Origin of the sequence: Pseudomonas sp. CBZ-4, assembly GCF_000346755.1 — a bacterium.
Classification (GTDB): domain Bacteria; phylum Pseudomonadota; class Gammaproteobacteria; order Pseudomonadales; family Pseudomonadaceae; genus Aquipseudomonas.
The window spans coordinates 56,796-112,611 of sequence record NZ_ANNV01000009.1 but is presented as its reverse complement, the minus strand read 5'-3'; the positions used below and the strand labels follow the sequence as shown (position 1 = coordinate 112,611).

Here is a 55,816-nt window from a genome sequence, read left to right as displayed (position 1 = left end):
AGCGGCAGCTCGGCGCAGAACTGGCTGCCGAAGCCCACTTCGGAACTGATGCTCAAGCGGCCACGCATCGCTTCGCACAGGTTGTGGGTCAAGGCCAGGCCCAGCCCGGTGCCGCCGAACTGCCGGGTAATCCCCGCGCCCGCCTGGGTAAACGGCTGGAATATCTTCAGCTGTGCTTCTGGCGCAATGCCGATCCCGGTGTCACACACCTCAATCCTCACCTGGCCATTGTGGGCACTGAGACGCACGTCCACGCGACCGAAGCGCGTGAATTTCAACGCGTTGGAGAGCAGGTTGCTGACAATCTGCCGCACCCGCGTCGGGTCGCCGATGACCTGGGCCGGAAATTGCGGATCGATCAGGCACGTCAGCTCGACGCTCGACGCGGCGTTCTGCGACAGCAGGTTCGCGGTGTCTTCCACCAATGAGCCGAGGTCGAAGGGGATCGACTCCAGTTCAAGCTGGCCGGCATCGAACTTGGACAGGTCGAGAATATCGTTGAGCAACTCCACCAGCACCTTGCCCGAGTCATGGGCGATGGACAGTTGCTGGCGCTGCTCGGCGTTCAGCGTGCTGTCCAGGGACAAGGCGATCATCCCCAGCAGGCCATTGAGGGGCGTGCGGATTTCGTGGCTCATGTTGGCCAGGAACGCCGCTCTTGCCTGCGCCATGCCAATCGCGTTGACCTTCGCGGCTTCCAGCTCGGCATTGGACTGGCTCAGCCGCTGGTTGCTGGTCTTGAGCTCCAGGGTGCGGGCCGAGACGATATGTTCCAGTTGGCCCAGGTATTCGGTGAGACGGTCTTCGGCGTGGCGGCGCTGCTGGATCTCGGTTTGCATGTTTTCGAATTGCTGGTTGGCCACATTCACCAACACGCCGATCTCGTCGTTTTCGTGACCGGGCGGGCAATCCAGGCGTGTTTGTTTGCTGGTGCTCAGCGCTCGGATGATGCGTACCAGGGGTTGGGTCAGCATCACGTAGAACAGGCCGAGCAAGATCCCGGTCAGCAGCAGGCTGCGGGCAAAGCCATTGAGCAGCGTGATCTCGGCGCGGTGCAGGAAGCGGCTGCCAAACGCGTAGGTATCGACCTCAAGGTGCAGCTCGCCGAGGGACTCGTTGGGCATGTGCGTCAGGAACAAGCGGTCTTCAAACTGGCGATTGGCACCAAACAGGAAGTCGCTGATGGGCCGGTAGGTGCTTTGCGCGCGAGGTCGGTTGACGTCAGCGAGCACTACGCCGTTGTTGTCGACCAACCGGGCGCGGATGATCGCAGGAGAGTGCAGCAGGCCCAGGGTCAGCTCTTGCGCCAGTTCTGCGTCGATGTTGTAGGCGATACGTGACGCGGGGTTGTGGCTGATTTCGAGCAGCGAGCGTATTTCACGGTTGATGGATGCGTCTTCGCTGGCATAATCAATGCCGATTTGGATCAGACTGAGCAAGGTTCCCAAGACGAAACCGACCAGCACAGTCAATCGGGCTTGTTTATAAGACAAGCGGTGGGCGAACTTGATATCCATTGGGTGTTGAACCACTTCACGTTTCCCTTCGCCCGGCAAGCATAGCTGAACATCCACCGGCTCTGGCTTGCCCGGCACTAATCGGTTTTTACGCAGCCTCGTGTGTTTTGCCGCGGGGCTGCCAATACGCCATCTTTTGCAAGAACTTGCCAGAGGAATAATCGTGGATTCTCGATTGAATGCCTTTCTGGAGCGAGCCGATGCCGTGCTCGCCCGCCTGGAACCCTTGTTGCCCGCGCCGCGCCAAGCCATCGACTGGAACCAGTGCCTGGCTGCCCGTTGGCAGCGTGAAGGCCGCAGCGGCTTCTTGTTGCCACTGGAAGTCAGCCTGGACATGCGCCTGTCCGACCTGATCGGCGTCGACAAGCAGCGTGAAACCCTGGCACGCAATACCCAGCAGTTCCTCGATGGCCTGCCCGCCAACCATGCGTTGCTGTGGGGTTCGCGGGGCACCGGCAAGTCGTCCATGGTGCGCGCCTTGCTGGCCCAGCACGCGCAGGCCGGCCTGCGCTTGATCGAGATCGAACGCGATCACCTGGCCGACCTGCCACGTGTGGTCGAGCAACTGCTCAAGCTGCCGCAACGCTTTATTCTGTTTTGTGATGACCTGTCGTTCGAAGCGGGCGAGGGTGACTACCGCGTGCTCAAGAGCGTGCTCGATGGTTCCCTCGAGCAGGCGCCGGAAAACGTGCTGCTGTACGCCACATCGAACCGTCGTCACCTGGTGCCGGAAAACCAGAGCGACAATGACAACTGGAAGCGTGTGGACGGCGAGTTGCACCCGAGCGAAGCGGTGGAAGACAAGATTGCCCTGTCTGACCGTTTTGGCCTGTGGCTGTCGTTCTACCCGTTCACCCAGGAGCACTTCCTGGATGTGGTGGAGCACTGGATCGGCGAACTGGCGGGCAAGGCCGGTTTGCAGTGGCAGCGTGATGAAAATCTCGACATCCTTGCCGTGCGCTGGGCAACCGGGCGCGGCAATCGCAACGGCCGTTGCGCGTATCAATTCGCCCGTTACTGGGTGGGCCTCAAATTGCTGGAGCGTCAATCGTGATCGATCTACAACAAGCCGGCACTGGCCTCGATGGCTACGCCATGCTGTGTGCGCAACTGGAGTCGCTGCTCGCCGACGAGCGTGACTTTATCGCCAACAGCGCACAGTTTTCTGCGTTCCTGTTCAACCAGCTGGATGATCTGAACTGGGCCGGCTTCTATCTCAACCGCAATGAAGAGTTGGTGCTTGGGCCATTCCAGGGCCAGATTGCCTGTGTGCGCATTCCGTTTGGCCGTGGCGTGTGCGGTGCTGCTGCGGCCTCGCGACAAACCCAGCGGGTAGAGGACGTGCACGCGTTCCCTGGGCACATCGCCTGTGACAGCGCCTCCAACAGTGAGCTGGTGGTGCCGCTGGTCAAGGATGGACAGTTGATCGGCGTCCTTGATCTCGACAGCCCGTCGCTGGCGCGCTTTACCGCGCAGGACCAGGCGGGCATCGAACAGTTGGCGTCGATTTTCCTGCGCTTGACCGACTGCTGACCCGGTGCCGCAGGAGCGAGCAAGTCCGCTCCTGCGGCGCGCAGTCAGGCGCGATTGAGCTCATTGAGGCGCGACTGCAGCATTCTTTCCAGCTCCAGCATGGATTTTTCCAGGGCCTTGATGCCTGTTTCGATTACCGGTTGTTCCTCCTCCCGGGCGCAGGCTTGCTCCAGCGCTTCACATTGCCCGGCCAAGTCGCTGGCCTGCACGATACGTGCGGCGCCCTTGATCTTGTGGGCCTGCTCGATGATCTCCTGTGCCGGGGCCCGGCGTGCCAACAACCCCATCAATACCTGACGATCATGGCCGCTGCTGCTGAGCAGCTCTTCCAGCAGGCGCCGACTGAGCTGCGGGTCGCCCCCGGTGAGTGCGTCCAGGCTGCCGAGGTCTAGCTGCGTGCCGGATGCCTGCGGCCTGATTTGTGCCAGTTGTCGCTCCAGTGCGGTGAGGCTGATGGGTTTGAACAGGCAGTCATCCATGCCGGCTTCAGCGCAGCGCTGCTTTTCTTCGGGTTGAGCGTTGGCGGTAAAACCCAGAACGATGCACGGGCGCCGCTGTTCGCGCTGCTCGTATTCACGGATGGACCGGGTCAATTCGTAACCGTTCATGATGGGCATGTTGCAGTCGGCGATCACCAGGTCGAAGTGTTCCTGACGCCACGCCTGGAATCCTGCTGCACCGTGCTGGGCGGCCGTGAACTGGTGCCCCAGGTAGCCCAGTTGCTGGCACATCAGCAGGCGGTTGGCGGGATGATCGTCCACGACCAGGACGTTAAGCACCTGGGCGGATGCGGGTGTCGCCGGCTTGAGATCATCCACTGCCTGGAGCGGCTGCAGGCGCGGCATTTTCAGGCTGACATGCACTTGTGTGCCCACCATGGGCACGCTACTCAGGCTCAGTTGCCCGCCCATCATCGAGCACAGGCTGCGGCAGATGACCAATCCCAGGCCCGCGCCACTGCGGGCCAGGTGCCCCGAGTTGTCCGCCTGGGAAAAAGGTTCGAACAGGCGCAGTTGATCGTCGCGGCTGATGCCGATGCCGGTGTCCTCTACGACCAGTTTCATCTCGACCTGCTGGGGCATCTCGGTGGCGAATACTTCGACCCTGATCTTCACCTGGCCGCGCTCAGTGAATTTGATGGCATTGCTGACCAGGTTGGACAACACCTGCTTGAAGCGCAAAGGATCGATCAGCACGTCGTTGTCGTCCGAGTCGGCCTTGTACTCAAGCAGCAGGCTGAGGGTTTTCTGGCGGGCCAGGCCGTCGAACACGCGCACTACCGACTCGATCACCTCCTTCAGGTTGACGCGTTCGGGGGCCAGGCTCAGACGGCCGGATTCGATGCGTGCGATGTCGAGGATATCGCCGATCAATTCCAGCAGATCCTTCGCCGAGTTGTAGGCCACCTCGATTGCCGGGCGGTCCAGGTGCCCCTGGTCGGCTCGTTTGAGCGTCAGTTCCAGCATGCCGATCACTGCGTTCATCGGGGTGCGGATTTCGTGGCTCATGGTTGCAAGAAAGGTGCTCTTGGCGCGGTTGGCCTCGTCGGCGCGCTCTTTGGCGGTACGCAGCTCATCGAATAGCTGGCGCCGTTCACTGATGTCAATCCAGCCGCCGATGATGCCCTGGACCTCTCCGGTAGAGTCGCGGTAGGGCAAGATCCAATGGTAGATCGTGTATTTCTTCCCCCGGATATGCAGGGGGCGATCCAGAATCAGAGGGTTGCCTTGTGCCACGACGCGCTGGTAGTCGGCGTGGTATTGAGTGGATTCGGCTTCCAGCGCGGTGCTGATCTGCATCGCACTTTTACCGATCACGTCCTCACGCTTGACGTCAAACACCTGCAAATAGCTGTCGTTACAGGTCTGCAGCAACCCTTTGCGGTCCCGCACGTAGATGGGATGAGGGGTTTCGTTGACCAGCGCGCGCATGAATTCGAACTGATCGTTGAGTGCCCGCTCCGCCATCTTGCGATGCTTGATCTGCCGGCGCATGTAGGCGTTCCAGGCCAGGGAGATCAATAACAACAGGCCGGTGCCGAGGATGATCTGGGCTATCAGGTCATGGTAGTTGCGCCAATAGCCGTCGGAAGCGGCAGTGTAGCCCCGCCACCGGCTGTTGATGACCCCCAGCTCTTCCGGGGCGATGCTCAGCAGTGCCTTGTCCAGGATTGAACTCAGCTCGGTGGCGGCGCGGGGCGTCGCCAGGGCGAAGGTGGCTGGCGTGGTACCAATGCTGAAACTGGTCTGAATCTTGTCCTGGAACATGGGCGAGGACAGGAAATAGTTGGCTACCACCAAGGTGTTCACCGCCCCCTCGACATGGCCTTGTACCAGCAGTTCGGCGGACTTGAAGGTATCGCTTGTCTCTACCAATTGAATGTCGGGGAAGTGCTCGCGCAGGAAGGGTGTCATCGGGCTGCCTTGGGTCAACGCCAGGCGTTTGCCCCCCATTGCCTCCAGGCTGGCGGGCGCTTGATCCTCTTTGCGCGTCAACATCACATAGGAGTTTTCCAGGTAGGGCCGGCTGAAGTTGAGCTGGGTTTCTCGTTCGGCGCTTGGTGCGATGGCGCCAATCATGTCGGACTTCCCGGTCTCGAGCTGTTCGATCATGGTGCTCACGCCCCGCACGCGCGTGATCTCGAAACGCATGCCGGTGCGCAGGCGGATCAACTCCAGCAAGTCGGCGGTTATGCCGCGAAAATTGCCGTCGGTGTCGAAGAACGTCAACGGCGCGAAGGTCTCGTTGACCACTACCTTGATCACCGGATGGTCCTTGAGCCAACGCTCCTCGCGGCTGGTCAGTTGCAGCTTCTGGTCGGTCAACAGGATGTCGCTGCCGGCGCTCCAGCGCTTGGCAATGCTTTCCCGTTCGCTACTGGGTACCGTGGCCAGCACCGAATTGACGATGCCCAGGAGCATGTGCTGGTCCTGGCGCAGGGCAAAGCTGAATCCATAGGCCTCGTGTTTGCCGAAGTTGGCCATGCGGATATTTTTCAGGTAGCCCTTGTTGATCATGAAATGGGTGGAAATGGTGTCGCCGAGAAACACGTCCGCCTGATCGAATGCCACTGCATTCAGGGCATTCTGATAGGAGGGGTAGGCGCGGATAATCGCTTTGGGATACAGCTTTTGCACTTCGTCCAGCGGCAGGTAGTGATACACCAGGCTCAAGCGCAGCCCGGCCAGGCCTTCGCTGAGGCTGCGGGTTTCGCCTTCACGGGTTACCAGTACCGGTTGATCCACCGCATAAGGTTCGGAGAGGGTCAGCCGTGGGTTGGCAGCCTCGAAGCCGTTGGAGGAACCGAGCAGGTCGATTTCACCGGTTTCCAGCGCTTGAATGGACGCCTCCCGCGTAGGATAGCGCACCACCTTGACGGGCATTGCCAGCGCCTTGGCGAGAATCCCGGCGTAGTCGGCGGTGAGCCCTTCGTAGTCTTGGCCGCTGGACGTCAGGTCGAAGGGGGGATAGTCAGGCAGCGCAGTGCCCAGCACCAGTTCGCGTTTGTTCTGTAGCCATTGGCGCTGGGCTTTGTCCAGTTGAGTGTCCAGTTGAAGGGACCCTGCACGGCTCAACAGGGTGAAGTGCTGCGGCTCCATTTGAGCCGCGACCACGGTAGTGTTCAAGCATAGGCCTGCACTCAATACAATCAGATAATCCTTTATACGCCTGGGCATCCGCTTTCTCACACTAGCGCGTTTCGTTTTGCCAACTCGATAAGTTCTACCAAGGATTTGGCTTTCAGTTTTTGCATGAGCCTCTTTTTATAGGTGCTGACGGTTTTGTTACTTAAAAACATGCCTTTGGCGATTTCTTTGTTGGTGCGACCTTGTGCAAAAAGTTGCAAGACCATTAATTCCCTGTCGTTAACCGACTTGAACAGTTCAAGTTCCTGGGAGTTGGCATCGGTGGCGCCGGCATTCAATGCCTGGCTGGGGAAATAGTTATAGCCCGACAATACCGCGCGGATGGCACTCAGCAGTTCACTCAGGTCGCCCTCCTTGCACACGTAGCCATCGGCGCCCGAGCGCATACAGCGCGTGGCGAACAGCGTGGGGCTCTGGGCCGTGAGGATAAGGGTTTTCATCTGGGTGTTCATGGCATTGAACCGGCACAGCACTTCGAGCCCGTCAAGTTTCGGAATGCTGATGTCAAGAATGATCAGGTCCGGGAGGCATTCGCGCACCATCTGTATCGCATCACAACCATTATCTGTTTCGCCGACGACTTTATAGCCTTCGTGTTCCAACAACATTCGAATCGCCAGCCGTATGACGGGGTGGTCATCGATAATGAAAACTGAGTTCATGATCCCATTCCATGCAAGTACAAATAAAGCGGGCACATTAGCTCAGATGGTGTGTCGTGAGCATGAAGCTCAGTGGTGCTGGATACAAAACAAGAAATTTCCTACAGTAAAAAAGGCTGTTGCTTACGATTTGTCAGGACTTAATGCTTGGGTATGTCAGTCTGTTGGGCGTTGTGTGGAGACAATGGCGTGGATAGCGAGCCGAGGTTGGTTCTGTACTGTGCTTTTCGTATTGCGTGATGTTTAACGTCCTACGGCTAAAAGTCAGAAGTTTGATTGATTAGTACGGTAAGTTCATCCCGATTCAATGGCTTGGGTAAGTAACCCAATATAGGCAGGCCGCGTTGCAGTGCCTGGGCATAGAGCTTCGAAAGTTCCAGCATGGACAGGCCGCTGAGCAGAATGGCTGCGGTAATGAAGCCCCGACGGCTGGCTATTTCGACCAGTTCCAGCCCGGGCAGGTCCGGCAGGCACTGGTCGCACAGCATGAGGTCGAAAGGCGTCCGGGCCCGGGTCATCTGGCGAATCGCCTGTTCGGCATTTTCCGCCAGCGTCAATTGCTCGAAGCCGAAGCTCTTGAGCAGGCATTGGGTTGCCAGGAGCTGAAAGGGATGATCCTCGACCAGCAGAATACGCAGGCAATGTTGGGGCATAAAAGGGCACACACTGAGTCAAGCGTCGATAGGGCTGAGCGTAGGAATTGCTCTCGAGGTCGGCCGGAAGCGCGCGTGATTATTCTTTGAGTGGTTGTGCGAATTCGATCAGGCCGCTCTGTTCCCATCGTAGGGCGATTCTTTTCAGGGAACAGGCTGCTTGATTGCCGACGTTTATTGAGGACTGGAACGCCCGGTCATCTCCCGCGCCATTTCGGTGGCGTAGCTGTCGGTCATGCCGGCGATGAAATCGATCATGCGCAGGAACGAGGCGTGCAACGGCCAGGCCGGGTTCGGTGCGCTGTTGCCGAGCAAGTCGAGAATGCGCCGGTTCTTGAACGACGGCGTACGGCCGCCATGCTGTTCCAGCGCGGCACCGCAAAAGGCGTTAAGGAGGATTTCCAGGGTGGTGTAGGCGCCGATTTCATGCAGGGTCTTGCGCTTGTCCTGGAAGATTTTCTTGCGCGCCATGTCCTTGGCATCCAGCACACAGCGTTGGGCCGGGCCGTGCATGTGTTCCACCAGGTCGCCGGGCAGGGTGCCGGCGAGCAAGGCGTCCTGTTGTTCAACGAAAGCCTGTGCCGCGGCGTTGGTCAGGTGTTCGATGGCCTTGCCGCGCAGGATCGCCAGTTTGCGTCGACGCGAGTCTCCGGGGCCCAGCTGTCGATAGGTTTGCGGCAAGTCATCGCCCACCAGGTTGAGCAGCAGTGCCTCGACCTCGGCGTATTGCAGCAACTCCATTTCCAGGCCATCTTCCAGGTCGATCAAGGCGTAGCAGATGTCATCTGCCGCCTCCATCAAGTAAACCAGCGGATGGCGCGCCCAGCGTTGTTCCTCCAGCTGCGGCAGGCCGAGCTTTTGGGCGATCTGTTCAAGAATCGGCAACTCGCTCTGGTAGCAACCGAACTTGTGTTTCTTGTAGCCCAGTGCGTCGGCGTGGCGCGCGGTCCAAGGGTATTTGAGGTAGGTACCCAAGGTGGCATAGGTCAGCCGGGTGCCACCGTCGAACTGGTGATACTCCAACTGGGTCAGCACGCGGAAGCCCTGGGCATTGCCCTCGAAGTTGAGGAAGTCATTGCGCTCGGCGCTGCTCATGTCGTCCAGCCAGCCGCGCCCGGCCGCTTGCTGGAACCAGTGGCGGATGGCGTCTTCGCCGGAGTGGCCGAACGGTGGGTTGCCGATGTCGTGGGCCAGGCAGGCCGATTGCACCACCATGCCCAGGTCGCTCGGGTCGCACCAGTCGGGCAGGGCGCTGCGCAGGGTTTCGCCGACGCGCATGCCCAGGGAGCGGCCGACGCAGCTGACTTCCAGCGAGTGGGTCAGCCGCGTATGGATGTGATCGTTGCTCGACACCGGGTGCACTTGGGTCTTGCGGCCCAGGCGGCGAAACGCGCCGGAGAAGATGATACGGTCGTGATCCTTGTGAAACGGGCTGCGCCCCAGTTCTTCCGGGCTGTGCAGGGGTTTCCCAAGACGTTCGCGAGTCAGCAGGGTGGGCCAATCCAAGGCGGGGACGCTCCGTTCGGTGAATGACCCTCCCAGCTTCCCGGTTCCGCCTGGGCGGGGCAAGCGAAAATCTACAGGCCGGCGGCATCGATATCGATTAACAGCAAGCGCTGACCGTTATCGAAGAATTGTCCGGCGGTCAGGCAGTATTGATTGGTGGTGGCGTCGCGGTAGGTCGAGGACAGGTTCAGCCGCCGCTCCTCCCAGCCTTCGGCCAGCAAGTGATAGAAATACGGGCGCCACGACCAGTTGTGGCCCAGGTAGCGGCTGTCGGACTGCCAGGCATCGTGCCGCCACTCGAAGTTGGGGGTCAGTTGGGTGCCATGGCGGTCGCACTGGTAGAAGCGCAACAGCCACGGAAAGTCCGGCAGCTGCGGCAGCTGGCTCAGCGGCGCCTGGCCCTGGGCCCAGGCCTGGAGGATTTTCATCAGTTCGGCCAACTGCTGGCGCAACCGCATGATGCGCCCACGCTCGGCGAGTTTTTGCTGCACGTACTGCGTGCGCAGTTGGGCAAAGCGGGGCACAAAGGCATCGGCGGCGAACCAGTCCAACTGCGCCTGGGCGAACAGATAACCCTGCACATACCGCGCACCGCACTCCAGAGCAAAGCTCAACTGCGCTTCGGTCTCGACGCCTTCGGCAATGATCCAGCAGCCGGTTTTCTCGGCCATTTGCGCAAGCGCGCGCACCACTTCACTGCTCGGCCCGCCGCGTGCGGCGTCCTGGAACAGGCGCATGTCGAGCTTGAGGATATCCGGTTGCAGCGCCAGCACCCGATCAAGCTGGGAATAGCCCGCGCCGAAATCATCGATGGCAATCCGCGCGCCGGCTTGGCGATAGCGCGCCACCACGTCGGCCAGACGTTGGATATTGCCGCCCAGTTCGGTGATCTCGAACACGATCCGCCGCGGATCGACACCCTGGGCGTGCACCTGCTTCAAGCTCGGCAGCGCTTGCCCGGGGCGCAGGCGGTTGATCCAGCGCGGCGAGATGTTCAGGCTGAGGAACCAGTCTTCGGGCACTTCATGCAGGCGGCTCAGTGCATTGTCGCGGATCTGCCGGTCGAGGCGGCGCAAGGTCGCGCCGGGCGTGCGCGGGTCGGCGAACAGCGGGCCCACGGAGAGCAGGCGGCCGTCTGGTTGACGCAAGCGACCCAGGGCCTCGACGCCGGCGATGCGCCCGGTGGCAGTGTCGATAAACGGCTGGAAGCAGGCGAGCGGTTGCCCGTCGATCACAGGGCCTCCTTGAATAGTTGGCGAAAAAAAGACCCGGCTCTCGAACACGAGAGCCGGGCCGCTTCTGTTTGCAAGAATGCAGCCAGCGTGGCTCAACCTTTGCGCGAAGCGCCCTGCATGGCCAGCTTGATCAGCGGGATCAACCCGGCGCCCAGCCGCACCAGGCGCGTCAGGCTGCTGATACTGCCGCCCTTGGCGCCCTTGCCGGTGAAGAAGCCAAGCAGCGTCACCGCCGCCACGCCCCACAGCGGCGCATGCTTGATGCCCAGGTTGTCCTGCCAGTTCTGGCCCATGTTGCGCACCTTGGTCAGCGGTGCCAGCAGTTGCTGGGATTCGTGGCGGATCTCCTGGCGGTGCATTTCCATGCGCAAGCGGATCAACGCCTTGCGCATTTCCCGGCGTGAGGTGTTCTGCGGGATTTCAGTCAGGCTCATGGCAGCAGGCGCTCCCGGTCATTGGCCAGCTCTTCGAGGGTGGCGTGGAACGGCGTGGACTCATCGAACACCGCCGCTTTCAAGCGCACCCCGCAGAACGCGGCGGCCAGGCTGTAGAACACGCAGAGGCAGATGATCCCGGTGAGGCGGTAGCCGGTGTCCCACACGAGGATCATCACCAGCGTCGATAACCCCACCAGCAACAGCAGCGCAAACACCAGCGCCAGGCCGGCAAACAGCAGCAGGCTGACGGTGCGGGCCTTCTGTTCCTGCAATTCGATGCCAAACAACTCGACATGACTGTGCAGCAAGCCCAGCACGGCCGCGCCCAGACGTCTTGAAGTAGTGCCCGTGGACGAGCCGGTTTCGCCGATAGACATGATTAGCGCCTTGTGGCCAGCAGGCCGATCAAAAAGCCCACGCCGGCGGCAATGCCCACCGACTGCCAAGGATTGGCCTGCACATAGTCTTCGGTGGCGGTGACCGCTGCCTGGCCGCGCTCGCGCAGAGAGTCTTCGGTCACTTGCAGGGTTTCGCGGGCCTTGAGCAGGCTTTCATGGATCTTGCTGCGCAGCTCGTCAGCCTGGTCGCCGGCCAGCACCTTGGTGTCGTCCAGCAGCTTCTCGGTGTCGCTGACCAGGGTTTGAAAATCCTCCAGCAGGATTTCTTGAGCAGTCTTTGCGGTTTTTCTGGCCATGGGTATCTCCGTGATGGGCTGAGCTGTAGATGTCGTTTCGAGTCACCGGTATCGGTGAAGGTTCAGTGCAATTGTCTGGTACAGCTTTTGCTTTGCCTTGGTGCGCACGCCACGGGGCTTGCGCGAAATCCGGGCGGTCGGGCAGGAAGCCTTCAAAAACCTTACCCTAAATAACTGAAACTCGCGGAAAAACCCTGTCGGCATCGGCCTGTTGTGTTGATCGCTGCGCTAAAGCGGTTCACGCCCTCTGCAGAGGGGTGGAACCGGCGGTGCCAATTTAGTGCGCGTAACCCGGGCTTGAACCGCTTTGGTGCTTTTTGCCTTTAATGCAGGCCTGCCAACCTCCATGGAAAATTTGCAAAGTGCAGTGGACACGCTGGTCCACAGTTCCAACACCCTGTTTATCCTGATTGGCGCGGTCATGGTCCTGGCCATGCACGCCGGCTTCGCGTTCCTGGAAGTCGGCACCGTGCGCCAGAAAAACCAGGTCAACGCGCTGTCGAAAATCCTCAGCGACTTCGCCATCTCGACCCTGGCCTATTTCTTTATAGGCTATTGGATCTCCTACGGCGTCAGCTTCATGCAACCGGCCGCGGTGATCAGCGCCGATCACGGCTATGGCCTGGTGAAGTTCTTCTTTCTGCTGACCTTTGCGGCGGCGATCCCGGCGATCATTTCCGGCGGCATTGCCGAGCGTGCACGGTTTGCTCCGCAGCTGTGCGCCACGGCGCTGATCGTCGCGTTTATCTACCCGTTTTTCGAAGGCATGGTGTGGAACGGCAACTTCGGCCTGCAAGCCTGGCTGCTGGCGACCTTTGGTGCGAGCTTCCATGACTTCGCCGGTTCCGTGGTGGTGCACGCCATGGGCGGCTGGCTGGCGCTGGCGGCGGTGCTGTTGCTCGGCCCGCGTAACGGGCGCTACCGGGATGGCCGGTTGGTGGCGTTTGCGCCGTCGAGCATTCCGTTCCTGGCGTTGGGCTCGTGGATTCTGATCGTGGGCTGGTTCGGCTTTAACGTCATGAGTGCACAAACGCTGAACGGCGTCAGTGGCCTGGTGGCGGTCAACTCGCTGATGGCCATGGTCGGCGGCACCGTGGCGGCGCTGATCATCGGCCGCAACGACCCAGGCTTCCTGCACAACGGCCCCTTGGCCGGGCTGGTGGCGATCTGTGCCGGTTCCGACCTGATGCACCCGGTGGGTGCGCTGGTCACCGGTGCAGTGGCCGGTGGCCTGTTCGTCTGGTGCTTTATTGCCGCCCAGGACCGCTGGAAGATCGACGACGTGCTCGGCGTGTGGCCGCTGCACGGCCTGTGTGGCGTGTGGGGCGGCATTGCCTGCGGCATCTTCGGCCAGACCGCGCTCGGCGGGCTGGGCGGCGTCAGCCTGATCAGCCAGTTGATCGGCACCGCCCTCGGCGTGGCGGTGGCGTTCGCGGGCGGGTGGCTGGTGTACGGCACCATAAAGCGCGTAACGGGCCTGCGCCTGAGCCAGGAAGAGGAATACTACGGCGCGGACTTGTCGATCCATAAGATTGGCGCAGTCAGTCAGGATTGATCGGGTTGTCGGCTGGCGCGTAAAAACCGTGCAGCAGGCGATAGCGGTTCTGCCGCACTTCATCGACCCGCGCCTGCACCTGTTGGTCCGGCAGGCCCAGCAGGATCAAGGCGTGGGAGGCGAGCATCAGGCTGGACTCCAACAGCTCGGGCACCACTTCGCTGGCGCCCGCGGCTTTCAATTCGGCCAATTGGCTGTCATCGCGAGTGCGCACCAGGATCGGCACGTCGCGGTTGATGCGCCGCGCCTCCTTCAACACCGCCAGCGCCACCTCGGTGTTGTCCACGGCAATCACCACCAGCCGCGCGCGCTCCAGGCCCACCGCACTGAGCAGGGCTCCGCGCCGGCAATCGCCGTAATGCACGCTGCTGTCTTCGGTCGCGGCTTCCTGCACCCGTTCCGGGTCGTCATCCAGGGCGATAAACACCTGTTGTTCCTTGCGCAGGAACCGCCCGATGGATTGCCCGACGCGGCCATACCCGCAAATCACCGCATGCCCGCGCAGCTCGGCGTTGAGCGCGGTGATTTCTTCCAGTTGCACTTGCTGGTTGGGCTTGCGGTGCAGGCGCAGGGCGATGGCCGGGGCGGCGCGCAACAGCAGCGGCGTGAGCAGCATCGAACAGAAGGTGGCGGCGAGCAGCAGGCCATTGAACTCGTCCGGGATCAGCCGGCTCTGCTGCATCTGCGCCATCAGCGCAAAACAGAACTCGCCGCCCTGGGCCAGGGCCAGGCCGCTGCGCCAGGCGGTTTCACTGTCGCTGCCGCGCCACTTGACCAGCAGCGCAACGACGCTGCCTTTGACCAGCATCAAGGTGAGGGTCAGGCCGAGGATCAACAGGCTGTGGCTGACGAACAGCTGCAGGTCGATCAGCATGCCGATGCTGACGAAAAACAGCCCCAGCAAGATGTCGCGAAACGGGCGGATATCCGCTTCGATCTGATGGCGGTAATGGCTTTCCCCCAGCAGCATGCCGGCGAGAAAGGCGCCGAGGGCAGGGGACAGGCCCAGCAGGTGCGTGAGCCACGCGGTGAGCAACACGATCACCAGCGCCAGCAGCACAAACAGCTCTGCCGAATGGGACGCGGCCACCTCATGAAACAGGCGCGGCAATAACCAGCGACTGGCCAGCAACAAACCGACAAACAGCACCACGGTCTTGGCCAGGGTCAGCGGCAGTGCGATATACCAGGCCTGCTCGCCGGTGCCGGCAAACACCGGCACCAGGGTCAGCAGCAGTACGGCCACCACGTCCTGGAACAGCAACACGCCAATCGCGTTCTGCCCATGGCTGCTGAAGATTTCGCCGAGGCTGGTCAACTCCTTGCTGACAATGGCCGTGGACGACAACGCCAGCCCCGCGCCCAGCAACAACGCGATGCCCGGCGCCACGCCAAGGATCATCAGCAACAGCCCCAGCAGCACCCCGCAGCCCAACACCTGCAAACTGCTCAGGCCAAACACCACGCGGCGCAGGGCGAACATCTTGCTCAGGGAAAACTCCAGGCCCAGGGAGAACAGCAGGAACACCACGCCCAGCTCGGCGAGGTCGGGCAGCTCTTCGCTGTCATTCACCCAGTCCAGGGCGGTCGGCCCCACGGCCAGGCCTACGCACAGGTAGCCGAGCACGGGTGGCAATTGCAGTCGGCGAAACAGCGCAATCACCACCAAGGATGAGGCCAGAATGATCAGCAGGTTGGCAAACACACGCATCTCCGTTGCAAGGGGCAGGCAAAAAGCCGCAAGAATCGCTGAATCAGTTATAGGCCATGCTGATTCAGGTCACGGTTTATTGTGGCGAGGGAGCTTGCTCCCGCTGGAGTGCGCAGCGCTCCCAGCATTTTGGGGCCGCTTCGCTGCCCAGCGGGAGCAAGCTCCCTCGCCACAGGGGTGTTGCGGGCATAGAATGACCGCCTACTTTCTGATCAGAGCCATTCGTCATGCTTCCTGAATGCCAGCTGTTCGGCACCCTGGGTTGCCATCTTTGCGAGATTGCCGAAGCCGAAATCATGCCGCTCGTCGAACGCGGGTTGTTGGTTGAACTGGTGGATATAACCGACCCTGAAGACCTGACCGACGCCTACGGCCTAAGGATTCCGGTACTCCGACGGGCCGACACGGGCGCCGAGCTGGACTGGCCGTTCGACGCCGAACAGGTAGTCGCCTTCCTCAGCTGAGGTTTAGGCGATAGCGGGTTTCCAAATATTACGTTACTGTATGTTTGTACAGCGATTGAATAGAGGGAACGCCCGTGGTGAATGTTGAACAACTGAAAAGCAGCGTCAATCGCATGTCCGCCGATGTCGTGCGCGATGCGGTGAACGAGCTGCGCCTCGACGGCCTGGTCACGGAAGGCAAGACGCCGTTTAACAAAGTGCATTTCAATACCTGCTTTGCCGAGATCGAGGCGCTGTTCCAGCGCGCCGGTTATCACAAGCAGTTGGATGTGGTGGGTTACCAGGGCTTGCTGTACGCGTTGTACGATCCGGGCCGCTGGGAAGCGGTGGACGTGCTGCGCTGGCTCAAGGAGTTCACCGAGGCCGCCAGCGCCTCGCCGGTGCTGCGGGCGCAATTGGCCAAGGCCTGAGCCATGCGGGATAATGCCCGCCGGTTTTCTCCAGGCTTTACGCATGTCCACTTCGATTTTTATTCCGTCTGAGCACCAGGCCAGCACCTTGTACCTGCCACCCGGGGCTTGGGCCACGGTGCTCGATTGCCTGTGCGAGCACTTCCCGGCGATCAGCCGTGAACACTGGCTGGACCGCATCGCGCGGGGTCGGGTGCTGGATGTCCACGGGAACCCGATCTGCCTGGACCTGGCCTACAAGGAAGGCCTGTGCATCTACTATTTCCGCGAAGTGCCGAACGAAAAAGTGATCCCGGTGGAGGAGACCATCCTCTACGCCGACGAGCACCTGGTGGTCGCCGACAAGCCGCACTTCCTGCCCGTGACGCCGGCCGGTGAGTACGTCGAGCAAACCCTGCTACGTCGCTTGATTCGTCGTTTGGACAACCCATCACTGGTGCCCCTGCACCGCATCGACCGGCACACCGCGGGGCTGGTGCTGTTCTCGGCCAACCCGGCCAGCCGCTCGGCGTATCAACAGCTGTTTCCCACGCGCCAGATCGATAAATTCTACGAAGCCATTGCACCCGCGCTGCCAGACCTGAGCTTTCCGCTTGTGCACAAAAGCCGTCTGGTGGATGGCGAACCGTTCTTCCGCATGCAGGAAGGTCCCGGCGCCAGCAACACCGAAACCGCGGTTGAAGTGCGCGAGAAACACGGCGACCTGTGGCGCTACGGCCTGTTCCCCGTGACCGGCAAGAAGCACCAGCTGCGCGTGCACATGACCGCGCTCGGCGCGAGTATCTGCAACGACCCGTTCTACCCCGATGTGCTCAAGGACGCCGTGGACGACTACGCCAACCCGCTGAAACTGCTGGCCCAGGGCGTGCGGTTCATCGACCCGGTGACCGGCGAAGAGCGCCAGTTCCGCAGCCGGATCACCCTCGACTGGTAACCCTCGGAAACGACAAGGCCCGCACGCGGCGGGCCTTGTTGGCAAACGCTAAGACTTACAGGTCTTTAACGGTGCGGACCTGATCCTTGTTGATGCGGGTCTGCTTGCCGTCCAGTTGTTCGAACTCATAGAAGCCCGAATCCTTGTCGAATTTAGGGGTGTCGACGGCCTGGATTTCGCGACCGTCATTCAGGGTGATCACTGTTGGCGAAGCGCAACCGGCGAGGGTGGCGAGGCCCAGTGCAAGCATGAGAGCGGCGATGGTCCGTTGAGTCATGGTGTTGTCTCCGAGAGAATTCTTTTGAAAAGCTGACCTTGTGACGCGCGAGGCGCCGACAAAGTTCCTGATGCGAGGTTCATTCTGACACGCCAACGTGTGGGAGTAACAGCTCGGGGGTATTCAGGTTGGCCAGGCGCGGATCATCCGCCGGGCACTCCACGCCCACCGCGCCCAGTTTCATGAAGATCTGCCGTGGGCTGCGCTCGCCGGCCTGCCAGGCCGCCTCGACCGCGTCCCGCAGGGCGGTGGGCAGGATGCAGATCAGCGGCTCCCAGAATTGACCGTGGCGGACCATTACCGGCACAAGGGGATTGCGCTGCGCCGTCTCACGCAGCTCGGCCAGTAGTCGTGCATCGAGCTGCGGCACGTCGCACGGCAGGATCAGCAAGTGCCCATGGCGTGCGGCGCCAAGCCCTGCACGAATCCCGGCGAGCGGGCCGGGGAAGTCCGCGCTGTCGTCGCTGACCAACTGGTCGGCAAACGCGGCGTACCTCTCGGGGTTGCGATTGCACGAGATGATCAGGTCGTCCGTCAGCGGCCGCACCAGGCCGTGCAGGTGGGCAATCAACGGTTGGCCGCGCCATTCCAGCAGGCCCTTGTCCAGGCCACCCATGCGCTGGCCACGGCCCCCCGACAGCAGCAGGACCGAACAGGGCAGGGCAGATGAATCGATAGGCATGGCAGTTCCGCAGCGGCAGCAAAAGGGGGGCCTGTGATATAACACCGGCCTGTTTCTTCGACAACCGGACCGTGCCATGACCGCCAAGGCAGATGCGCCCTTCGTACCCCTGAATATCGCTGTATTGACCGTCAGCGACACCCGCACCCTGGACACCGACACCTCGGGCCAGGTCTTCGTCGATCGCCTCACTGCCGCTGGCCACAACCTGGCCGAGCGCGTGCTGCTCAAGGACGACCTCTACAAGATCCGCGCCCAGGTGGCCCACTGGATCGCCGAAGACGTGGTGCAGGTCGTGCTGATCACCGGCGGCACTGGCTTCACCGGCCGCGACAGCACCCCGGAAGCGGTGAGCTGCCTGCTGGACAAGCAGGTCGACGGCTTTGGCGAACTGTTCCGCCAGATCTCCGTGGCCGATATCGGCACCTCCACCGTGCAATCCCGCGCCCTGGCCGGCCTGGCCAACGGCACCCTGGTGTGCTGCCTGCCGGGTTCGACCAATGCGGTGCGCACCGGTTGGGATGGCATCCTCGCCGAGCAGTTGGATAACCGTCATCGCCCGTGCAACTTCGTCCCCCACTTGAAGCAGGCCGAACCCTGCGCCTCCCGTGGGTAAGCCCGGCAAGACCGGCGCCCTGATGCCGGTGGAAGACGCGTTGGCGCAACTGCTGGCGATGGCCGAAGCTGCGCCGATCCGCGATCAGCAAGCCTTGCCCCTGGCCGTGTGTGATGGCCGCGTCCTGGCGCACGACCTGATCGCCACCCTCGACCTGCCGCCCTGGCCCAACAGCGCCATGGACGGTTACGCCCTGCGCCTGGCGGACTGGCACGGCGAGCCGCTGGTGGTCAGCCAGCGCATCTTCGCCGGGCAGGCGCCGCAGCCCTTGGCCGCCGGTACCTGCGCGCGCATCTTTACCGGCGCGCCGGTGCCGGAAGGCGCGGATTGCGTGGAGATGCAGGAAAACGCCGTGGTCCACGCCGACGAGCGCGTGAGTTTCAGCGAGCCCCTGCACCTGCAGCAGAACATCCGCCCCCAGGGCCAGGAAACCACGGTCGGCGAGTTGGTCTTGAATGCCGGCACACGCCTGGGGCCGATCGAACTGGGGCTTGCCGCCTCACTCGGGCGTGACCGTCTTGAAGTCATCCGCCGCCCGCGCGTCGCCGTGCTGTCCACCGGTGACGAACTGATCGAGCCCGGCCTGCCGCTGGGCCCCGGGCAGATCTACAACAGTAATCGCCGCGTGTTGTGCACCTGGCTGGAACGCATGGGCTGCGAGGTGATCGACGCCGGCATCCTGCCCGATGACCTGGAACAGACCCGCACCCGCCTGGCGGGCCTGGGCAACGTCGACCTGATCCTGTCCACCGGCGGTGTGTCGGTGGGCGAGGCGGATTTCCTCGGCATTGCCCTGCGTGAAGAAGGCGAGCTGGCGTTGTGGAAACTGGCGATCAAGCCGGGTAAACCGCTGACGTTCGGGCACTTCCGTGGCGTGCCGGTGATTGGCCTGCCGGGCAATCCGGCTTCGACCCTGGTGACCTTTGCGCTGCTGGCGCGGCCGTACCTGTTGCGCCGTCAGGGTGTGGCGGATGTCGAGCCATTGCGCTTCGCAGTGCCGGTGGGGTTCGAGTGGCCCAAACCGGGCAACCGCCGCGAGTACCTGCGCGGGCGCATCGAGCAGGGCAAGGCGATCATCTACCGCAACCAGAGCTCCGGCGTGCTGCGCAGCGCGGCGTGGGCGGAAGGGTTTGTGGAGGTGTTGGAAGGGACGACGTTGGCGGACGGGGATATGGTCAACTTCATTCCGCTGAGTGAAGTCCTCAACTGACACTGAAAATCCAATGTGGGAGCTGGCTTTTGTGGGAGCTGGCTTGCCTGCGATAGCAGTGGGTCAGCTAGCCCATTTGGTACAGGTACACCGCCATCGCAGGCAAGCCAGCTCCCACATTTGAATCCCTGTATGCCTGTTAGTAGTCGTCACCACGCTCCGTGACATCCCGCTCCACCGGCCCCGCATCCGGGTCATACCCCACCGGGAACTTGCCCTTCAACGTCCAGGCAAACGCAATGATCTCCGCCACCGTGCGGTACAACTCTTCCGGGATGCTGTCCCCCAGTTCCATACGCGCCAGCAGCTTCACCAGCTCGGCATTTTCATAGATCGGTACTTCATTCTCCCGCGCCAGCTTGAGGATCGCCTCGGCCAGCGCATCGTCGCCCTTGGCCGTCAGGGTTGGCGCTTGCTGGCCGTCGTACTTGAGGGCAATCGCCTGGCGCGGCGGGTTGGGGTTCTTCATGCGGTTTCATCCACCCAGCGTTGTTCCAGTCCGGTCTTCGGCCCGCGTGGCGGGGTGCCGAGATGGCAATCGAGGTCGCCGACGTTGATGCCCGAGGTCACCAGCCGTTCGCGCAGGTTGCCCAGGTGGCTTTCGATCAGGCTTGCGGTGAAGGGCCGGCTGGCCCACAACTGGCTCGACAGTTTGCCCTGGTTCAATTGCGCCTGGACCTGCAACGGACCCAGCGGCTCCATGTCGAAGGCCAGTTCGACGCGCCAGAGCATCTGCTTGGGGTCCTTCTTGTCCTTGCGTTCCGGCTGGTCCTTGTCCGGCGCCGGTTCTTCGCGCTGGAACTTGACCTGCAACGGCACGATGTCTTGCAGGGTGCGCAGGGGGATTTCCAGCTGCCAGGTGGTTTGCAGGCGGCCATCGGCGGTGGTGCCGGTCTGTTCCAGGCTCGACAGTTGGTGGCTCTGCAAACGCGAAATGGCCCCGGCGGCCAGGCGCAGGAGGTTTTCCAGGTCGCCTTCGCCTTCCAGTTTCGCCATCAGCCGTTCGGGCAGGGGAAAGCCCACGGGTGCCTGGCGCGCGCTGAGCTGGCCGAGGGTGTTCAGCGGGCTGCGCACGAAGTTGGGCAGCACTTGGGCCAGAGTGTTGGCGGCGAGGATGGCATTCAGGTTGGTGCTGGTGGGCAGGGCCGGCAGCAGGTCGGCGACCAGGCGCAGCAAGGCGCCTTTCATGTCCAGCGGTGGAACCCCAGGGTTTTGCCCGGCGAGCAGCTTGGCCTCCAGAAAGGCGCCGCTGTTCTGGATCACCTGGGCGAGGATTTTCGGGTTGCTGACTTGGGCCAGGTCGGGCAGGGCGGCCAGCAGACGGTCGGCGGCGGCGCGCAGTTCGGCGGAAGTGCCGGCACCCCGTGGCAGGTTCTGCAAGGCGGTGAAGACTGCATCCAGCGAGCCTTGGCGGCTTTGTTGGGTGGCCAGTTGCTGGGTGATTGCCAGTTGATCCTTGAGCCCGCTCAGCGGTACGAAGTTCAAGGTCTGCGCGTTCTGCACCACCGCGCTGAGCAAGCTGCCGACCCGCAGCGGCTGCGGGCTTTCCAGGGTCAGCGTGGCGCCGGCCAGGGCGTTGTTGAGCACGGTCACCAGTGAGCGGTAGATCGCCGGTTGCGCCGCGCCCTGGGGCAGCATCTGGGTAGTCAGCACCTTGGCTTGCAACAGCGTGCCTTCGGGCATCTTGCTGGTGTCGATGCGGGTCAGGGCGGCCACGTTGGCGCTCAAGGCTTGTTGCAGGCTGAGGGTCAGGTTGCCGGCGGGGGTCTGGCTCACCGCGACATTGCTGCCCAGGGGCAAGGGCTGGGCGCTGCTGGCTTGAACCAGGGTCTGGCGGCCGCTTTCCAGGGTCAGCTTGAGCAGCAGCTGAAAGGCTTCACCACCTTGCTTCAGGGCGATGACCTCGGCGTTCACGGTTTTTCCCGGGGTGATCAAGCCGATCTGCGGTTCCAGCAGTTTCAGCAATTCACCGCTGGCGGGCGCGGGGCTGGGCCCGGTCGCCGGTGCAGGTGGAAGCGTAGGAAGGTTGATCTCACCGGTCATCGCGCGCGCCGTCTTGAAGGAAATTGCCCTCTTTAGAGTAGGGCATCGCATGTATAATGCGGCCCGTCTGCAAAGAGAGCGCTAAAAACCTCACAACTATTTGATCCAGCTCTCTAAAATCGGTCGCCGAAGCCGTTATTGTGCACTTCTCTTTAACGGCCGCTGCACCGCCGACTTGAACCGTAAAGGCCCGCGATCTTTTGACCAGCCCTCTTCTAGAAGCCGTAGCGCTCTCCTGTGAACGCGACCTGCGCCTGCTGTTCGAGCACCTCGAACTGCGGCTGGCGGGCGGCGACATGGTGCAAATCAGCGGGCCCAACGGCAGCGGCAAGACCAGTTTGCTGCGCCTGCTGGCCGGCTTGATGCAACCGACGGCCGGAGAGGTGCGGCTCAACGGCCAACCCCTCAACGAACAACGCACCGAGCTCGCCCGCAACCTGATCTGGATCGGCCACGCCGCCGGGATCAAGGACGTGCTCACCGCCGAAGAAAACCTCAGCTGGCTCAGCGCCCTGCATCATCCCGCGTCCCGTGACGCCATCTGGCAGGCCCTCGCCGCCGTCGGCCTCAAGGGTTTTGAAGACGTGCCTTGCCACACCCTGTCCGCCGGCCAACAGCGCCGCGTGGCCCTGGCCCGTTTGTACCTGCCGGGCCCGCCGCTGTGGATTCTCGACGAACCCTTCACCGCCCTCGATAAACAAGGCGTCGCCCAGTTGGAAGCACACCTGGCCCAGCACTGCGAGAGCGGCGGTTTAGTCGTGCTGACGACACACCACACCCTGACGCGCCTGCCCGCCGGTTACCGCGACCTCGATCTGGGACGGTGGTCAGCATGAGTGTCTTCGCCCTGTTGGTCGCCCGCGAAGCGCGGCTGTTGTGCCGTCGCCCGGCCGAGCTGGCCAACCCGCTGGTGTTCTTCGCCATCGTTATTGCCTTGTTCCCGTTGGCGGTCGGTCCCGAGACTAAACTGTTGCAAACCTTGTCTCCGGGACTGGTGTGGGTGGCGGCGCTTTTGTCCGTGCTGCTCTCGCTGGACGGCCTGTTTCGCAGTGATTTCGAAGACGGTTCCCTGGAGCAGTGGGTCCTTTCGTCGCACCCCCTGCCACTACTGGTACTGGCCAAGGTACTGGCACACTGGGCGTTTTCCGGCCTGGCGCTGGTCTTGCTTTCGCCGCTGCTGGCGATGATGCTCGGCCTGCCCACGGAATGCCTGCCGATCCTGCTCCTGAGCCTGTTGCTCGGTACGCCGGTCCTCAGCTTGCTGGGGGCAGTGGGCGCGGCGTTGACCGTGGGTTTGAAGCGCGGCGGCCTGTTGCTGGCCCTGCTGATTCTGCCTTTGTATATCCCGGTGTTGATCCTCGGTAGCGGCGCGTTGCAAGCCGCGCTGATGGGCATGCCGGCGACGGGTTACCTCTTGTGGCTTGGCAGCCTGACCGCCCTGGCGGTAACCCTGACACCTTTTGCAATAGCGGCCGGCCTGAAGATCAGCGTCGGCGAATAATGAGGTCTGGCTAAGCGTTAGCCAGTAAAGACCCTAAGCTTTTCGCATCGACGAAAAGCAACCGTGATGGAAACAGCAATGAACTGGACCTGGTTTCACAAGCTCGGCTCGCCCAAATGGTTCTACGGCATCAGTGGCAAACTGCTGCCGTGGTTGAGCCTCTTCGCCGTGTTGCTGATCGGCATCGGCCTGGTCTGGGGCTTGGCTTTCGCGCCGCCGGACTACCAGCAAGGCAACAGCTTTCGCATCATCTATATCCACGTGCCCGCCGCGATGCTGGCCCAGTCCTGCTACGTGATGCTCGCCGTGTGCGGCATCGTCGGCCTGGTGTGGAAGATGAAACTCGCCGACGTCGCCCTGCAATGCGCCGCGCCGATCGGTGCGTGGATGACTGCCGTGGCGCTGGTCACCGGCGCCATCTGGGGCAAGCCGACCTGGGGCTCGTGGTGGGTGTGGGATGCGCGACTAACGTCCATGCTGATCCTGCTGTTCCTGTACTTCGGTCTGATTGCCTTGGGCAACGCCATCAGTAATCGTGACAGCGCCGCCAAGGCCTGCGCGGTGCTGGCGATTGTTGGCGTGATCAACATCCCGATCATCAAATATTCGGTGGAGTGGTGGAACACCCTGCACCAGGGCGCCACCTTCACCCTCACCGAAAAACCGGCAATGCCCGTGGAAATGTGGGCGCCGCTGCTGCTGATGGTGCTGGGGTTCTACTGCTTCTTCGGCGCGGTGCTGTTGCTGCGCATGCGCCTCGAAGTGCTCAAGCGCGAAGCCCGCGCCAGTTGGGTCAAGGCCGAAGTGCAACACAGCCTGGGAGCGCGCGGATGAGTTTTGCTTCGTTCAGTGATTTTCTCGCCATGGGCCACCACGGCCTGTACGTCTGGACGGCCTATGGCATCTGCCTGGCGGTGCTGGCCCTCAACGTCGCCGCGCCGATCCTGGCGCGCAAGCGTTACCTGCAACAAGAGGCGCGTCGTCTGCGCCGGGAGACCGAAAAGTGAATCCGCTGCGTAGAAAGCGTCTGTTGATCATCCTTGCCATCCTGGCCGGCGTCGGCATTGCCGTGGCCCTGGCCTTGAGCGCCCTGCAACAGAACATCAACCTGTTCTACACCCCGACCCAGATCGCCAACGGCGAAGCTCCGCTGGACACGCGCATCCGCGCCGGCGGCATGGTCGAGGCCGGCTCCTTGAAGCGCTCCGGTGATTCCCTCGACGTCACCTTCGTGGTCACCGACTTCAGCAAGTCCGTGACCATCAGCTACCGCGGCATCCTCCCGGACCTGTTCCGCGAAGGCCAGGGCATCGTCGCCCTGGGCAAGCTCAACGCCGACGGCGTGGTGGTGGCCGATGAAGTGCTGGCCAAGCACGATGAAAAATACATGCCGCCTGAGGTGACCAAAGCCCTCAAGGACAGCGGCCAGTCCGCCCCCACCCCCGCCAAGGAGGGTTGAGTCATGAACGCCGCTTTGTTTATTCCCGAACTCGGCCAGTTGGCGATGATCCTCGCGCTGTGCTTTGCCATCGTGCAAGCCGTGGTGCCGTTGCTCGGCGCCTGGCGCGGTGACCGCCTGTGGATGAGCCTGGCGCAGCCGGCCGCCTGGGGCCAGTTCGCGTTCCTGCTGTTCGCGTTTGGTTGCCTGACCTACGCGTTTATGACCGACGACTTTTCCGTCAGCTATGTCGCGAACAACTCCAACACCGCCTTGCCCTGGTATTACAAGTTCAGCGCCGTGTGGGGCGCCCACGAAGGGTCGTTGCTGCTGTGGGCGTTGATCCTCGGCGGCTGGACCTTCGCCGTGTCGGTGTTCTCGCGCCAACTGCCGCAAGTCATGCTGGCCCGGGTGCTGGCGGTGATGGGCATGATCAGCATCGGCTTCCTGCTGTTCCTGATCATGACCTCCAACCCGTTCAGCCGCATCCTGCCGCAGATCCCCACCAACGGGCACGACCTCAACCCGCTGCTGCAAGACATCGGCCTGATCGTGCACCCACCGATGCTCTACATGGGTTACGTCGGTTTCTCCGTGGCCTTCGCCTTCGCCATCGCCGCCTTGCTCGGTGGGCGCCTGGATGCGGCGTGGGCGCGCTGGTCGCGACCGTGGACCATCGTCGCCTGGGCCTTCCTCGGCATCGGCATCACCCTCGGTTCGTGGTGGGCCTATTACGAACTCGGCTGGGGCGGCTGGTGGTTCTGGGACCCGGTGGAAAACGCGTCCTTCATGCCATGGCTGGTGGGCACGGCGTTGATTCACTCGCTGGCCGTCACCGAAAAACGCGGCGTGTTCAAGAGCTGGACCGTGCTGCTGGCCATCGCGGCATTTTCCCTCAGCCTGCTCGGCACGTTCCTCGTGCGTTCGGGTGTGCTGACCTCGGTGCATGCGTTTGCTTCCGACCCGGCGCGGGGCATCTTCATCCTGATCTTCCTGCTGTTTGTGGTCGGTGGTTCCCTGACCCTGTTTGCCCTGCGCGCGCCGGTGGTCAAGAGCCAGGTCGGCTTCAACCTGTGGTCGCGGGAAACCCTGCTGCTGGGCAACAACCTGGTGCTGGTGGTGGCGGCGTCGATGATCCTGCTCGGCACCCTGTACCCGTTGGTGCTGGATGCGCTGAGCGGCGCCAAGCTGTCCGTCGGCCCGCCGTATTTCAACGCGTTGTTTATCCCGTTGATGGGCTTGTTGATGGTGGTGATGGCGGTCGGCGTGCTGGTGCGCTGGAAAGACACCCCGGTGAAATGGCTGGCGGGCATGCTGATGCCAGTACTGCTCGGCAGCGTGGCCCTGGCGGTGATCGCCGGCTTTGCCTACGGCGACTTCAACTGGGCGGTGCTCGCCACCTTCCTGCTCGCCGCCTGGGTGCTGCTGGCCGGTGTGCGTGACATCTTCGACAAGACCCGCCACAAAGGTCTGCTCAAGGGTTTGCCAAGCCTGACCCGCAGCTACTGGGGCATGCAGATCGCCCACATCGGCATCGCCGTGTGCGCCCTCGGCGTGGTGCTGTCCAGCCAGAACAGCGCCGAGCGCGACCTGCGCCTGGCGCCGGGCGAGTCCATGGACCTGGCCGGTTACCACTTCATCTTTGAAGGCGCCAAGCACTTCGAAGGGCCGAACTTCACGTCAGACAAAGGCACCGTGCGCGTAGTCCGTAACGGCAAGGAAGTGGCCGTGCTGCACCCGGAAAAACGCCTGTACACCGTGCAGAGTTCGATGATGACCGAAGCCGGCATCGACGCCGGTTTCACCCGTGACCTCTATGTGGCACTCGGCGAACCGCTGGGCGACGGTGCCTGGGCGGTGCGTGTGCATGTGAAGCCGTTTGTGCGTTGGATCTGGTTCGGCGGCCTGCTCACCGGTTTCGGTGGTTTGCTGGCGGCGCTGGATCGGCGTTATCGGGTCAAGGTCAAGAGCCGGGTGCGTGAAGCCCTCGGCCTGCAGGGAGCGGCGGTATGAAACGTTGGTTGATGGCGATCCCCCTGATCGTGTTTTTGCTGGGCGCGGTGGTCTTGTATCGCGGCCTCTACCTGGACCCGTCCGAGCTGCCGTCGGCGATGATCGGCAAGCCGTTCCCGGCGTTCAGCCTGCCCACCGTGCAGGGCGACAAGACCCTGACCCAGGCCGACCTGCTGGGCAAACCGGCGCTGGTCAACGTGTGGGGCACCTGGTGCATCTCCTGCCGCGTTGAACACCCGGTGCTCAACAAGCTGGCCGAGAAAGGCGTGGTGATCTACGGCATCAACTACAAGGACGACAACGCCGCCGCCTTGAAGTGGCTGGCGGAGTTCCACAACCCGTACCAGTTGGATATCCGCGATGAGGACGGCAACCTCGGCCTCAACCTCGGCGTGTACGGCGCCCCAGAAACCTTCTTTATCGATGCCAAGGGCGTAATCCGCGACAAGTACGTCGGCGTGATCGACGAAGTGGTGTGGCGCGAGCAACTGGCCGCCAAGTACCAGGCGCTGGTCGATGAGGCCAAGCCATGAAGCGTCTGTTAGCCGCCGCTGTGTTGGCGCTGGGCCTGGCCGGCGTGGCCCACGCCGCCATCGACACCTACGAATTTGCCAACGACGCCGAGCGCGAGCGTTTCCGCGACTTGACCAAGGAACTGCGCTGCCCCAAGTGCCAGAACCAGGACATCGCTGACTCCAACGCGCCCATCGCCACCGACCTGCGCCGCGAGATCTTCCGCATGCTGGGGGAGGGCAAGGACAACCAGCAGATCATCGACTTCATGGTCGACCGCTACGGTGACTTCGTGCGCTACAAACCGGCGCTCACCGGCAAGACCGCGCTGCTCTGGTTCGGCCCCGCCGGGCTGTTGCTGAGCGGTGTGGTGGTGATGGCCGTGATCATCCGCCGCCGCCGCGCCGCGCCGACTGACGGCTCCGACGCGCTGTCCCCCGAAGAGCGTAAACGTCTCGACCAATTGCTGGACACCAAGACTGATGATTGATTTCTGGCTCGCAGCCGGCTTGCTGCTTCTGATTGCCCTGAGTTTCCTGTTGATCCCTGTGCTGCGCGGCCGCCGTGCCCAGCGCGAAGAGGATCGCACCGCGCTGAACGTGGCGCTGTACCAGGAACGCGTCGCCGAGCTGCAAGTGCAGCAGGACGAAGGCGTGCTCAACGCCGCCCAACTCGACACCGGCCGCGCCGAAGCTGCGCGCGAACTGCTCGCCGACACCGAAGGCGTGGAAAAGCCCCGCGAATCGCGCCTGGGCAAACCGCTGCCGTTGCTCGCCGCGTTCCTGGTGCCGGTGTTGGGCGTGAGCCTGTACCTGCATTTCGGCGCCAGCGACAAGGTCGAACTGACCCGCGAATTCTCCCAGCCGCCGGTGTCCATGGAAGACATGACCCAGCGCCTGGAACGCGCCGCCATCGCCCAACCGGACTCGCCGGAAGGCCTGTACTTCCTCGGTCGCGCCTACATGGCCCAGGACCGCGCGGCCGATGCGGCCAAGGTCTTCGAGCGCGCAGCGGCCCTCGCCGGGCGCCAGCCGGAACTGCTTGGCCAGTGGGCCCAGGCGCAGTACTTTGCCGACAACAAACAGTGGTCGCCCAAGGTCCAGGCCTTGACCGACGAAGCGCTGAAGCTGGACCCCAAGGAAGTCACCAGCCTCGGCCTGCTGGGTATCGCCGCCTTTGAAGGCCAGCGCTACCAGGAAGCGATCGACTACTGGAGCCGCCTGCTGGCGCAACTGCCGGCCGAAGATGGCTCCCGCGCCGCACTGCAAGGCGGTATCGACCGCGCCGCCGACAAGCTCAAGGAAAGTGGTGGTAGCGTCGCGCAAAAAGCCTTGCTCAAAGTCCGCGTGGACCTGGCGGCGGACGTGAAGGCCAACGCCCTGCCAAGCGACAGCGTGTTCATCTTCGCCCGCGCCGTGTCCGGCCCGCCGGCACCGTTGGCGGCCAAGCGCGTCACCGTCGCCGAACTGCCGATCACCGTCGAACTGGGCGATGCCGACGCGATGATGCCGCAGTTGAAACTGTCGAACTTCCCCGAAGTCCAACTGGTTGCGCGCATATCCCGGGCCGGTCTTCCGACCGCTGGCGAGTGGATCGGCCGCAGCCAACCCTTGGCCAGCACCACCACTGCACTGCAGCAGCTGACCATCGACAGTCCGGACAAGTAATTTCGAGGAAACGCCCATGACCGCATTCGCACGTATCACCCTGCTCAGCCTGGTATTGGGCTTGAGTGCTTGTGCGGTCCACCGGCCACCGCCCGCGCCGACCGGCCCGACCATCCCGCCGTCGGGCCCGGCGACGCAGCCGAGCACCAAGCCCAGCACCCCGGTGACCGCGCCGCCGAAAAAACCGGTGCCGACCTCTTCACCGACCTTCGCCCCACCACCGGGTGCGGCGAGCCACTGGGATGGCACCATGAAGGTCTACGTGCTGGATGACCAGCCCGACACCTTCTACCGCCAGCGTACGTATTACCGCTGGAGCAACGGCTGGAGCCGCTCCATCAGCCCGAACGGGCCGTGGGAAGAGACCAATGTGCAGGGCGTGCCGCCGGGGCTCAGCAAAAAGTACGCGCAATAGCCAAAGGCGACCTTCGGGTCGCCTTTTTCATGCCTTTGAAACACCTTCTTCAATTCAACGAAGATCAACTGTGGGAGCCGGGCTTGCCCGCGATGGCGGTGTGTCAGGCGCGGAATTCATTGCAGGTATACCGCTATCGCAGGCAAGCCAGCTCCCACAGGGGATCGGGGCAGTTGCTATCATCGCGAATCCCACAGAACCGCGAGATGGACCTCATGCACCTACACGTCGTACGCCACGGCGAAACCTGGGCCAACGCCGAGCAACGCTACCTCGGTGCGCTCGACCCGGAACTGACCGAACGCGGTCGGGAACAAGCCTTTTCCCTCAGCCAAAATTTACCCGCCGGCATCGACGCGCTGATCGTCTCCCCACGCTTGCGCGCCCAGCAAACCGCGCAGATTCTTAACCAGGCGTTGAACCTTGAACTCGTGACAATGGACAGCTTTCGCGAACGCTATGTGGGCGTGTTCGAGGGCCTGACCCAGGCGGAGGCAAAAGCGCAGTACCCGCAGCTCTGGGCACAGAACATCACGCGCCAATGGGCCGTCGGTCCAACAGGCGGTGAGTCGATCGCCGAGGTTGTTGCCCGTGTACACCAAGGCTTGGCCGAGCTGGTGGCACGTTATCCTTCGGGCACTGTGTTGTTGGTGGCCCATGGTTTCGTGGCCAAGGTGATCCGTGGATTGGCGCTTGGGGACTTTGCGGACTTTTATGACTGGCAACTGGAGAACGGCGACAGGCTGCTGCTGGAAAATTTCTACCCCATGGCACTGCCCACCAGTGCGCTGCTGTAAAGTGGCCGCCGCCGGCGGGCTGACCGGCAACAGGTAAAGAGGGTGTGTGGATGGCAGGCAGGTTGATCTATCTCATCGGACCATCGGGTTCGGGCAAGGACAGCCTGTTGGACGCCGCGCGACCGCACCTGGCCGAGCGCGGCTGCCGCATTGTGCGCCGCGTCATCACCCGTTCGGCGGAGGCGGTGGGCGAGGCCGCGCAAGGGGTGAGCCCGGCGCAGTTTGCCGCGATGGACGCCGAGGGCGCGTTTGCCCTGAGTTGGCAAGCGAATGGTTTGTCCTACGGCATTCCCAAGGAAATCGACGACTGGCTGGCGGCCGGGGACGACGTGCTGGTCAATGGCTCCCGCGCGCACCTGGCGCAGACCCGCGCGCGATATCCGAGCTTGTTGGTGTTGTTGCTGACGGTGGATCAGGCGGTGTTGCGCCAGCGCTTGATTGCCCGTGGACGTGAGTCGTTGGCGGACATTGAGGCGCGCCTGGCGCGTAATGCGCAGTTCACCGCAGAGCTGATCGCCGACAATGCGTCGGGGTTGTTTGTGCTGGATAACTCCGGGCCGTTGGCGCATACGGTCGAGCGCTTGTTGTGTTGCCTGGAGCCGCAGCATTCGATTTGAATGGCGCATACCAACGTGGGAACACATGTCTTGAAGGGGCCTTGCTTGCACCTTGTCAATAATCGGGTGGAACCTGTCAGTAACGTATACAACGTCAGAAAGAAATACTTGTTTTAAACTGCAGATGGGCTTGCATCCTACGCAGTATTTTAAACTTTACTTGCACATGATATTGCAGGTGGAGTGGTGTATTTCTTCGTGTTGATGAGTTTGGTTGGGGGGTGTGGTTTTAACTTTCTCCATTGATTTTATTGTTGGCAAAAACAGGTAGTTATGCTGTTTTTATATCGTGTTAGTTTATTTTTTTTGTAAGTCTTTTTTCTTTCTTGTTGCTAAATTTCAACTGTGTTTCTTCTTGTTTATTTTGCTTCTGCTGTGTGTGGGAAGATAAGTTCGGCTGCCGGCTGAAAGCTCGGTAGTTGTCGGCCATGTTGTGGGTCGTCGAAAAGAAAATTAATTTAAAGGTTGAATTATGAGTTCTTCTGTTACGCCATCTTTACCCTGCTGTGTGATCCCTCCCATGTTCGATGGATTACCTGAGAAACCCGACCACACGTTTTCCAATGGCAGTTCAAAAAAACCTAGTTTCACCACAGACCAAGCTGCAGCACATATCACCCGTGGCGGTTATAAGTTTCATGACCGGAACGATGATCAGAAAATCGTGATCTCTTATCGCTTTGAGGGTGGGATGACGGCAGGACAGAAAGAACGATGCATATTGTCCTTGCAGGCATGGGGTGATCTCGCCAATGTCACGTTTCAGGAAAGCACCGACAACACGGATGGATCTATCACGATTAAAGATATTCCGGGGCATGGCGGTGGCTGGGCAACACTGCCGAATAAATACTTCTTTAATGGACAGGCAAATATTGGTACCGGGGGCGCAGAGAGTAATCCAACGTTGGGCAGTTATTTTCCATTTGTCGCGGCACATGAACTTGGCCATGCGCTCGGCCTTGAACATCCCGGGGGCTATAATGGCGGGGGCTCTTACGATCGCAGTGCCGAGTATGCCGAGGACACGCGAGCCCGCAGCGTGATGAGCTATTGGTCCGAGCGTAATCAAGCTGGCCATGACTTCGATGAGCGGATGCCCGCCGCTCCGATGATGGATGACATTGCCGCGATCCAACGCATTTATGGCGTTAATACAAAAACCCGAAATACCGATACGACCTATGGCTTCAACTCCAACAGCGAGCGTGATTTTTATAGCCTGAAAGGGGCGGATGACAAGCCGATCTTCTGTGTCTGGGACGGCGGCGGGGTAGACACCCTGGACTTTTCGGGCTTTATCCAGAATCAAGTCATCAACCTCAATGCTGAAGCGTTCTCCGACGTGGCAGGGCTCAAAGGCAACGTCTCGATTGCCAAAGGCGTAACGATTGAAAACGCGTTCGGCGGGGCAGGCAATGACACCTTGACCGGAAATCAGGCGGACAATCGCCTGAGGGGCGGTGGTGGCGCGGACACCCTGTCGGGTGGTGGTGGCGCCGACACGTTTGCGTACGATCAGGCGAGCGACTCTACGCCCGAGGCGCCCGATGTGCTTGCGGATTTCACCACCGGTACTGACAAGATCGATGTTTCCGGCATGCTCAGAAAAGCCGGGATTAAAGCACTCAACTTCGGGGCACTGGCCGGGCGTCCGGGGGACGCGGTGCTGACCTTTGACCATGCAAGCGGTGAGGGGAGTCTGGCCATTGACCTGTCGGGCAATGGCAAGGCTGATTTCCTGGTGAAAAGCAAAGGCCAGATCAATCCTGGTGATGTGTTGGGACAAGGCGGCAAGCCCGATGATCCCAAGCCAAAGCCGAGCAATGTGAATACCACCTACGGTTTCAACTCTACCAGTGGTCAGGCTGACTCCACCCTCACGTCGCCTGAGGATAAACCTCGGTTCAAGGTCAAGGATGAGGGCGGTATTGATACGTTGGATTTTTCGGGTTTTGCGCAGAATCAGATTATTGACCTGCACGCCGGGTCGTTTTCAGACGTCGGTGGGATGAAGGGCAATGTGTCGATCGACAGTTCGACGACCCTTGAAAACGCGGTGGGAGGGACGGGGAATGACCTGTTGATCGGTAACCAGGTCGGTAATCGATTAAAGGGCGGCGGCGGTGCTGACAAGCTATGGGGAGGCGGCGGTGCGGACACCTTCGTGTATGACAAGGTCAATGATTCCACCCCCGATTCTCCTGACTTGCTGATGGATTTTGAATCGGGCAGGGACAAGATCGACGTGTCCGCCTTGATGCGCGAGGCCGGGGGCAAAAAGCTGGAGTTCGTGAACACGTTTTCGGGGCGCGCAGGCCAGGCTGTCTTGAGTTTCGACAGCGAAATCGGCGTGGGTAGCCTTGCCATTGACGTGACGGGGGACGGCAAGGCTGACCTGCTGATCAAAACGCTGGGTCAGATTAAACCGGGCGATGTGGTGGGGCATGACGGGGGGAAGGACCCAGATCCTAAGCCAGATCCCAAGCCGGATCCCAAGCCAGATCCCAAGCCGGATCCCAAGCCGGATCCCAAGCCGGATCCCAAGCCGGATCCCAAGCCAGATCCCAAGCCGGATCCCAAGCCAGATCCCAAGCCAGATCCCAAGCCGGATCCCAAGCCAGATCCCAAGCCGGATCCCAAGCCGGATCCCAAGCCGGATCCCAAGCCGGATCCCAAGCCAGATCCCAAGCCGGATCCCAAGCCAGATCCTAAACCGGACCCAAAACCAGAGCCCACTACAGAAAAAACTGAAGATACCATCTACGGTTTCAACTCCAATACCGGCAAGCCGCACATGACGCTTACGTCCGCCGACGACAAGCCTGATTTCGTTGTGCACGACAAAACGGGTAACGACACGGTCGACTTTTCCGGATTCAGCCAGCACCAAACCATTAGCTTGCGTGGAGGCACCCACTCCAGCGTGGGTGGGTTGAAGGACAACATTTTCATCACCCGCAAAACAGTGATTGAAAATGCCATTGGCGGTAGTGGCAACGACCGGATTATCGGCAACAGGGCCGATAACATCCTGGTTGGTGGCCCCGGCGCCGATCATCTTGAGGGCGGTGGTGGTTGGAATACCTTCAAGTACAACGCGGCGTCCGACTCAACCCGCGACAGTGCCGACCTGCTACTGGACTTCACGACCGGCAAGGACAAAATTGACTTGGTGGCCATGAGCAAGCGCGCGGGTGTCGTATTGATCTACGTCGATAAATTTACCGGCAAGGCGGGGGAGACCATGATCAAGCTCAATCCGGCCACGTCTCGATACATGCTGGTGGTCGATTTGACGGGTGATGGAAATATCGACTTTCTCATCAAGAGTACGCGCTTGATCAGCCCGGAAGATGTCGTGGGGCTGACGACACGTCCTGAAAACCTGCTGAGTTGTAATGGACTGATAGAGGCTTGAGGCCGTCGTAGCACCCAGTCGAAACCAGCCGTCTTGAGACTAGGGCGGCTGGTTTACTGTTGATGCGATGGTGCTCAGGCTACGACCGGAGCGGCGTGGCGTGAGCACTGTGGAACCGCAACAACGCCACCAGCGGGAACGCGCTGCCCACCAAAGCTACGCCCAGCCAGCCGCCGTGTTTGTACACGCCGCTGGCAATCGCCGAGCCGAAGGCGCCTGCGAGTTGTCACACGGGTATTCCAAATCGTGTCATCAATGCCTTGCGGCCCTTGGGCGTCAGCCCCAGCGCGCGGCTATCCAGATCCTGAGTCAGCCATTCCTTGCGGAGCGCACTGTGCAGCAGCGCCGCACCCAGCGCGCCGGCCAGGTGGGGGCGGCGCATGCTCCAGTCCAGGCAACCACAGGCAAAACGCCGGCGTTGGGCGTGCAGTGCAGGGAGATCAATCCCGAGTTCAAGCATGGCTTTTTCGCCGGGTGGGCTGAGCTGGTAAGTCCCTTCGCCGATCAGCCAGCCGGCTGCGATGAAGTGGTCATGCAACTGCACCGCCAGCGTCCCGGCCATGTGGTCGTAACACGTACGCGCGAACTGCAAGCGGCTTGGTGTGTTCGGCACAAACGCCTTGGCGCTCTGGCGGCTGATCACCATCAACCCTTCAATGGCCTGGGCGATATGCGACCCCGCGAGGCTGTAGTAACGGTGGCGGCCCTGAGTGTGCAACGTGATCAGCCCATCGTCCTTGAGCCTGGCCAGATGGGCGCTGGCGGTGGACGCACGGACCTCGGCAATCGCCGCCATTTCGGTACTGGTGCGCGCGTGGCCGTCCATCAGCGCGCAGAGCATTTTCGTACGTGCGGGTTCGGCAATCGCACCGGCAATTTGTGAGAGGGCGGCGTCTTCGTCGTGGCCGTTCATATTTCGTTCCTGAGCGAATCGTTGCCGTGCGGGAGGGCGGATAGTAACGGTTCTTCATGAGAACAGGATGTGCTGAATGACACCGTTGCAAGCTGCGACCCATGCTGATCCCTATGGCTATTACGCCGGTTTGCGGCGCAATGCGGGCTTGCTGTTCGACGTCGGCCTAGGGCTGTGGGTCGCCAGCCGCGCGCAGACGGTCGAGGCGGTGTTGGTCCATCCCGACTGCGGCGTACGGCCATTGCATGAACCGGTGCCTGCCGCGATTGCGCAACGCGCCGCGGGCCAGGTGTTTGCGCAACTGATGCGCATGAACGAAGGCGTTGCCCATCGCTGCCCACGGGCCGCCGTCCAGCCGGCGCTGGCGGGTGTGAGTGCACGGCAGGTTGCCGGCGCCGTGCAGCACCTCTGCGGTGATGCTACTCAGTTGGACGACTGGATGTTTCGCCTGCCGGTGTCGGTGATAGCCCATTTGCTCGGCTTTCCCGGTGATCAGTTGGGTGTGGTCGCCGAGCTGACGCGGAATTTTGTCGCCTGCCTCTCACCGTTGAGTGACGAAGCGCAACTGCGCAACGCCGATCTCGGGGCTTCGCAGTTGCGGCAGATGTTCAGCGATGTGTTCGAAGAAACCGCGCTGCTGGCGGCCATTCGCAGCGGTGAGTGGTTGGGCGCAGACGTGCTGAATGCCAACCTGATCGGCCTGTTGTCGCAGACCTGCGAAGCAAGCGCCGGCCTGATCGGCAATACACTAGCGGTGCTCGCTCGGCGGCCCGACCTGCTGGAGCAGGTGCAACGCACGCCGGCACTGGCGATGGCGCTGGTGGAAGAAGTGGCACGCTACGACGCACCGGTGCAAAACACCCGGCGATTTGTGGCGCGGCGCTGCACGATTGGCGGTCAAGTCCTGGAAGTGGGCGATACGATTCTGGTGCTTCTGGCGTCGGCCAACCGGGACGGCGATGCCAACCCGGACCCCGACAGCTTCCTGCTTGAGCGCCCGCAGCGGCGAATATTCAGCTTTGGCGTGGGCCGGCATCATTGTCCCGGCCAGCAGCTCGCGCTGACGCTTGCTTCACAGGTGATTCTGGCGTTGTTGCAGCGCCAGCCGGTCTTGCCCGTTCCGTTCAGCTATTGGCCGTCGCTGAATGGTCGCATCCCCCGGTTTCACCACGCAGCTCCGAGCCTGCACGATGTGAACGGGTAGCTTTTTCAACATTCAGCAAAACAGCCGTCAGTCAGTCCTGCGTATTTTGTGCTTGAGTAAATATAACTCTAGGGTTACTTTTATTCGGGCCACGCCAAGGAGGCTGCGGTGCAAAGCAGGTTATTGATCAAGGAACTGCAAGAGGCAGGTTGGGTGTTGGATCGGGTCACGGGCAGCCATCATATTTTTACCCATCGCTATAACCCGTACACGATCCCGGTGCCTCACCCCAAGAAGGACCTGCCGTTGGGCACCGTCAGAAGCATCAGGAAACGCGCCGGCTTGTTTGAGTTTTAAGGAGAGCATTCATGCAATACCCAATCTGTATCGAATGGGGCGATGACTTCACCGCCACCGGTATTCAGATCCCCGATATTCCGGGCGCCGTCACCGCCGGGGACAGTTTTGAAGAGGCGTACAACGCGGCCGTGGAAGTGGCCCACATCATGCTGCAAGAAATCGCCGCCGAGGGCGGGCCGATTCCGATGCCCACCTCGGTGGCCAATCATCACGCTCACGAAGACTATGCCGGCATGGGCTGGGGCATGTTGGAGCTGGATATCTCGCCCTATCTGGGCAAGACCGAGAAGGTCAATGTGACCTTGCCCGGTTATGTCATCCAGCGTATCGACCGCTATGTGCGCGAGCACAAGGTCAAAAGCCGCTCGTCATTCCTGGCGGATGCGGCCTTGGAGAAGTTGGTGCGTTCGTGACAAATGCGCTCGGCGGGTGCCAGGTTGGGTCCGGTCAGGTGTGGCGCGCAATGTTGAGTGGATATGTCCCGCTCGATGGGGAAATGGAGAAGTTCAATAACGTCGATTTCTAAGACTTTGTTTTTTCTGTTTTAGAACAATTGGATGTGTCGCTGAAGTTAGTGTTGTTGAATATATATTGCAACTGATTGAATGCTTGTGATACTGCATGTCTCAAAAGTTTTAAGTGTTTCGACTGTAACTGAAAACAGCTTGGTGTGGCGCTTTTTAGTGTGCAAGTTTATCTCGGTAACGGTTGGCCAGCCTGGCATGGTGCCGGGCTGGCCAGTGCGTTATTTCTTGTTTCTAAAACATAAGGGCGCAGCACAATGAATGTTTCTAATCCAATCGCAATGAAGACGTTCTGTGGTTTACCTAAATCCGATGCTGGTTCATATGGCGTAGGCTTCAATCACAAGCAGTCCTTCACGACAGACCAGGCGGCCAAGCAAATCACACGTGAAAACTTGCGTTTCCATGACCGTAACAGCGACCAGTCAATCGATCTGAACTACAAGGTTGACGAGAGTTTCAGTACCCGGCAGAAGCAACGCGTTCGCCAGGCGGTCCAGGCTTGGCAGGATGTGGCAAATATCAATTTCCGGGAAGGTCCGGGCAACACGGACGGTGCCGTCCACATCTATAACAACCCGCGGGGCGATCGTGGCGTCGCCACCTCCCCCCATCGTTCCGTTACCCGTACCACGGCGACGGTTGGCACCGCCGGCGAGAGCGGTTCGCCTGCGCTGAGCAGCCACTTCATGCTGACCGCCGTTCATGAAATAGGTCACGCCATTGGCCTGCAACACCCAGGTAACTACAACGGCGAGGGTGCCAATTACACCAACGGTGCGGTGTACGCTCAGGACACACAAGCACGCACCGTGATGAGTTACTGGTCGGAGCGAAACCAGCCGGGTCACGACTTCAATTCGCTGAAACCGTCCGCGCCCATGATGGATGACATTGCGGCGGTCCAGCGCCTGTACGGGGCCAATCACAAAACCCGTGCCACAGACACCACCTACGGCTTCAATTCCAATACCGAGCGTGAGGCCATGAGCCTGAAAAGCGCGAGGGACAAGCCCATTTTCTGCGTGTGGGATGGGGGCGGGATCGACACCCTGGATTTTTCCGGGTTTTCCCAAGCCCAGAAGATCGACCTGAATGCAGAGTCGTTTTCTGATGTTGCGGGGTTGAAGGGCAATGTGTCGATCGCCCGGGGATGCCTGGTTGAAAACGCTGTCGGCGGTTCCGGCCCGGATAAAATTGTCGGCAATCAGGTCGCCAATCGCCTCAAGGGAGGCGCCGACGCCGACTCACTGAGAGGAGGAGACGGTGCGGATACGTTTGTCTACGACAAGGCCAGTGATTCCACGCCGCAGCGGCCTGATACGCTCGAGGACTTCACTAGCGGCAGCGATAAGATCGACGTGTCGGGGGCGATGAAAGAAGCGGGGGTGCGAGCCCTTGTGTTCACGGATCGGTTCAGCGGACGTGCGGGTGAGGCGGTACTCAAGCACGACGCCAGTTCCGGCCGCTCAAGCCTGGCGATTGACCTGAAGGGCAGCGGCAGCGCGGATCTGTTGATCAACAGCAAACGCGAGATCCGGGCTGGCGATGTAGTGTGGGTAGGCAGCCCCCCAGAGGTTGGTCCTGCACCGGCCCCAGCTCCCATACCGGCACCAATGCCTACACCTACACCTACACCTACACCTGCGCCCCCCCAGCCACTGGATTCAATCGTGGAAAATCAGGCTCACATGGCCCAGATGCTTGCCAAGGTAGTGTCTGCATTCATTTTGCAGTTGCTAGGTTTTTTTTCGCGACTTTCAGGCCAAGTGCCCACGGGTAAGCAGCGTGTGTGAGACAGGCTGTAATCCAGCTGCACCACTGATCAGGCTGCGACCACCGCAACCTGGCGGGAAACACTCAAGAACCGCAACAACGCCACCAGCGGGAACGCGCTGCCCACCAGCATCACGCCCAGCCAGCCGCCGTGTTCGTACACGCTGCTGGCAATCGCCGAGCCGAAGGCGCCCCCGATGAAGATGCTGGTCATGTACAGCGCGTTCAGGCGGCTGCGGCTGTTGGCGTCGAGGGCGTAGATCGCGCGTTGGCCGAGGACCATGTTCATCTGCACGCAGAAGTCCAGCACCACCCCGGTGACGGCCAGGCCGATCACGCTGTACAGCGGGTGGACGAAGGCCGGCAGAAAGCTCAACGCGGCAAACAGCATGGCCAGCAACGAAGCGCGGTGGGTGTGGCCCGCATCCGCCAGGCGGCCGGCGATGGGCGCGGCGATGGCGCCGAGGGCACCGACCAGGGCAAACAGGGCGATCTCGCTTTGGCTCAGGCCGTGATTGCGCGCCAGTTCCAGCGGCGCGGCGGTCCAGAACAGGCTGAAGGTGGCGAACATACCACCCTGGTAGAACGCCCGTTGGCGCAGCACTGGTTGCTTGCGCAGCAGGGTGCCGAGGGAACGCAGCAACTGGCCGTAGGTGGCGCTGTGGTCCGGCTGGCGCTTGGGGATGGTGATCAGCAGGACCACGCTGATAAACGCCATCAACCCGGCTGCAGCCATGAACATCGCGCGCCAGCCGAAGTGGTCGGCCACGACGCTGGACACTGGTCGCGCCAGCAGGATGCCGAGCAACAGGCCGCCCATGATGCTGCCGACTACCCGGCCACGGGACTCGGCCGGCGCCAGGTGCGCGGCCAGCGGGATGAGGATCTGCACCGACACCGAGCTGAAGCCGATCAGCAACGACACCAGCAGGAACAGGTTCGGCTGCTGGATAAACGCCGCACCGAGCAGGCTGGCGATGGCGAGCACTGTGGTGCTGATCATCAGCTTGCGGTTTTCCAGTAAGTCGCCCAGGGGCACCAGGAAAAACAGGCCAAGGGCGTAGCCGATTTGTGTCAGCGACACGATCAGGCTGGCCATGGCCGGTGTGAGGCCGATGTCCGGGGCGATCAGTTCGATGATCGGCTGCGCATAGTAGATGTTGGCAACGATGGCGCCGCAGCAGAACGCAAACAGCATCACCATCCCGCGGGTCATGGTGCTTGAGGCGTGTGGGGTAGCGTTCATGGTGGTCTCATAAAAGCGAAGGAAGATGGCGTGCGAGAGTAAAGACAAGGCCCGTTGGGCAGAAGGCTGCTGGCGGTGATAACACTCATGCCGCAAATTAATGACTGAATCGTTAACTTTCGCCTCGAACGGCGATGATACATTCAGACACAACTGCCGAAACAGGAAATCCCATGAAGATCACGCTGAACAAGATGCTCCTGGCTTCAACCCTCGCCGCCGCCATGGTCATGGGCCTGGCCCACGCCGCCGAAGCGCCGCGCGTGGGCGTGCGCGGTGCCATCACCGCCATCGACGGTGACGCCATGCACGTCAAGGTCAACAGCGGCGAAGACGTCACCGTGCTGTTGACCCCGGCCACCCAGGTGCGCGCCGTGACCTTGGCCAAGATCGATGAGATCAAGCCGGGCAGCTACATCGGCTCCGCCGCCATGCCCAACGCCGACGGCAGCCTGACCGCGCTGGAAGTGCACGTGTTCCCACCGGCGATGGCCGGCACCGGTGACGGGCACCGAGCGTTTGATTTGAAGGAAGGCAGCAGCATGACCAACGGCACGGTGGGTGACCTGGTGGTGAGCAACGGGCGCACGCTGACGGTGAAGTACAAGGGCGGTGAGCAGAAGATCGTGGTGCCGGAGGATGTGCCGATCGTCAACCTGGAACCGGGGGATCGCAGCCTGTTGAAGGCGGGGGTGAAGGTGGTGTTGTTTGCGGCGAAGGGCGCGGATGGGACGATTACGGCGCAGGCCATCTCCGCCGGCAAGGATGGCGTGACACCACCGATGTGAAGGTTTTTACGTATAGGCCGATTCCGACGCTCTTATAGGTCTCGTCTGGCAAGACCGCATGACACATCCGCTCTAGATTCGTCGCCTGCATCTTTGCAGGCTGAATCAGGATGGGAACGTCATCATGCGGACGATCAAGGTAGTGGTGCTGTGGGCGTTTGTGCCGGGAGTCATGGCTGTCGCCGAGCAAAAGCTTACGAATATCAGTAACGAGTCCTACGTCGAACGGATGGCCGCCGCCAGCGCAGCCGCTTGGCCAAGGTTGGCGACCATGGAGCGCTTGAAGCGACAGACCGGATTTTATGCGCAGGCGCAAATTCTGGTTTACGACGGTACGGCCGCCTGGTTGATCGATGCAAATGGCTACAAAGCGATTGCCGTGGAACCGGTGCAAGCGCTTGGCTTGTCATCGGACTACAAGACCTTTCAACAACTGTCGTGGGACGGTCGCCCGACGGTCTACATGGCGCTAGGCCGTGAGTTGCCTGAGCAAGAGGTGCAATACCTGCTTGGCCATCCTGCTGCCGTGCCTGAGTTGTTTGCATTGGCAACCCATGAAGCCTTTCATTTTTTTGCGCAGAAGGGGTGGCAACTGGCTTCGGGCTCGCGCGCCGGGCGCTATCCAGTACAGGCGTTGCCCCGGCAGTACCGGCAGCAGCTGATCCGCGCCTTATATGCCTCACTGCAAGGCGATGCCGACGCGCTGGGTAAGGCGCGCTACTGGCATGACCGTTGGCAGGCCGAGTTCCCCCAGGAGGCGCAGGACATCCACTTTTACGACATTGTCGAAGGCACCGCCGAATACATTGAGGGGCTCGCCCGGCGGCTGGCGAGTGGTGTCCCGGACACGCCTGAAGCGTGGGCGCAAAGTGTGCGGACGCGCTTCCCGGATGCTGCGGTGTTGTCGTTGGACGGCGAAAGCTACGCATTGGGGGCCTTGGCCATTTACCTGTTGGAAGGCACGGATGCGTCGGGGTGGCAGGCAATCGTCGAGGGGCAGGCGCCAGCGCAACGCTTGTTGGCGTCCGTGGCGCCAAGGGGCGATGTTCCGGACACGAGGCTCAATCAACGAATCGCGGAGGATGTGAGTGAGCGTAACCGGCATCTGGCACCGGTCATCGACCCTGTCGTCAGCCAGTTGCAGGATGCCGCTACCCTACGTCTGTTGGTGCCGATGGCGTCTGTTGCGGGGTCCATCGGCCTGAGTGGCAGCTACCAGGTGGAACAGGTGCCCGAAGAGTTTTTCGTGGGTTTACTGGCGCGGTTTTCGCTGCCGGGAGGCCATGTCACATTCGACGGCGCGACAGTTGCGCTGGCGGTCAGCAAGTCCTGCGGCGAGGAGGGCGGGTTTGTGGTGGTGCCATTCGCTGCTGGGGAGTTTGCGGACCGGCAGGCTAGGCGTCTGCAAGTGAAAAGGCAGGGGATGGAGATCGACGTGCCTTTCCCCGAAAAAGGCGATGGCAATGTCTGGTGTGTCCGTGCGTAAAAGTAAAAGCCCCTGGATTCAGGGGCTTTTGGCTGACTCAGGCTTTATTGGCCGCTGTAGATCTGGTCAAACACCCCACCATCATTGAAGTGGGTTTTCTGCACGGTGCGCCAGTCACCAAAGGTCTTCTCCACCGACAGGAAGTCGACTTTCGGGAAGCGGTCGGTGTACTTGGCCAGCACTTTCGGGTCACGTGGACGCAGGTAATTGTTGGCCGCGATTTCCTGGCCTTCTGCCGACCACAGGTACTTCAAGTAGTCTTCGGCTGCCGCGCGTGTGCCTTTCTTCTCGACCACTTTGTCGACCACCGACACCGGTGGCTCGGCTTCGGCGGAGACGCTTGGGTAGATCACTTCGAACTGGTCACGGCCGAATTCACGGGCGATCATTTCCGCTTCGTTCTCGAACGTCACCAGCACGTCGCCGATCTGGTTGGTCATGAACGTGGTGGTGGCGGCACGGCCGCCGGTATCGAGTACCGGTGCTTGTTTGAACAGCTTGCCGACAAAGGCCTTGGCCTTGTTTTCGTCGCCGCCGTTCTTCAGCACATAACCCCAGGCCGACAGGTAGGTGTAGCGGCCGTTACCCGAGGTTTTCGGGTTGGGCACGATCACTTGCACGCCATCTTTCAACAGGTCTGGCCAGTCTTTCAGGGCTTTTGGGTTGCCTTTGCGCACGATGAATACGGTGGCGGAGGTGAACGGTGCGCTGTTGTTCGGCAGGCGGGTGACCCAGTTGTCCGGCACCAGTTTGCCGTTGTCCACCAGGGCGTTGATGTCGGTGGCCATGTTCATGGTGATCACGTCAGCGGGCAGGCCGTCGATCACCGAACGCGCTTGTTTGCTCGAACCGCCGAAGGACATTTGCAAGGTCAGCTTGTCGTCTGGGTGCTCGGCGTCCCAGTGCTTCTGGAACGCGGCGTTGTAGTCCTTGTAGAAATCGCGCATCACGTCGTAGGAGACGTTAAGCAGTGTCACGGGGGCAGCCTGGACGGCGCCCGCCAGGGCAAGACCGGCGGCCAGTAGGGAGGCGCTTACGAGTTTTTTCACTGCTCATTCCTTGTTGTTCGAGAAGATGACGGCAATTTGCCAGCGACTATAGCCGGGCCTGCATAGACGTTTAAAGATTAAAACGCACTTTGCTTATTCCACTTTACGAAAAAGATTACTCCCACAGCGTGCGCAGAATGCCGCGTTGGGCTCATGGCTGCTTTTCTTGCACACCGGGCAGTCGTGTTGCAGCTGCTCACCGCGCATGGCACTGGCCAGTTCGGCGGTGAAAATCCCGGTGGGCACGGCAATGATCGAATAACCGGTGATCATCACCAGCGAAGAAATCACCTGGCCCAAGGGCGTCTTCGGCACGATATCGCCAAAGCCCACGGTGGTCAGGGTCACGATGGCCCAGTAGATGCCCTTGGGAATGCTGGTAAAGCCGTGTTCCGGGCCTTCGATCACGTACATCAGGGTGCCGAACACCGTCACCAGGGTGCACACGCTGACCAGGAACACCACGATCTTCTGCTTGCTGCCGCGCAGCGCCGCCATCAGGTAGTTGGCCTGCTTGAGGTAGGGGCTGAGCTTGAGCACACGGAAGATGCGCAGCATGCGGATGATGCGGATGATCAACAGGTACTGCGCGTCGCTGTAATACAGGGCGAGGATGCCCGGCACGATGGCCAGCAAGTCCACCAGCCCGTAAAAGCTGAAGGCATAGCGCAACGGCTTGGGCGAGCAATACAGCCGCAGCCCGTACTCGATGGCGAAGATGATGGTGAAGCCCCACTCGATGTAGGCCAGCACGTCGGCGTAGTTCTGGTGCACCTCGTCGATGCTGTCGAGCATCACGATCACCAGGCTGGCGAGGATGATCAGCAGCAAGATGCCGTCAAAGCGCCGCCCGGCATTGGTGTCGGTCTGGAAAATCATGACGTAGAGCCGTTGGCGCCAGTCGTTGTTGCTGTCCATAAAGCCCGCCTGAATCAGATGTCGAGCAAGCCTAGGGGGATTCGAAGGGGCTGTCCATGCGGGGTTTCTGAAGCGTGCGAACACCGGCGCGCACCAGCCAGCAGGCGAGGATGAACGGTGCCGTAAGCGCGGGCAGGTGCAGGGCGGCGAAGGCTGGCATCAAGAGGATCGACAGGCCTATGCCCAGCAGTGGTAGCCAGGGTTGGCGGCGCACTTGGCTCAGGGCCAGTGCGGCCAGCGCCGGGTTGTAACTGTGTAGGCCAAGGAGGGCACCGGTGGCGTCGTCCAGCAGCAGCGCGACCAGCACGCCGAGACTGGCACCGAGCAAGGCCCATAGTGCGGCGCGCCGGTTGGCCAGCCACAGGCCAAGGGCAATCAGTACGCCCGCCGCCGGTTGGTCCAGTAGCATGATTTGTGCGAGCCCGGTAAAGGGCGCGGCAACGACGGCGAGGGTATCCGGTTCGACCAGGGCAAGGTCGCCTGGCGGCACCGTGCCCAGCAGCAACCAACCCAGGCCCACGAAGGGCGCTGTGTAGGGCGGCAAGGCTGTCTGTTTCAGCCATTGACGCGTGAGCATCGCCGCCAGGCCGCCGCACGCCAGGATCAGCGGCGGCAACAAGGCCGACCAGGCGAAGTGCTGGCTGATCAACAAGCCCAGCAGCACGCCGTTATAGCTATAGAGCCCGGCCTGACGCTCGGCCTTGGGATAACCCCGGCGCTGGGCCGTGAGCAAACCCGCGACGCCACCGAGCAACGCGCCGCCGAACAAGGCCGGGGCGCTGATCAGGATGGCCAGCAGGCACAGCAGGCCGCACAGTGGTTGGCGCTGCAGGAATATCTGGCTGAAGCCGTTGAGCAGGGCTTCGGCCCAGTCGGGGCAAGTTGGGTTATGCATAGGGGTAAGTCAGTTAGACCGAGTTGCCCTTATCGCAGGCAAGCCAGCTCCCACACTTGAATTGCGAATACGTTCAAAATGTGGGAGCGGGCTTGCCCGCGATGAGGCCCGAACAGACGCTAAATCAACGTCTCGATACGCAGCGAATTGGTCGACCCCGGCTGCCCAAACGGCACCCCCGCGGTAATCACCAGAGTATCCCCGCGCTGCGCCATGCCCTGGGCCTGGGCAATCTCCAGCGCCGTCGAGCACACCTCGTCCACCTGGCGCAGCCGGTCATTGACCACCGAGTGCACCCCCCACGCCACGCTCAAGCGCCGCGCCGTGGACAGGTTCGGCGTGAGGTTGAGGATCGGCGCCACCGGCCGTTCCCGCGCCGCGCGCAGGCTGGAGCTGCCGGACTCGCTGTAGTTGACCAGCACCGCCACCGGCAGGATGTTGCTGATCCGGCGGATCGCGCAGCTGATGGCATCCGACACGGTGGCATCCGCCTTCGGCCGGCTCACATCCAGTTGCGCCTGGTAATCCGGGCCGCTCTCCACCTGGCGGATGATCTTGCTCATCATCTGCACGGCTTCCAGCGGGTACTCGCCCGACGCGGTCTCCGCCGACAACATCACCGCATCCGCGCCTTCGGCCACCGCGTTGGCCACATCGGTCACCTCGGCACGGGTCGGCGCCGGGGAGAAGCGCATGGATTCGAGCATCTGCGTGGCCACCACCACCGGCTTGCCCAGCTGGCGACAGACGCTGATGATGTCTTTCTGGATCTGCGGCACGCTCTCGGCCGGCACTTCCACGCCCAGATCCCCTCTGGCCACCATGATCGCGTCGCTCAGTTCGGCGATTTCCTGCAGGCGCTGCACGGCCGACGGTTTCTCGATCTTGGCCATCAAGAACGCTTTGTCGCCGATCAGCTCGCGGGCTTCGCGGATGTCTTCCGGGCGTTGCACAAACGACAGCGCCACCCAGTCCACGCCGAGTTCCAGGCCAAAGCTCAAGTCGCGCCGATCCTTGGCGGTCAAGGGGCTCAGTTCCAGCAAGGCTTGTGGGACGTTCACGCCTTTGCGGTCAGACAGCTCGCCGCCATTCAGCACGGTGGTGTCGATGGCCTCGGCGTGTTTGGTGATGACCCGCAGGCGCAGCTTGCCGTCGTCCAGCAACAGGTCCATGCCGGGCTCCAGCGCCGCGATGATTTCCGGGTGTGGCAGGTTGACCCGGCACTGGTCGCCCGGGGTCGGGTCCAGGTCCAGGCGCAGGGCCTGGCCGCGCACCAGTTGCACCTTGCCCTCGGCAAAACGGCCGACGCGCAGCTTCGGCCCTTGCAGGTCCATGAGGATGCCCAGCGGGTAGTTCAGCTGGCGCTCCACTTGGCGAATCCACTGGTAGCGCTGGGCGTGGTCGGCATGGTCGCCGTGGCTGAAGTTGAGGCGGAAGATATTCACCCCGGCTTCCACCAGCTCGCGGATGTCGTCGATGCCGTCGGTGGCGGGGCCCAGGGTGGCGAGGATTTTGACCTTCTTGTCAGGCGTCATGTTTGGCAGTCTCAAGAATCAGGATGGCGCGGAAGTCGTTGACGTTGGTGCGCGTCGGTTCGGTGACGATCAACCCGTCGAGCGCGGCGAAGTAGCCGTAGCCATTGTTGTTGTCCAACTCGTCGCTGGCCGACAGGCCCAGGGCTTCGGCGCGCGCATAGCTGCATGGGGTCATGATCGCGCCGGCGTTGTCTTCGGAACCGTCGATGCCGTCGGTGTCGCCGGCCAGGGCGTACACGCCGGGCAGGCCCTTGAGGCTGTCGGTGAGGCTCAGGAGGAATTCCGCGTTGCGCCCGCCACGGCCATTGCCGCGCACGGTGACGGTGGTTTCACCGCCGGAGAGGATCACGCACGGCGCCGCCAGCGGTTGGCCGTGTTGCACGATCTGCCGGGCGATCCCGGCGTGCACCTTGGCCACGTCCCGCGCTTCACCTTCGAGGTCGCCGAGGATCAGCGGGCTGAACCCGGCCTGGCGGACTTTGACTGCCACCGCTTCGAGGGATTGCTGCGGGCGGGCGATCAGTTGGAAGTGGCTGCGCGCCAGCGCCGGGTCGCCGGGCTTGACGGTTTCCGACGCGGGGTTCTGTAGCCAGCTGCGCACGGCGGCGGGGGCGTCGATGTGGTAGCGCTTGAGGATCGCCAGGGCCTGGGCCGAGGTGCTCGGGTCGCCGACGGTGGGGCCGGAGGCGATCACCGTGGCCTGGTCGCCCGGCACATCGGAAATCGCGTAGGTGTACACCGTCGCGGGCCAAGCGGCTTTCGCCAGGCGGCCGCCCTTGATCGCCGAGAGGTGCTTGCGCACGCAATTCATCTCGCCAATGGTGGCGCCGGATTTGAGCAGGGCTTTGTTGACGGCTTGCTTGTCGGCCAGGGTGATGCCTTCGGCTGGCAGCGCCAGCAGGGCCGAGCCGCCGCCCGACAGCAGGAAGATCACGCGATCGTCTTCGCTCAAGTTGCTGATCAGGGCCAGCACGCGCTTGGCCACGGCCAGGCCGGCGGCATCGGGCACGGGGTGGGCGGCTTCGACCACTTCGATTTTCTTGCAGGGCGCGCCGTGGCCGTAGCGGGTGACCACCAGGCCGGAGACTTCACCTTGCCAGCAGTTTTCGACAACGAGGGCCATGGCGGCGGCGGCCTTGCCGGCGCCGATCACGATCACCCGGCCGCTGCGGTCGGCGGGCAGGTAGGGTTCGAGGACTTGCCGGGGGTGGGCGGCGTCGATGGCTGTGGCAAACAGCTCGCGAAGCAGGTGTTGCGGATCGACCGACATAAGCGGGCTCCCGGGGGATTCTTGTTATTAGGGGTGCAGCAATTGGAATGCGATCAAATGTGGGAGCTGGCTTGCATTTCAAATTAAGGTTTACTTATCGCGAATCGAGAAGTTGGCCATGTGTTCCAGGCCCTTGATCAGCGCCGAGTGGTCCCAGTTGCCGCCACCGATAGCGGTGCAAGTACTGAACACTTGCTGGGTGCCAGCAGTGTTCGGCAGGTTGATCCCCAGCTCCTTGGCACCGGCCAGCGCCAGGTTCAGGTCCTTCTGGTGCAGGTTGATGCGGAAGCCCGGATCAAAGGTGCCCTTGATCATGCGCTCGCCATGCACTTCCAAGATCTTCGACGAGGCAAAACCACCCATCAGCGCTTCACGCACCTTGGCCGGGTCGGCGCCGTTCTTGGAGGCGAACAGCAGCGCTTCGGCCACGGCCTGGATGTTCAGCGCGACGATGATCTGGTTGGCCACTTTGGCAGTCTGGCCGTCGCCATTGCCGCCGACCAGGGTGATGTTCTTGCCCATGGCCTGGAACAGCGGCAGGGCGCGTTCGAAGGTCTGTGGCTTGCCACCGATCATGATGCTCAGGGTGCCGGCCTTGGCGCCGACTTCACCGCCGGATACCGGGGCGTCGAGGTACTGCGCGCCAGTCGCGTTGATCTTCGCGGCGAAGGCTTTGGTGGCGGTGGGAGAGATCGAACTCATGTCGATCACCACTTTGTTCGGCGACAGGCCAGCGGCTACGCCGTCGGCGCGGAACAACACGTCCTCGACCTGCGGGGTGTCGGGCACCATGACGATGATGAACTCGGCTTCCTGGGCCACCTGCTGCGGGCTGGCCAGGGCGATGGCGCCGGCGTCGACCAGGGCTTGCGGGGCCTTGCCGTGATGTTCGGAGAGGAACAGTTGGTGACCTGCTTTTTGCAGGTTGGCGGCCATGGGTTGGCCCATGATGCCGGTGCCGATGAATCCGATTTTAGCCATGACGAAAATCCTCTTTTTATTGGATGGGCAGGCCTGTCTCAGCCTGCCGAACACAGACGATCCAATGTGGGAGCTGGCTTGCCTGCGATGGCATCCACCGGTTTTGCCTGAAACACTGCGGTGTCTGCATCGCAGGCAAGCCAGCTCCCACATTAATGGGGGGTGCGGTTAGATCGCGTTGTGGGTCTTGAGCCAGCCCAAACCGGCTTCGGTGGTGGTCAATGGCTTGTATTCACAACCCACCCAACCCTTGTATCCAATGCGGTCCAGATGCTCGAACAGGAACCGGTAGTTGATCTCGCCCGTCCCCGGCTCATTGCGCCCGGGGTTGTCCGCCAGCTGGATGTGGTTGATCTCATCCAGGTGCGCGGCCATGGTGCGGGCCAGGTCGCCTTCCATGATTTGCATGTGGTAGATGTCGTATTGCAGGAACAGGTTGGCGCTGCCCACCTGCTCGCGGATCGACAGGGCCTGCGCCGTGTTGTTCAGGTAGAAACCCGGGATGTCGCGGGTGTTGATCATCTCCATCACCAGTTTGATACCCACCGCTTGCAGCTTGTCGGCGGCGTACTTGAGGTTGGCGACGAAGGTTTTTTCCACCGTTGCATCGTCAACGCCCTGCGGCCGGATACCCGCCAAGCAGTTGACCTGGGTGTTGCCCAGCACCTGGGCGTAGGCGATGGCCAGGTTGACCCCGGCGCGGAATTCCTCGACCCGGTCCGGGTGGCACGCCAGGCCGCGTTCGCCCTTGGCCCAGTCACCGGCCGGCAGGTTGAACAGCACTTGGGTCAGGCCGTTGGCGTCGAGCTGTGCCTTGATTTCAGCCGAGCTGAATTCATACGGGAACAGATACTCCACACCTTCGAAGCCCGCATCGGCGGCCGCTTTGAAGCGAGCAAGAAAGTCTTGCTCGGTGAACAGCATGGACAGGTTGGCGGCAAAGCGCGGCATAGGGTTCTCCTTAATCGAGCAGGGAAATGGCGGTCGGCGCATCGTTGCCGACCAGGGCCAGATCTTCGAATTCGTTGACGGCGTTGATCTCGGTGCCCATGGAAATATTGGTCACGCGCTCCAGAATAATCTCAACGATCACCGGCACCTTGAATTCTTCGATCATTTCCTGCGCCTTGCGCAGCGCCGGCTGGATCTGGCCTGGCTCGAACACGCGCAGGGCCTTGCAGCCCAGGCCTTCGGCGACGGCCACGTGGTCGACGCCATAACCGTTGAGTTCCGGGGCGTTGAGGTTGTCGAAAGACAGCTGCACGCAGTAGTCCATTTCAAACCCGCGCTGGGCCTGACGGATCAAGCCGAGGTAGGAGTTGTTCACCACCACGTGGATGTACGGCAGCTTGAACTGCGCGCCCACGGCCAATTCTTCGATCATGAACTGGAAGTCGTAGTCGCCGGACAGCGCGACGACCTTGCGGCTCGGGTCGGCCTTGACCACGCCCAGCGCCGCCGGAATGGTCCAGCCCAATGGACCTGCCTGGCCGCAGTTGATCCAGTGGCGTGGCTTATAGACGTGCAGGAATTGTGCACCGGCAATCTGCGACAAACCGATGGTGCTGACGTAGCAGGTGTCTTTGCCGAACACCTGGTTCATCTCTTCGTACACCCGTTGCGGCTTGACCGGCACGTTATCGAAGTGAGTCTTGCGGTGCAGGGTGGCTTTGCGCTGTTGGCAATCGTGCAGCCAGGCGCTGCGGTCCTTGAGTTTGCCGGCGGCTTTCCACTCGCGGGCCACTTCAATGAACATGGTCAGGGCAGAACCGGCGTCGGAGACGATGCCCAGGTCCGGGGTGAACACGCGGCCGATTTGCGTCGGCTCGATGTCGACGTGAATGAATTTGCGGCCCTCGGTGTACACCTCCACCGAACCGGTGTGGCGGTTGGCCCAGCGGTTGCCGATGCCCAGCACCACGTCCGACTTGAGCATCGTCGCGTTGCCATAACGGTGGGAGGTTTGCAGGCCGACCATACCCACCATCAGCGGGTGATCGTCGGGGATCGTGCCCCAGCCCATCAGGGTCGGGATCACCGGGATACCGGTCAGTTCGGCGAACTCCACCAGCAGGTCGCTGGCGTCGGCGTTGATCACGCCACCACCGCTGACCAGCAGCGGGCGTTCAGCCTGGTCGAGCAGGGCCAGGGCTTTTTCCACCTGGATGCGTGTGGCCAGTGGCTTGGCCAGGGGCAGCGGCTGGTAGGCGTCGATGTCGAACTCGATCTCGGCCATCTGCACGTCGAACGGCAGGTCGATCAGCACCGGGCCTGGGCGGCCGGAGCGCATTTCATAGAAGGCTTTCTGGAACGCATAAGGCACCTGGCCAGGTTCCAGCACGGTGGTTGCCCACTTGGTCACCGGCTTGACGATGCTGGTGATGTCCACGGCCTGGAAGTCTTCCTTGTGCATCCGGGCGCGCGGGGCTTGGCCGGTGATGCACAGGATCGGGATCGAATCCGCCGAGGCGCTGTACAGGCCGGTGACCATGTCGGTGCCCGCCGGGCCCGAGGTGCCGATGCACACGCCGATATTGCCGGCCTTGGTGCGGGTGTAACCCTCGGCCATGTGGGAGGCGCCTTCAACGTGGCGAGCAAGGACGTGATCGATGCCACCCACCTTCTGCAAGGCCGAGTACAGCGGGTTGATCGCAGCGCCTGGGATACCGAAGGCGGTGTCGACGCCCTCACGGCGCATTACCAGAACGGCGGCTTCGATTGCTCTCATTTTGCTCATGATTTTGGTGCCTCTTGCGTTTTGTAATTGTATACAAGTGGTGTCTGGTCAAAGTGTATTCACGGCGAGCTGCGCAGGTCAATCCATTTTATCGGCGGGCCTTTGCGTTCGTCGGAAGGCATTTTTACGACGTATGGAAGGTTTGTTCGAAAATATTGTATACAAAAACAAATGTCATTGTGTTCTATTTGTTTGATCGAGCATCTGATCCTTCAGACCTCCACCGCTTTTCCCATAACAAGATAAGGACGGCACCATGAGCGCTTTAACCTTGAAAATAGCCACCCAACTGGCCAGCCAGGCCCTGACTGCGGGGCGCACCATTTCGGCGGCGCCGCTGACCATCGCGGTGCTGGACAGCGGTGGGCACCTGATCACCCTGCAACGGGAAGACGGCGCCAGCCTGCTGCGCCCGCAGATCGCCATCGGCAAGGCCTGGGGCGCGATTGCCCTGGGCAAGGGCTCGCGCCTGCTGGCACTGGACGCGCAGCAGCGGCCGGCGTTTATCGCCGCGTTGAACAGCCTGGGGCAGGGCAGCGTGGTGCCGGCGCCGGGTGGGGTGTTGATCCGGGATCAGGAGGGCCGGGTGTTGGGGGCGATCGGGATCAGCGGGGATACGTCGGATATTGATGAACAGTGCGCGATAACGGCGATTGAAGGGGTGGGGTTGTTGGCGGATGCGGGGGTGTCGGCTTGATTTGATGTGACTGGAAGGGCCTCATCGCAGGCAAGCCAGCTCCCACAATTGATTGGGTTCACACATTTAAATTTGTGAATACGCTCAACTGTGGGAGCTGGCTTGCCTGCGATGGCGGCGACTCGGTCTCAAGTCAAACCCAAATGGCATCCCACAGCGGATAGTCGCCATATCGTTTTACCAATCCAGCTCTTAGGGGATTGGCCACGATATATCGGGCGATTCCTTCAAGGCTTTCTTCACGGCGCACCGCATGGTCGTGAAAACCCGGCTGCCAGAGCCGACCCTGGCGTCTGGCTACCGCATTCACGACGCGAGTGCTCTTGGACTTCACCTGGCGCATGAGGTCGGCCAGTGAGCCTTTCTCCAGCGAGACCAGCCAGTGGAAGTGATCCGGCATGACGACCCACGCCAAGGAGGTCGCCAGGCCCTGGTTTTGGGCAATCCTGAATTGTTGGACCACCAGGCGGCCGAGCGTGAAGTCCTGGAAAACGGGTTCGCGATCAAGCGTATTGGTGGTCAGCAGGTAAATGCGGCTGGGTTCATCATGCCGGCCGAAGCGTAGGCGTTTTGACGCGGGGAGATCAGGCATTCCTTGGCCTCTCTTCAGTGTGGGTTCTGAGAGGCTAGATCCGGGTGGTTGATACTGATCGGCAGGCTTTTGGCAGGATGTGTCTGGGAGGGCGCTATCGCGGGCAAGCCCGCTCCCACAGGGGATTTGCGGTGTTCTTACATTTTGTGTGCGACGCGGGAACCTGTGGGAGCTGGCTTGCCTGCGATGGCCTCACCGCGGTCTATCAGTCCGGCTCACACCCCTTCAACACCAACCGAATAATCGTCAACGCTGCCGCCTCGTAGTCCGCCTCATCCAACTTGGCCTTGCCGGTCACCGCCGAAATCTGCCAGTCAAAATCCGCATAAGTCTGTGTTGCCGCCCAGATGCTGAACATCAGGTGGTTGGGGTCAATGGCGGCGATCAAGCCGCGATCCACCCAGGTCTGGATGCAGTCGATGTTGTGCTTGGCCTGGGCGTTGAGTTGCTCGACCTGCTCCGTGCTGAGGTGCGGGGCGCCATGCATGATTTCGCTGGCGAAGACCTTGGAAGCAAACGGCAGGTCGCGGGAGATGCGGATTTTCGAGCGGATGTAGTTGCTCAGCACTTCCTTGGGCTCGCCCTCCGGGTTGAACGGTGTGGAGGCGGCCAGGATCGGCTCGATAATGCTTTCGAGCACCTCGCGGTAGAGGTTGTCCTTGGACTTGAAGTAGTAATAGACGTTGGGCTTGGGCAGCCCGGCCTTGGCGGCGATGTCGCTGGTTTTGGTCGCGGCGAAGCCCTTGTCGGCAAACTCCTCGCTCGCCGCCCGCAGGATTTTTTCTTTGTTGCGCTCGCGAATGCTGCTCATAAACCTGGACTTTCCTTGCCAAGACTGGCGGTTGCGCATGGTAGCACCGGCTATCCGCGAGCCTCAACAAGGCGCCCGCAAAGCCTTGCGCCGCGTTATGCTCGGCGTATCCCACGTTATGGAAGACCGATTCATGGCAGGCAGCAGCTTACTGGTACTGATCGACGATATCGCCGCCGTACTCGACGACGTTGCCTTGATGACAAAAATGGCCGCGAAGAAAACCGCCGGCGTGCTGGGCGACGACCTGGCGCTGAATGCCCAGCAGGTGTCGGGTGTGCGTGCCGAGCGGGAAATTCCCGTGGTGTGGGCGGTGGCCAAGGGGTCGTTCGTCAACAAGCTGATCCTGGTGCCGGCGGCGTTGTTGATCAGCGCGTTTGCGCCGTGGGCCGTTACGCCACTGCTGATGCTCGGCGGCGCTTATCTGTGTTTTGAAGGCTTCGAGAAGCTCGCGCACAAATTCCTCCACAGCAAGGACGAGGACAAAGCCGAGCACGCGCAATTGGTCGAAGCGGTAGCCGATCCGGCAACCGATCTGGTGGCGTTCGAAAAGGACAAGATCAAAGGCGCGATCCGCACCGATTTCATCCTTTCCGCCGAAATCATCGCCATCACCCTGGGCACCGTGGCGGATGCGCCGCTGATGCAGCAAGTGATCGTGCTGTCGGGCATTGCTATCGTCATGACTGTCGGCGTCTATGGGTTGGTGGCCGGCATCGTCAAGCTGGACGACCTGGGCCTGTGGCTGACGCAGAAGCCCGGCCAGATGGCGCGCAGTATCGGCGGCGCGATCCTGCGGGCGGCACCCTACATGATGAAGAGCCTGTCGGTGATTGGTACGGCGGCGATGTTTCTGGTGGGTGGCGGCATCCTCACTCATGGCGTGCCGGTGGTGCATCACTGGATCGAGACGGTAAGCCAAGGTGCAGGAGGGGTGGCGTGGTTGGTGCCGACGTTGCTCAATGGCGTCGCGGGGATCATTGCGGGGGGCGTGGTGCTGGCGTTGGTCAGTGTGCTGGGCAAGCTCTGGAAAACCGTGAAGGCTTGATCCTAGCCGCAATAAAAAAGGCCATTCAATCGAATGGCCTTTTTTGTGGGCGTTGCTTACTCGGCTATCTGCAACTTGCGCGATTCGGTGTAGATGTAGCGCACCTTTTCATACTCGAACGGTGAATTCATCTGACCGTAACGGAAGCTGGTCTGGTAGCGCCTGTCTACCGCGCGCAGGGCCCAGATTTCCGGATGGTTGGAACTGACTTCCGAAACGTTGAGGAAGTTGATCTGGCTCTCTGCGGTGTAGTCCACGATCAAGCCAGTGGTGTCACGCAGGTTCGACGGACCGAAGACCGGCAGCACCAGGTACGCGCCGCCCGGTACCCCGTAGAAGCCCAGGGTCTGGCCGAAGTCTTCGCTCTGGCGTGGCAGGCCCATGGCGGTGGCCGGGTCCCACAGACCGGCGATGCCGATGGTGGTGTTGAGCAGCAGGCGCCCGGTGGTTTCCAGGGAGCGATGGCCCTTGAGTTGCAGCAGGCTGTTCAACAGGTTGGGCACATCGCCCAGGTTGTTGAAGAAATTGCTCACGCCGGTACGCAGGAAGCTTGGGGTCACGTAGGTGTAGCCGTTGACCACGGGTATGAATACCCATTGGTCGAAGCGGTAGTTGAAGTGGTACACCCGACGGTTCCACGCCTCCAGCGGGTCGTAGACGTTGAGCGCAGTGAGCGACGAACGCTCGAACTCACGCTGGTCCATGCCGGGGTTGAACTTGAGCTTGGACAGCGGCTCCTTGAAGCCATCGGAGTCGACCTTGATCGGCTCATGGGCCTTGCTGTTGTCGGCATTGGCCACGCCCGCGCACATCAAGGCGGCGAGCAGCAGAAGATATTTAGCCACGGAAGAACTCCAGCATGGCGTCGGCGTTGACGC

At 61.6% G+C, this 55,816-nt stretch carries 57 protein-coding genes (2 of these 57 only partly in view); 29 read left to right on the top strand and 28 right to left on the bottom strand.

Annotated features, from left to right (window positions below; genetic code table 11):
- Positions 1 to 1,517, bottom strand: the 5' portion of a protein-coding gene (locus B348_RS0101485; protein ID WP_017734395.1) for a response regulator. 793 nt of this gene lie to the left of the window's left edge; the window shows 1,517 of its 2,310 coding nt (coding positions 1-1,517); it begins with the start codon at positions 1,515 to 1,517; its stop codon lies beyond the left edge, outside the window.
- Positions 1,518 to 1,680: 163 nt separating this feature from the next.
- Between B348_RS0101485 and B348_RS0101480 the strand changes: the two genes are divergently transcribed.
- A complete protein-coding gene (locus B348_RS0101480) occupies positions 1,681 to 2,571 on the top strand; it encodes an ATP-binding protein (protein WP_026136474.1) in 891 nt (296 codons plus the stop codon).
- Positions 2,568 to 3,050: a GAF domain-containing protein gene (locus B348_RS0101475; RefSeq protein ID WP_017734393.1), complete on the top strand. Its 483-nt coding sequence runs from the start codon at positions 2,568 to 2,570 to the stop codon at positions 3,048 to 3,050. The genes B348_RS0101480 and B348_RS0101475 overlap by 4 nt, the downstream gene beginning before the upstream one ends.
- Positions 3,051 to 3,094: 44 nt before the next feature.
- On the opposite strand, the gene B348_RS0101470 is transcribed toward B348_RS0101475, so the two are convergent.
- From B348_RS0101470 to B348_RS0101435, 8 genes are all read right to left on the bottom strand, one after another.
- Positions 3,095 to 6,727 carry a transporter substrate-binding domain-containing protein gene (locus tag B348_RS0101470; protein ID WP_026136473.1) on the bottom strand — a complete coding sequence of 1,211 codons (3,633 nt, stop codon included), beginning with the start codon at positions 6,725 to 6,727 and terminating at the stop codon, positions 3,095 to 3,097.
- Positions 6,728 to 6,735: 8 nt separating this feature from the next.
- On the bottom strand, positions 6,736 to 7,359 hold the full coding sequence (locus B348_RS0101465; protein ID WP_017734391.1) for a response regulator transcription factor: 624 nt from the start codon (positions 7,357 to 7,359) through the stop codon (positions 6,736 to 6,738).
- Between the two features lie 257 nt (positions 7,360 to 7,616).
- Positions 7,617 to 8,012, bottom strand: coding sequence for a response regulator (locus tag B348_RS0101460; RefSeq protein WP_017734390.1), 396 nt, complete (start codon positions 8,010 to 8,012; stop codon positions 7,617 to 7,619).
- A gap of 174 nt (positions 8,013 to 8,186) precedes the next feature.
- Positions 8,187 to 9,518 carry a deoxyguanosinetriphosphate triphosphohydrolase gene (locus B348_RS0101455; protein WP_017734389.1) on the bottom strand — a complete coding sequence of 444 codons (1,332 nt, stop codon included), beginning with the start codon at positions 9,516 to 9,518 and terminating at the stop codon, positions 8,187 to 8,189.
- A 71-nt stretch (positions 9,519 to 9,589) separates the two neighbouring features.
- Positions 9,590 to 10,753: an EAL domain-containing protein gene (locus B348_RS0101450; RefSeq protein WP_017734388.1), complete on the bottom strand. Its 1,164-nt coding sequence runs from the start codon at positions 10,751 to 10,753 to the stop codon at positions 9,590 to 9,592.
- 92 nt (positions 10,754 to 10,845) lie between these two features.
- Positions 10,846 to 11,187 carry a hypothetical protein gene (locus tag B348_RS0101445; RefSeq protein ID WP_017734387.1) on the bottom strand — a complete coding sequence of 114 codons (342 nt, stop codon included), beginning with the start codon at positions 11,185 to 11,187 and terminating at the stop codon, positions 10,846 to 10,848.
- Positions 11,184 to 11,567, bottom strand: a complete 384-nt coding sequence (locus B348_RS0101440; RefSeq protein WP_012723020.1) for a phage holin family protein — start codon at positions 11,565 to 11,567, stop codon at positions 11,184 to 11,186. The genes B348_RS0101445 and B348_RS0101440 overlap by 4 nt, the downstream gene beginning before the upstream one ends.
- A 2-nt stretch (positions 11,568 to 11,569) precedes the next feature.
- Positions 11,570 to 11,884 (bottom strand): YqjD family protein, encoded by a 315-nt coding sequence (locus tag B348_RS0101435; RefSeq protein ID WP_017734386.1) that lies wholly within the window; start codon positions 11,882 to 11,884, stop codon positions 11,570 to 11,572.
- Positions 11,885 to 12,230: 346 nt separating this feature from the next.
- On the opposite strand from B348_RS0101435, the gene B348_RS0101430 reads away from it, so the two are divergent.
- Entirely contained in the window at positions 12,231 to 13,439 is a 1,209-nt protein-coding gene (locus tag B348_RS0101430; protein ID WP_026136472.1) for an ammonium transporter, read from the top strand.
- On the opposite strand, the gene B348_RS0101425 is transcribed toward B348_RS0101430, so the two are convergent.
- Positions 13,426 to 15,150, bottom strand: coding sequence for a monovalent cation:proton antiporter-2 (CPA2) family protein (locus tag B348_RS0101425; RefSeq protein WP_017734384.1), 1,725 nt, complete (start codon positions 15,148 to 15,150; stop codon positions 13,426 to 13,428). The two genes, B348_RS0101430 and B348_RS0101425, sit on opposite strands and share 14 nt — an antisense overlap.
- 227 nt (positions 15,151 to 15,377) lie before the next feature.
- On the opposite strand from B348_RS0101425, the gene B348_RS0101420 reads away from it, so the two are divergent.
- The 3 genes from B348_RS0101420 to B348_RS0101410 all read left to right on the top strand — a co-directional run bounded on the left by B348_RS0101420 (position 15,378) and on the right by B348_RS0101410 (position 16,958).
- Positions 15,378 to 15,614, top strand: a complete 237-nt coding sequence (locus tag B348_RS0101420) for a glutaredoxin family protein (RefSeq protein WP_017734383.1) — start codon at positions 15,378 to 15,380, stop codon at positions 15,612 to 15,614.
- 74 nt (positions 15,615 to 15,688) lie between these two features.
- Positions 15,689 to 16,024, top strand: a complete 336-nt coding sequence (locus B348_RS0101415) for a hypothetical protein (protein ID WP_003189932.1) — start codon at positions 15,689 to 15,691, stop codon at positions 16,022 to 16,024.
- A 43-nt stretch (positions 16,025 to 16,067) separates the two neighbouring features.
- Positions 16,068 to 16,958 carry a pseudouridine synthase gene (locus B348_RS0101410; RefSeq protein ID WP_017734382.1) on the top strand — a complete coding sequence of 297 codons (891 nt, stop codon included), beginning with the start codon at positions 16,068 to 16,070 and terminating at the stop codon, positions 16,956 to 16,958.
- A gap of 55 nt (positions 16,959 to 17,013) precedes the next feature.
- On the opposite strand, the gene B348_RS0101405 is transcribed toward B348_RS0101410, so the two are convergent.
- Together B348_RS0101405 and mobA are read right to left on the bottom strand one after the other, a co-directional pair.
- Positions 17,014 to 17,235: a YgdI/YgdR family lipoprotein gene (locus B348_RS0101405; protein ID WP_016978480.1), complete on the bottom strand. Its 222-nt coding sequence runs from the start codon at positions 17,233 to 17,235 to the stop codon at positions 17,014 to 17,016.
- Positions 17,236 to 17,314: 79 nt separating this feature from the next.
- A complete protein-coding gene (mobA, locus tag B348_RS0101400; RefSeq protein ID WP_017734380.1) occupies positions 17,315 to 17,917 on the bottom strand; it encodes a molybdenum cofactor guanylyltransferase MobA in 603 nt (200 codons plus the stop codon).
- Positions 17,918 to 17,993: 76 nt separating this feature from the next.
- Here mobA and moaB point away from each other — a divergent pair, with 76 nt between their 5' ends.
- Complete coding sequence (gene moaB, locus B348_RS0101395) at positions 17,994 to 18,533, top strand: molybdenum cofactor biosynthesis protein B (RefSeq protein ID WP_017734379.1); 540 nt, start codon at positions 17,994 to 17,996, stop codon at positions 18,531 to 18,533.
- Complete coding sequence (gene glp / locus B348_RS0101390; RefSeq protein WP_017734378.1) at positions 18,526 to 19,743, top strand: gephyrin-like molybdotransferase Glp; 1,218 nt, start codon at positions 18,526 to 18,528, stop codon at positions 19,741 to 19,743. The genes moaB and glp overlap by 8 nt, the downstream gene beginning before the upstream one ends.
- Positions 19,744 to 19,882: 139 nt before the next feature.
- Here glp and B348_RS0101385 read toward each other — a convergent pair whose 3' ends face one another.
- Complete coding sequence (locus B348_RS0101385; RefSeq protein WP_003210638.1) at positions 19,883 to 20,212, bottom strand: EscU/YscU/HrcU family type III secretion system export apparatus switch protein; 330 nt, start codon at positions 20,210 to 20,212, stop codon at positions 19,883 to 19,885.
- Positions 20,209 to 21,786, bottom strand: coding sequence for a flagellar hook-length control protein FliK (locus B348_RS0101380; protein ID WP_017734377.1), 1,578 nt, complete (start codon positions 21,784 to 21,786; stop codon positions 20,209 to 20,211). Before B348_RS0101380 ends, B348_RS0101385 begins: the two co-directional genes overlap by 4 nt.
- Before the next feature lie 200 nt (positions 21,787 to 21,986).
- Between B348_RS0101380 and ccmA the strand changes: the two genes are divergently transcribed.
- From ccmA to B348_RS1000000131875, 13 genes are all read left to right on the top strand, one after another.
- Complete coding sequence (ccmA, locus tag B348_RS0101375; RefSeq protein WP_017734376.1) at positions 21,987 to 22,622, top strand: cytochrome c biogenesis heme-transporting ATPase CcmA; 636 nt, start codon at positions 21,987 to 21,989, stop codon at positions 22,620 to 22,622.
- Entirely contained in the window at positions 22,619 to 23,287 is a 669-nt protein-coding gene (gene ccmB / locus B348_RS0101370) for a heme exporter protein CcmB (RefSeq protein ID WP_017734375.1), read from the top strand. Before ccmA ends, ccmB begins: the two co-directional genes overlap by 4 nt.
- A 78-nt stretch (positions 23,288 to 23,365) precedes the next feature.
- On the top strand, positions 23,366 to 24,121 hold the full coding sequence (locus B348_RS0101365; protein WP_017734374.1) for a heme ABC transporter permease: 756 nt from the start codon (positions 23,366 to 23,368) through the stop codon (positions 24,119 to 24,121).
- A complete protein-coding gene (gene ccmD / locus B348_RS0101360) occupies positions 24,118 to 24,294 on the top strand; it encodes a heme exporter protein CcmD (RefSeq protein ID WP_003172771.1) in 177 nt (58 codons plus the stop codon). Before B348_RS0101365 ends, ccmD begins: the two co-directional genes overlap by 4 nt.
- Complete coding sequence (gene ccmE / locus B348_RS0101355) at positions 24,291 to 24,746, top strand: cytochrome c maturation protein CcmE (RefSeq protein WP_026136470.1); 456 nt, start codon at positions 24,291 to 24,293, stop codon at positions 24,744 to 24,746. Before ccmD ends, ccmE begins: the two co-directional genes overlap by 4 nt.
- A 3-nt stretch (positions 24,747 to 24,749) precedes the next feature.
- Entirely contained in the window at positions 24,750 to 26,738 is a 1,989-nt protein-coding gene (locus B348_RS0101350; RefSeq protein WP_017734372.1) for a heme lyase CcmF/NrfE family subunit, read from the top strand.
- Positions 26,735 to 27,271 carry a DsbE family thiol:disulfide interchange protein gene (locus B348_RS0101345; protein ID WP_017734371.1) on the top strand — a complete coding sequence of 179 codons (537 nt, stop codon included), beginning with the start codon at positions 26,735 to 26,737 and terminating at the stop codon, positions 27,269 to 27,271. The genes B348_RS0101350 and B348_RS0101345 overlap by 4 nt, the downstream gene beginning before the upstream one ends.
- Positions 27,268 to 27,741 carry a cytochrome c-type biogenesis protein gene (locus B348_RS0101340; RefSeq protein WP_017734370.1) on the top strand — a complete coding sequence of 158 codons (474 nt, stop codon included), beginning with the start codon at positions 27,268 to 27,270 and terminating at the stop codon, positions 27,739 to 27,741. Before B348_RS0101345 ends, B348_RS0101340 begins: the two co-directional genes overlap by 4 nt.
- Entirely contained in the window at positions 27,734 to 28,918 is a 1,185-nt protein-coding gene (gene ccmI / locus B348_RS0101335; RefSeq protein ID WP_017734369.1) for a c-type cytochrome biogenesis protein CcmI, read from the top strand. Before B348_RS0101340 ends, ccmI begins: the two co-directional genes overlap by 8 nt.
- A gap of 16 nt (positions 28,919 to 28,934) precedes the next feature.
- Positions 28,935 to 29,333 carry a hypothetical protein gene (locus B348_RS0101330; RefSeq protein WP_017734368.1) on the top strand — a complete coding sequence of 133 codons (399 nt, stop codon included), beginning with the start codon at positions 28,935 to 28,937 and terminating at the stop codon, positions 29,331 to 29,333.
- Positions 29,334 to 29,548: 215 nt separating this feature from the next.
- The gene (locus B348_RS0101325; RefSeq protein ID WP_026136469.1) at positions 29,549 to 30,130 is read left to right on the top strand and encodes a histidine phosphatase family protein; all 582 of its coding nucleotides are present in this window, start codon (positions 29,549 to 29,551) and stop codon (positions 30,128 to 30,130) included.
- Between the two features lie 50 nt (positions 30,131 to 30,180).
- Positions 30,181 to 30,747, top strand: coding sequence for a phosphonate metabolism protein/1,5-bisphosphokinase (PRPP-forming) PhnN (gene phnN, locus B348_RS0101320; RefSeq protein WP_017734366.1), 567 nt, complete (start codon positions 30,181 to 30,183; stop codon positions 30,745 to 30,747).
- A 520-nt stretch (positions 30,748 to 31,267) separates the two neighbouring features.
- A complete protein-coding gene (locus tag B348_RS1000000131875) occupies positions 31,268 to 34,168 on the top strand; it encodes a M10 family metallopeptidase C-terminal domain-containing protein (protein WP_081609186.1) in 2,901 nt (966 codons plus the stop codon).
- A gap of 226 nt (positions 34,169 to 34,394) precedes the next feature.
- Here the strand turns inward: B348_RS1000000131875 and B348_RS0101310 are convergent, their stop codons facing one another.
- Positions 34,395 to 35,081 carry a helix-turn-helix transcriptional regulator gene (locus tag B348_RS0101310; RefSeq protein ID WP_017734365.1) on the bottom strand — a complete coding sequence of 229 codons (687 nt, stop codon included), beginning with the start codon at positions 35,079 to 35,081 and terminating at the stop codon, positions 34,395 to 34,397.
- A gap of 76 nt (positions 35,082 to 35,157) precedes the next feature.
- Between B348_RS0101310 and B348_RS0101305 the strand changes: the two genes are divergently transcribed.
- From B348_RS0101305 to B348_RS0101290, 4 genes are all read left to right on the top strand, one after another.
- Complete coding sequence (locus B348_RS0101305; protein WP_017734364.1) at positions 35,158 to 36,285, top strand: cytochrome P450; 1,128 nt, start codon at positions 35,158 to 35,160, stop codon at positions 36,283 to 36,285.
- A gap of 108 nt (positions 36,286 to 36,393) precedes the next feature.
- Positions 36,394 to 36,582: a type II toxin-antitoxin system HicA family toxin gene (locus B348_RS0101300; RefSeq protein ID WP_026136468.1), complete on the top strand. Its 189-nt coding sequence runs from the start codon at positions 36,394 to 36,396 to the stop codon at positions 36,580 to 36,582.
- Positions 36,583 to 36,593: 11 nt separating this feature from the next.
- Entirely contained in the window at positions 36,594 to 36,998 is a 405-nt protein-coding gene (locus tag B348_RS0101295) for a type II toxin-antitoxin system HicB family antitoxin (RefSeq protein WP_016978509.1), read from the top strand.
- A gap of 368 nt (positions 36,999 to 37,366) precedes the next feature.
- Positions 37,367 to 38,905, top strand: coding sequence for a M10 family metallopeptidase C-terminal domain-containing protein (locus B348_RS0101290; protein ID WP_032864665.1), 1,539 nt, complete (start codon positions 37,367 to 37,369; stop codon positions 38,903 to 38,905).
- Between the two features lie 29 nt (positions 38,906 to 38,934).
- Here the strand turns inward: B348_RS0101290 and B348_RS0101285 are convergent, their stop codons facing one another.
- Entirely contained in the window at positions 38,935 to 40,131 is a 1,197-nt protein-coding gene (locus tag B348_RS0101285; protein ID WP_026136467.1) for an MFS transporter, read from the bottom strand.
- Between the two features lie 173 nt (positions 40,132 to 40,304).
- On the opposite strand from B348_RS0101285, the gene B348_RS0101280 reads away from it, so the two are divergent.
- A complete protein-coding gene (locus B348_RS0101280) occupies positions 40,305 to 40,919 on the top strand; it encodes a DUF5666 domain-containing protein (RefSeq protein ID WP_017734360.1) in 615 nt (204 codons plus the stop codon).
- Between the two features lie 124 nt (positions 40,920 to 41,043).
- The gene (locus B348_RS0101275; protein WP_017734359.1) at positions 41,044 to 42,405 is read left to right on the top strand and encodes a hypothetical protein; all 1,362 of its coding nucleotides are present in this window, start codon (positions 41,044 to 41,046) and stop codon (positions 42,403 to 42,405) included.
- A gap of 44 nt (positions 42,406 to 42,449) precedes the next feature.
- On the opposite strand, the gene B348_RS0101270 is transcribed toward B348_RS0101275, so the two are convergent.
- The 8 genes from B348_RS0101270 to gcl form a co-directional block, all read right to left on the bottom strand.
- A complete protein-coding gene (locus B348_RS0101270) occupies positions 42,450 to 43,454 on the bottom strand; it encodes a sulfate ABC transporter substrate-binding protein (protein WP_017734358.1) in 1,005 nt (334 codons plus the stop codon).
- A gap of 93 nt (positions 43,455 to 43,547) precedes the next feature.
- Positions 43,548 to 44,372 carry an ion transporter gene (locus B348_RS0101265; protein WP_017734357.1) on the bottom strand — a complete coding sequence of 275 codons (825 nt, stop codon included), beginning with the start codon at positions 44,370 to 44,372 and terminating at the stop codon, positions 43,548 to 43,550.
- A gap of 31 nt (positions 44,373 to 44,403) precedes the next feature.
- A complete protein-coding gene (locus tag B348_RS0101260; RefSeq protein WP_017734356.1) occupies positions 44,404 to 45,267 on the bottom strand; it encodes an urea transporter in 864 nt (287 codons plus the stop codon).
- 119 nt (positions 45,268 to 45,386) lie between these two features.
- A complete protein-coding gene (gene pyk, locus B348_RS0101255) occupies positions 45,387 to 46,802 on the bottom strand; it encodes a pyruvate kinase (protein WP_017734355.1) in 1,416 nt (471 codons plus the stop codon).
- Positions 46,792 to 48,072, bottom strand: coding sequence for a glycerate kinase (locus tag B348_RS0101250; RefSeq protein ID WP_017734354.1), 1,281 nt, complete (start codon positions 48,070 to 48,072; stop codon positions 46,792 to 46,794). Before B348_RS0101250 ends, pyk begins: the two co-directional genes overlap by 11 nt.
- 90 nt (positions 48,073 to 48,162) lie before the next feature.
- Positions 48,163 to 49,053, bottom strand: a complete 891-nt coding sequence (locus tag B348_RS0101245; protein ID WP_017734353.1) for a 2-hydroxy-3-oxopropionate reductase — start codon at positions 49,051 to 49,053, stop codon at positions 48,163 to 48,165.
- A gap of 168 nt (positions 49,054 to 49,221) precedes the next feature.
- On the bottom strand, positions 49,222 to 50,004 hold the full coding sequence (hyi, locus tag B348_RS0101240) for a hydroxypyruvate isomerase (protein WP_017734352.1): 783 nt from the start codon (positions 50,002 to 50,004) through the stop codon (positions 49,222 to 49,224).
- 10 nt (positions 50,005 to 50,014) lie between these two features.
- On the bottom strand, positions 50,015 to 51,790 hold the full coding sequence (gene gcl, locus B348_RS0101235) for a glyoxylate carboligase (RefSeq protein ID WP_026136466.1): 1,776 nt from the start codon (positions 51,788 to 51,790) through the stop codon (positions 50,015 to 50,017).
- Between the two features lie 256 nt (positions 51,791 to 52,046).
- On the opposite strand from gcl, the gene B348_RS0101230 reads away from it, so the two are divergent.
- Entirely contained in the window at positions 52,047 to 52,487 is a 441-nt protein-coding gene (locus B348_RS0101230) for a heme-binding protein (RefSeq protein WP_017734350.1), read from the top strand.
- Between the two features lie 133 nt (positions 52,488 to 52,620).
- Here B348_RS0101230 and B348_RS0101225 read toward each other — a convergent pair whose 3' ends face one another.
- Together B348_RS0101225 and B348_RS0101220 are read right to left on the bottom strand one after the other, a co-directional pair.
- On the bottom strand, positions 52,621 to 53,079 hold the full coding sequence (locus B348_RS0101225; RefSeq protein ID WP_017734349.1) for a transposase: 459 nt from the start codon (positions 53,077 to 53,079) through the stop codon (positions 52,621 to 52,623).
- A 205-nt stretch (positions 53,080 to 53,284) separates the two neighbouring features.
- Complete coding sequence (locus tag B348_RS0101220) at positions 53,285 to 53,890, bottom strand: TetR/AcrR family transcriptional regulator (protein ID WP_017734348.1); 606 nt, start codon at positions 53,888 to 53,890, stop codon at positions 53,285 to 53,287.
- Positions 53,891 to 54,023: 133 nt separating this feature from the next.
- Between B348_RS0101220 and B348_RS0101215 the strand changes: the two genes are divergently transcribed.
- Positions 54,024 to 54,938: a DUF808 domain-containing protein gene (locus tag B348_RS0101215; protein ID WP_017734347.1), complete on the top strand. Its 915-nt coding sequence runs from the start codon at positions 54,024 to 54,026 to the stop codon at positions 54,936 to 54,938.
- A gap of 56 nt (positions 54,939 to 54,994) precedes the next feature.
- On the opposite strand, the gene B348_RS0101210 is transcribed toward B348_RS0101215, so the two are convergent.
- Positions 54,995 to 55,783, bottom strand: a complete 789-nt coding sequence (locus B348_RS0101210; RefSeq protein ID WP_017734346.1) for a VacJ family lipoprotein — start codon at positions 55,781 to 55,783, stop codon at positions 54,995 to 54,997.
- On the bottom strand, positions 55,776 to 55,816 hold the 3' portion of the coding sequence (locus tag B348_RS0101205; protein ID WP_017734345.1) for a serine protein kinase PrkA. Its footprint extends 1,258 nt past the window's final position; the window shows 41 of its 1,299 coding nt (coding positions 1,259-1,299); its start codon lies beyond the right edge, outside the window — the gene reads right to left on this strand; the stop codon is at positions 55,776 to 55,778. Before B348_RS0101205 ends, B348_RS0101210 begins: the two co-directional genes overlap by 8 nt.

Excerpts from the sequence above, each read along its gene's own strand:
- B348_RS0101470 (WP_026136473.1), bottom strand. The coding sequence starts at position 6,727 with ATGCCCAGGCGTATAAAGGATTATCTGATTGTATTGAGTGCAGGCCTA.
- B348_RS0101465 (WP_017734391.1), bottom strand. The coding sequence starts at position 7,359 with ATGAACTCAGTTTTCATTATCGATGACCACCCCGTCATACGGCTGGCG.
- B348_RS0101460 (WP_017734390.1), bottom strand. The coding sequence starts at position 8,012 with ATGCCCCAACATTGCCTGCGTATTCTGCTGGTCGAGGATCATCCCTTT.
- B348_RS0101445 (WP_017734387.1), bottom strand. The coding sequence starts at position 11,187 with ATGAGCCTGACTGAAATCCCGCAGAACACCTCACGCCGGGAAATGCGC.
- B348_RS0101440 (WP_012723020.1), bottom strand. The coding sequence starts at position 11,567 with ATGTCTATCGGCGAAACCGGCTCGTCCACGGGCACTACTTCAAGACGT.
- B348_RS0101435 (WP_017734386.1), bottom strand. The coding sequence starts at position 11,884 with ATGGCCAGAAAAACCGCAAAGACTGCTCAAGAAATCCTGCTGGAGGAT.
- B348_RS0101430 (WP_026136472.1), top strand. The coding sequence starts at position 12,231 with ATGGAAAATTTGCAAAGTGCAGTGGACACGCTGGTCCACAGTTCCAAC.
- B348_RS0101425 (WP_017734384.1), bottom strand. The coding sequence starts at position 15,150 with ATGCGTGTGTTTGCCAACCTGCTGATCATTCTGGCCTCATCCTTGGTG.
- B348_RS0101420 (WP_017734383.1), top strand. The coding sequence starts at position 15,378 with ATGCTTCCTGAATGCCAGCTGTTCGGCACCCTGGGTTGCCATCTTTGC.
- B348_RS0101410 (WP_017734382.1), top strand. The coding sequence starts at position 16,068 with ATGTCCACTTCGATTTTTATTCCGTCTGAGCACCAGGCCAGCACCTTG.
- B348_RS0101405 (WP_016978480.1), bottom strand. The coding sequence starts at position 17,235 with ATGACTCAACGGACCATCGCCGCTCTCATGCTTGCACTGGGCCTCGCC.
- mobA (WP_017734380.1), bottom strand. The coding sequence starts at position 17,917 with ATGCCTATCGATTCATCTGCCCTGCCCTGTTCGGTCCTGCTGCTGTCG.
- moaB (WP_017734379.1), top strand. The coding sequence starts at position 17,994 with ATGACCGCCAAGGCAGATGCGCCCTTCGTACCCCTGAATATCGCTGTA.
- B348_RS0101385 (WP_003210638.1), bottom strand. The coding sequence starts at position 20,212 with ATGAAGAACCCCAACCCGCCGCGCCAGGCGATTGCCCTCAAGTACGAC.
- B348_RS0101380 (WP_017734377.1), bottom strand. The coding sequence starts at position 21,786 with ATGACCGGTGAGATCAACCTTCCTACGCTTCCACCTGCACCGGCGACC.
- ccmB (WP_017734375.1), top strand. The coding sequence starts at position 22,619 with ATGAGTGTCTTCGCCCTGTTGGTCGCCCGCGAAGCGCGGCTGTTGTGC.
- B348_RS0101365 (WP_017734374.1), top strand. The coding sequence starts at position 23,366 with ATGAACTGGACCTGGTTTCACAAGCTCGGCTCGCCCAAATGGTTCTAC.
- ccmD (WP_003172771.1), top strand. The coding sequence starts at position 24,118 with ATGAGTTTTGCTTCGTTCAGTGATTTTCTCGCCATGGGCCACCACGGC.
- B348_RS0101350 (WP_017734372.1), top strand. The coding sequence starts at position 24,750 with ATGAACGCCGCTTTGTTTATTCCCGAACTCGGCCAGTTGGCGATGATC.
- B348_RS0101345 (WP_017734371.1), top strand. The coding sequence starts at position 26,735 with ATGAAACGTTGGTTGATGGCGATCCCCCTGATCGTGTTTTTGCTGGGC.
- B348_RS0101340 (WP_017734370.1), top strand. The coding sequence starts at position 27,268 with ATGAAGCGTCTGTTAGCCGCCGCTGTGTTGGCGCTGGGCCTGGCCGGC.
- ccmI (WP_017734369.1), top strand. The coding sequence starts at position 27,734 with ATGATTGATTTCTGGCTCGCAGCCGGCTTGCTGCTTCTGATTGCCCTG.
- B348_RS0101330 (WP_017734368.1), top strand. The coding sequence starts at position 28,935 with ATGACCGCATTCGCACGTATCACCCTGCTCAGCCTGGTATTGGGCTTG.
- B348_RS0101325 (WP_026136469.1), top strand. The coding sequence starts at position 29,549 with ATGCACCTACACGTCGTACGCCACGGCGAAACCTGGGCCAACGCCGAG.
- phnN (WP_017734366.1), top strand. The coding sequence starts at position 30,181 with ATGGCAGGCAGGTTGATCTATCTCATCGGACCATCGGGTTCGGGCAAG.
- B348_RS1000000131875 (WP_081609186.1), top strand. The coding sequence starts at position 31,268 with ATGTTCGATGGATTACCTGAGAAACCCGACCACACGTTTTCCAATGGC.
- B348_RS0101310 (WP_017734365.1), bottom strand. The coding sequence starts at position 35,081 with ATGAACGGCCACGACGAAGACGCCGCCCTCTCACAAATTGCCGGTGCG.
- B348_RS0101305 (WP_017734364.1), top strand. The coding sequence starts at position 35,158 with ATGACACCGTTGCAAGCTGCGACCCATGCTGATCCCTATGGCTATTAC.
- B348_RS0101295 (WP_016978509.1), top strand. The coding sequence starts at position 36,594 with ATGCAATACCCAATCTGTATCGAATGGGGCGATGACTTCACCGCCACC.
- B348_RS0101290 (WP_032864665.1), top strand. The coding sequence starts at position 37,367 with ATGAATGTTTCTAATCCAATCGCAATGAAGACGTTCTGTGGTTTACCT.
- B348_RS0101285 (WP_026136467.1), bottom strand. The coding sequence starts at position 40,131 with ATGAACGCTACCCCACACGCCTCAAGCACCATGACCCGCGGGATGGTG.
- B348_RS0101280 (WP_017734360.1), top strand. The coding sequence starts at position 40,305 with ATGAAGATCACGCTGAACAAGATGCTCCTGGCTTCAACCCTCGCCGCC.
- B348_RS0101275 (WP_017734359.1), top strand. The coding sequence starts at position 41,044 with ATGCGGACGATCAAGGTAGTGGTGCTGTGGGCGTTTGTGCCGGGAGTC.
- B348_RS0101265 (WP_017734357.1), bottom strand. The coding sequence starts at position 44,372 with ATGGACAGCAACAACGACTGGCGCCAACGGCTCTACGTCATGATTTTC.
- B348_RS0101260 (WP_017734356.1), bottom strand. The coding sequence starts at position 45,267 with ATGCATAACCCAACTTGCCCCGACTGGGCCGAAGCCCTGCTCAACGGC.
- pyk (WP_017734355.1), bottom strand. The coding sequence starts at position 46,802 with ATGACGCCTGACAAGAAGGTCAAAATCCTCGCCACCCTGGGCCCCGCC.
- B348_RS0101250 (WP_017734354.1), bottom strand. The coding sequence starts at position 48,072 with ATGTCGGTCGATCCGCAACACCTGCTTCGCGAGCTGTTTGCCACAGCC.
- B348_RS0101245 (WP_017734353.1), bottom strand. The coding sequence starts at position 49,053 with ATGGCTAAAATCGGATTCATCGGCACCGGCATCATGGGCCAACCCATG.
- hyi (WP_017734352.1), bottom strand. The coding sequence starts at position 50,004 with ATGCCGCGCTTTGCCGCCAACCTGTCCATGCTGTTCACCGAGCAAGAC.
- gcl (WP_026136466.1), bottom strand. The coding sequence starts at position 51,790 with ATGAGCAAAATGAGAGCAATCGAAGCCGCCGTTCTGGTAATGCGCCGT.
- B348_RS0101230 (WP_017734350.1), top strand. The coding sequence starts at position 52,047 with ATGAGCGCTTTAACCTTGAAAATAGCCACCCAACTGGCCAGCCAGGCC.
- B348_RS0101225 (WP_017734349.1), bottom strand. The coding sequence starts at position 53,079 with ATGCCTGATCTCCCCGCGTCAAAACGCCTACGCTTCGGCCGGCATGAT.
- B348_RS0101220 (WP_017734348.1), bottom strand. The coding sequence starts at position 53,890 with ATGAGCAGCATTCGCGAGCGCAACAAAGAAAAAATCCTGCGGGCGGCG.
- B348_RS0101215 (WP_017734347.1), top strand. The coding sequence starts at position 54,024 with ATGGCAGGCAGCAGCTTACTGGTACTGATCGACGATATCGCCGCCGTA.